56 protein-coding genes and 1 tRNA gene (2 of these 57 cut by a window edge) are annotated in these 56530 nt (G+C 63.9%); 30 read left to right on the top strand and 27 right to left on the bottom strand.

Features of this window, described 5'->3' with window-relative positions:
• On the top strand, positions 1-83 hold the final stretch of the coding sequence (locus tag ACSU04_RS04295) for an NUDIX hydrolase (protein WP_439288529.1). It extends 544 nt beyond the left edge of the window; the window shows 83 of its 627 coding nt (coding positions 545-627); the start codon falls outside the window, past its left edge; the stop codon is at positions 81-83.
• 1 nt (position 84) lies between these two features.
• Here ACSU04_RS04295 and metX read toward each other — a convergent pair whose 3' ends face one another.
• The gene (gene metX, locus ACSU04_RS04290; RefSeq protein WP_439288528.1) at positions 85-1293 is read right to left on the bottom strand and encodes a homoserine O-acetyltransferase MetX; all 1209 of its coding nucleotides are present in this window, start codon (positions 1291-1293) and stop codon (positions 85-87) included.
• A 73-nt stretch (positions 1294-1366) separates the two neighbouring features.
• On the opposite strand from metX, the gene ACSU04_RS04285 reads away from it, so the two are divergent.
• Positions 1367-1975: an HAD-IA family hydrolase gene (locus tag ACSU04_RS04285; protein ID WP_439288527.1), complete on the top strand. Its 609-nt coding sequence runs from the start codon at positions 1367-1369 to the stop codon at positions 1973-1975.
• A gap of 87 nt (positions 1976-2062) precedes the next feature.
• Here the strand turns inward: ACSU04_RS04285 and ACSU04_RS04280 are convergent, their stop codons facing one another.
• Entirely contained in the window at positions 2063-3385 is a 1323-nt protein-coding gene (locus ACSU04_RS04280; RefSeq protein ID WP_439278588.1) for a bifunctional o-acetylhomoserine/o-acetylserine sulfhydrylase, read from the bottom strand.
• A gap of 137 nt (positions 3386-3522) precedes the next feature.
• On the opposite strand from ACSU04_RS04280, the gene ACSU04_RS04275 reads away from it, so the two are divergent.
• From ACSU04_RS04275 to ACSU04_RS04265, 3 genes are read left to right on the top strand one after another with little or no spacing between them, the layout of a single operon-like run.
• Positions 3523-4311, top strand: a complete 789-nt coding sequence (locus ACSU04_RS04275) for an SDR family oxidoreductase (RefSeq protein WP_439288526.1) — start codon at positions 3523-3525, stop codon at positions 4309-4311.
• Positions 4312-4320: 9 nt separating this feature from the next.
• Positions 4321-5049, top strand: a complete 729-nt coding sequence (locus tag ACSU04_RS04270; protein ID WP_439289420.1) for a uracil-DNA glycosylase — start codon at positions 4321-4323, stop codon at positions 5047-5049.
• Between the two features lie 4 nt (positions 5050-5053).
• The gene (locus ACSU04_RS04265) at positions 5054-5680 is read left to right on the top strand and encodes a GNAT family N-acetyltransferase (protein ID WP_439278691.1); all 627 of its coding nucleotides are present in this window, start codon (positions 5054-5056) and stop codon (positions 5678-5680) included.
• Here the strand turns inward: ACSU04_RS04265 and ACSU04_RS04260 are convergent.
• The 6 genes from ACSU04_RS04260 to ACSU04_RS04235 all read right to left on the bottom strand — a co-directional run bounded on the left by ACSU04_RS04260 (position 5640) and on the right by ACSU04_RS04235 (position 11605).
• Positions 5640-6452 carry an ABC transporter ATP-binding protein gene (locus ACSU04_RS04260; RefSeq protein ID WP_439288525.1) on the bottom strand — a complete coding sequence of 271 codons (813 nt, stop codon included), beginning with the start codon at positions 6450-6452 and terminating at the stop codon, positions 5640-5642. The two genes, ACSU04_RS04265 and ACSU04_RS04260, sit on opposite strands and share 41 nt — an antisense overlap.
• Entirely contained in the window at positions 6449-7240 is a 792-nt protein-coding gene (locus ACSU04_RS04255) for an ABC transporter ATP-binding protein (RefSeq protein WP_439278585.1), read from the bottom strand. The genes ACSU04_RS04260 and ACSU04_RS04255 overlap by 4 nt, the downstream gene beginning before the upstream one ends.
• Positions 7237-8103: an ABC transporter permease gene (locus ACSU04_RS04250; protein ID WP_439278584.1), complete on the bottom strand. Its 867-nt coding sequence runs from the start codon at positions 8101-8103 to the stop codon at positions 7237-7239. The genes ACSU04_RS04255 and ACSU04_RS04250 overlap by 4 nt, the downstream gene beginning before the upstream one ends.
• A complete protein-coding gene (locus ACSU04_RS04245; RefSeq protein WP_439278583.1) occupies positions 8103-9053 on the bottom strand; it encodes an ABC transporter permease in 951 nt (316 codons plus the stop codon). The genes ACSU04_RS04250 and ACSU04_RS04245 overlap by 1 nt, the downstream gene beginning before the upstream one ends.
• Positions 9054-9059: 6 nt before the next feature.
• A complete protein-coding gene (locus tag ACSU04_RS04240) occupies positions 9060-10577 on the bottom strand; it encodes an ABC transporter substrate-binding protein (protein WP_439288524.1) in 1518 nt (505 codons plus the stop codon).
• A gap of 107 nt (positions 10578-10684) precedes the next feature.
• On the bottom strand, positions 10685-11605 hold the full coding sequence (locus ACSU04_RS04235) for an alpha/beta fold hydrolase (protein WP_439278581.1): 921 nt from the start codon (positions 11603-11605) through the stop codon (positions 10685-10687).
• Positions 11606-11765: 160 nt separating this feature from the next.
• Between ACSU04_RS04235 and ACSU04_RS04230 the strand changes: the two genes are divergently transcribed.
• From ACSU04_RS04230 to ACSU04_RS04220, 3 genes are read left to right on the top strand one after another with little or no spacing between them, the layout of a single operon-like run.
• Complete coding sequence (locus tag ACSU04_RS04230; protein ID WP_439288523.1) at positions 11766-12242, top strand: carboxymuconolactone decarboxylase family protein; 477 nt, start codon at positions 11766-11768, stop codon at positions 12240-12242.
• Entirely contained in the window at positions 12239-12946 is a 708-nt protein-coding gene (locus ACSU04_RS04225; protein WP_439288522.1) for a tyrosine-protein phosphatase, read from the top strand. The genes ACSU04_RS04230 and ACSU04_RS04225 overlap by 4 nt, the downstream gene beginning before the upstream one ends.
• A 49-nt stretch (positions 12947-12995) precedes the next feature.
• On the top strand, positions 12996-13466 hold the full coding sequence (locus tag ACSU04_RS04220; protein ID WP_439288521.1) for an SIP domain-containing protein: 471 nt from the start codon (positions 12996-12998) through the stop codon (positions 13464-13466).
• 55 nt (positions 13467-13521) lie between these two features.
• Here ACSU04_RS04220 and ACSU04_RS04215 read toward each other — a convergent pair whose 3' ends face one another.
• The 4 genes from ACSU04_RS04215 to ACSU04_RS04200 form a co-directional block, all read right to left on the bottom strand.
• Positions 13522-13872, bottom strand: a complete 351-nt coding sequence (locus ACSU04_RS04215; protein WP_439289419.1) for a Fe-S oxidoreductase — start codon at positions 13870-13872, stop codon at positions 13522-13524.
• 77 nt (positions 13873-13949) lie between these two features.
• Positions 13950-14747 (bottom strand): arginase family protein, encoded by a 798-nt coding sequence (locus ACSU04_RS04210; RefSeq protein WP_439288520.1) that lies wholly within the window; start codon positions 14745-14747, stop codon positions 13950-13952.
• Between the two features lie 61 nt (positions 14748-14808).
• The gene (locus ACSU04_RS04205; protein WP_439278575.1) at positions 14809-15543 is read right to left on the bottom strand and encodes a PspA/IM30 family protein; all 735 of its coding nucleotides are present in this window, start codon (positions 15541-15543) and stop codon (positions 14809-14811) included.
• A gap of 65 nt (positions 15544-15608) precedes the next feature.
• Positions 15609-17663, bottom strand: a complete 2055-nt coding sequence (locus ACSU04_RS04200; RefSeq protein WP_439288519.1) for a TPM domain-containing protein — start codon at positions 17661-17663, stop codon at positions 15609-15611.
• A gap of 124 nt (positions 17664-17787) precedes the next feature.
• On the opposite strand from ACSU04_RS04200, the gene ACSU04_RS04195 reads away from it, so the two are divergent.
• From ACSU04_RS04195 to ACSU04_RS04180, 4 genes are read left to right on the top strand one after another with little or no spacing between them, the layout of a single operon-like run.
• A complete protein-coding gene (locus tag ACSU04_RS04195) occupies positions 17788-18621 on the top strand; it encodes a DUF3097 domain-containing protein (protein WP_439288518.1) in 834 nt (277 codons plus the stop codon).
• 16 nt (positions 18622-18637) lie between these two features.
• On the top strand, positions 18638-19363 hold the full coding sequence (trmB, locus tag ACSU04_RS04190; protein WP_439288517.1) for a tRNA (guanosine(46)-N7)-methyltransferase TrmB: 726 nt from the start codon (positions 18638-18640) through the stop codon (positions 19361-19363).
• On the top strand, positions 19360-20238 hold the full coding sequence (locus ACSU04_RS04185) for a CPBP family intramembrane glutamic endopeptidase (RefSeq protein WP_439278571.1): 879 nt from the start codon (positions 19360-19362) through the stop codon (positions 20236-20238). Before trmB ends, ACSU04_RS04185 begins: the two co-directional genes overlap by 4 nt.
• Before the next feature lie 30 nt (positions 20239-20268).
• Complete coding sequence (locus ACSU04_RS04180; protein ID WP_439289418.1) at positions 20269-20661, top strand: DUF1304 domain-containing protein; 393 nt, start codon at positions 20269-20271, stop codon at positions 20659-20661.
• On the opposite strand, the gene ACSU04_RS04175 is transcribed toward ACSU04_RS04180, so the two are convergent.
• From ACSU04_RS04175 to ACSU04_RS04155, 5 genes are all read right to left on the bottom strand, one after another.
• The gene (locus tag ACSU04_RS04175) at positions 20654-21286 is read right to left on the bottom strand and encodes a GyrI-like domain-containing protein (RefSeq protein ID WP_439288516.1); all 633 of its coding nucleotides are present in this window, start codon (positions 21284-21286) and stop codon (positions 20654-20656) included. The two genes, ACSU04_RS04180 and ACSU04_RS04175, sit on opposite strands and share 8 nt — an antisense overlap.
• A 37-nt stretch (positions 21287-21323) precedes the next feature.
• Positions 21324-21905, bottom strand: coding sequence for a hypothetical protein (locus tag ACSU04_RS04170; RefSeq protein WP_439288515.1), 582 nt, complete (start codon positions 21903-21905; stop codon positions 21324-21326).
• Positions 21902-22474 carry a helix-turn-helix domain-containing protein gene (locus tag ACSU04_RS04165; protein WP_439288514.1) on the bottom strand — a complete coding sequence of 191 codons (573 nt, stop codon included), beginning with the start codon at positions 22472-22474 and terminating at the stop codon, positions 21902-21904. The genes ACSU04_RS04170 and ACSU04_RS04165 overlap by 4 nt, the downstream gene beginning before the upstream one ends.
• A 121-nt stretch (positions 22475-22595) precedes the next feature.
• On the bottom strand, positions 22596-24020 hold the full coding sequence (gene thrC, locus ACSU04_RS04160; RefSeq protein ID WP_439288513.1) for a threonine synthase: 1425 nt from the start codon (positions 24018-24020) through the stop codon (positions 22596-22598).
• 73 nt (positions 24021-24093) lie between these two features.
• A complete protein-coding gene (locus tag ACSU04_RS04155) occupies positions 24094-25038 on the bottom strand; it encodes a DMT family transporter (RefSeq protein ID WP_439288512.1) in 945 nt (314 codons plus the stop codon).
• Positions 25039-25110: 72 nt separating this feature from the next.
• Between ACSU04_RS04155 and ACSU04_RS04150 the strand changes: the two genes are divergently transcribed.
• The gene (locus ACSU04_RS04150; RefSeq protein ID WP_439278565.1) at positions 25111-26058 is read left to right on the top strand and encodes a LysR family transcriptional regulator; all 948 of its coding nucleotides are present in this window, start codon (positions 25111-25113) and stop codon (positions 26056-26058) included.
• Between the two features lie 11 nt (positions 26059-26069).
• Here ACSU04_RS04150 and ACSU04_RS04145 read toward each other — a convergent pair whose 3' ends face one another.
• Complete coding sequence (locus ACSU04_RS04145; protein ID WP_439278564.1) at positions 26070-26681, bottom strand: Pr6Pr family membrane protein; 612 nt, start codon at positions 26679-26681, stop codon at positions 26070-26072.
• 160 nt (positions 26682-26841) lie between these two features.
• Between ACSU04_RS04145 and ACSU04_RS04140 the strand changes: the two genes are divergently transcribed.
• The 3 genes from ACSU04_RS04140 to ACSU04_RS04130 all read left to right on the top strand — a co-directional run bounded on the left by ACSU04_RS04140 (position 26842) and on the right by ACSU04_RS04130 (position 31391).
• Entirely contained in the window at positions 26842-27954 is a 1113-nt protein-coding gene (locus ACSU04_RS04140) for a hypothetical protein (protein ID WP_439288511.1), read from the top strand.
• 279 nt (positions 27955-28233) lie between these two features.
• Positions 28234-30501, top strand: coding sequence for an LLM class flavin-dependent oxidoreductase (locus tag ACSU04_RS04135; RefSeq protein ID WP_439288510.1), 2268 nt, complete (start codon positions 28234-28236; stop codon positions 30499-30501).
• Positions 30498-31391, top strand: coding sequence for an LLM class flavin-dependent oxidoreductase (locus ACSU04_RS04130; protein WP_439278561.1), 894 nt, complete (start codon positions 30498-30500; stop codon positions 31389-31391). The genes ACSU04_RS04135 and ACSU04_RS04130 overlap by 4 nt, the downstream gene beginning before the upstream one ends.
• A gap of 96 nt (positions 31392-31487) precedes the next feature.
• Here the strand turns inward: ACSU04_RS04130 and ACSU04_RS04125 are convergent, their stop codons facing one another.
• The 4 genes from ACSU04_RS04125 to ACSU04_RS04110 all read right to left on the bottom strand — a co-directional run bounded on the left by ACSU04_RS04125 (position 31488) and on the right by ACSU04_RS04110 (position 38071).
• On the bottom strand, positions 31488-33296 hold the full coding sequence (locus ACSU04_RS04125; protein WP_439278560.1) for an oleate hydratase: 1809 nt from the start codon (positions 33294-33296) through the stop codon (positions 31488-31490).
• A 172-nt stretch (positions 33297-33468) separates the two neighbouring features.
• On the bottom strand, positions 33469-34665 hold the full coding sequence (locus tag ACSU04_RS04120; RefSeq protein ID WP_439278559.1) for an MFS transporter: 1197 nt from the start codon (positions 34663-34665) through the stop codon (positions 33469-33471).
• Positions 34666-34676: 11 nt separating this feature from the next.
• On the bottom strand, positions 34677-35798 hold the full coding sequence (locus ACSU04_RS04115) for a MerR family transcriptional regulator (RefSeq protein ID WP_439278558.1): 1122 nt from the start codon (positions 35796-35798) through the stop codon (positions 34677-34679).
• 110 nt (positions 35799-35908) lie between these two features.
• On the bottom strand, positions 35909-38071 hold the full coding sequence (locus ACSU04_RS04110) for a DEAD/DEAH box helicase (protein WP_439288509.1): 2163 nt from the start codon (positions 38069-38071) through the stop codon (positions 35909-35911).
• A gap of 118 nt (positions 38072-38189) precedes the next feature.
• Between ACSU04_RS04110 and ACSU04_RS04105 the strand changes: the two genes are divergently transcribed.
• Positions 38190-38786 (top strand): hypothetical protein, encoded by a 597-nt coding sequence (locus ACSU04_RS04105; RefSeq protein ID WP_439288508.1) that lies wholly within the window; start codon positions 38190-38192, stop codon positions 38784-38786.
• A gap of 146 nt (positions 38787-38932) precedes the next feature.
• On the opposite strand, the gene ACSU04_RS04100 is transcribed toward ACSU04_RS04105, so the two are convergent.
• Both ACSU04_RS04100 and ACSU04_RS04095 read right to left on the bottom strand, forming a co-directional pair.
• Positions 38933-39005 (bottom strand) — tRNA-Arg (locus ACSU04_RS04100).
• 16 nt (positions 39006-39021) lie between these two features.
• Entirely contained in the window at positions 39022-39822 is an 801-nt protein-coding gene (locus ACSU04_RS04095; protein WP_439278555.1) for an SGNH/GDSL hydrolase family protein, read from the bottom strand.
• Positions 39823-39905: 83 nt separating this feature from the next.
• Between ACSU04_RS04095 and argS the strand changes: the two genes are divergently transcribed.
• Positions 39906-41570 carry an arginine--tRNA ligase gene (argS, locus tag ACSU04_RS04090; protein ID WP_439278554.1) on the top strand — a complete coding sequence of 555 codons (1665 nt, stop codon included), beginning with the start codon at positions 39906-39908 and terminating at the stop codon, positions 41568-41570.
• Between the two features lie 61 nt (positions 41571-41631).
• The gene (locus ACSU04_RS04085; RefSeq protein ID WP_439278553.1) at positions 41632-42468 is read left to right on the top strand and encodes a DUF2993 domain-containing protein; all 837 of its coding nucleotides are present in this window, start codon (positions 41632-41634) and stop codon (positions 42466-42468) included.
• Here the strand turns inward: ACSU04_RS04085 and ACSU04_RS04080 are convergent.
• The gene (locus ACSU04_RS04080; RefSeq protein WP_439278552.1) at positions 42465-43517 is read right to left on the bottom strand and encodes a YhjD/YihY/BrkB family envelope integrity protein; all 1053 of its coding nucleotides are present in this window, start codon (positions 43515-43517) and stop codon (positions 42465-42467) included. The two genes, ACSU04_RS04085 and ACSU04_RS04080, sit on opposite strands and share 4 nt — an antisense overlap.
• Before the next feature lie 137 nt (positions 43518-43654).
• Between ACSU04_RS04080 and lysA the strand changes: the two genes are divergently transcribed.
• From lysA to ACSU04_RS04050, 6 genes are all read left to right on the top strand, one after another.
• The gene (lysA, locus tag ACSU04_RS04075; protein WP_439278551.1) at positions 43655-45064 is read left to right on the top strand and encodes a diaminopimelate decarboxylase; all 1410 of its coding nucleotides are present in this window, start codon (positions 43655-43657) and stop codon (positions 45062-45064) included.
• Positions 45065-45084: 20 nt separating this feature from the next.
• Positions 45085-46389 carry a homoserine dehydrogenase gene (locus ACSU04_RS04070; RefSeq protein WP_439278689.1) on the top strand — a complete coding sequence of 435 codons (1305 nt, stop codon included), beginning with the start codon at positions 45085-45087 and terminating at the stop codon, positions 46387-46389.
• The gene (gene thrB, locus ACSU04_RS04065; RefSeq protein ID WP_439278550.1) at positions 46389-47324 is read left to right on the top strand and encodes a homoserine kinase; all 936 of its coding nucleotides are present in this window, start codon (positions 46389-46391) and stop codon (positions 47322-47324) included. The genes ACSU04_RS04070 and thrB overlap by 1 nt, the downstream gene beginning before the upstream one ends.
• A 166-nt stretch (positions 47325-47490) precedes the next feature.
• The gene (gene rho / locus ACSU04_RS04060) at positions 47491-49641 is read left to right on the top strand and encodes a transcription termination factor Rho (protein WP_439278549.1); all 2151 of its coding nucleotides are present in this window, start codon (positions 47491-47493) and stop codon (positions 49639-49641) included.
• 24 nt (positions 49642-49665) lie between these two features.
• Complete coding sequence (gene prfA, locus ACSU04_RS04055) at positions 49666-50745, top strand: peptide chain release factor 1 (protein ID WP_439278548.1); 1080 nt, start codon at positions 49666-49668, stop codon at positions 50743-50745.
• A gap of 31 nt (positions 50746-50776) precedes the next feature.
• Positions 50777-51181, top strand: a complete 405-nt coding sequence (locus ACSU04_RS04050) for a hypothetical protein (protein ID WP_439278547.1) — start codon at positions 50777-50779, stop codon at positions 51179-51181.
• A 44-nt stretch (positions 51182-51225) separates the two neighbouring features.
• On the opposite strand, the gene epsC is transcribed toward ACSU04_RS04050, so the two are convergent.
• Positions 51226-51780, bottom strand: coding sequence for a serine O-acetyltransferase EpsC (gene epsC / locus ACSU04_RS04045; protein WP_439278546.1), 555 nt, complete (start codon positions 51778-51780; stop codon positions 51226-51228).
• A 16-nt stretch (positions 51781-51796) separates the two neighbouring features.
• Positions 51797-52735 carry a cysteine synthase A gene (gene cysK, locus ACSU04_RS04040; protein WP_439288507.1) on the bottom strand — a complete coding sequence of 313 codons (939 nt, stop codon included), beginning with the start codon at positions 52733-52735 and terminating at the stop codon, positions 51797-51799.
• 110 nt (positions 52736-52845) lie between these two features.
• On the opposite strand from cysK, the gene prmC reads away from it, so the two are divergent.
• The 5 genes from prmC to atpB all read left to right on the top strand — a co-directional run.
• A complete protein-coding gene (prmC, locus tag ACSU04_RS04035; RefSeq protein ID WP_439288506.1) occupies positions 52846-53706 on the top strand; it encodes a peptide chain release factor N(5)-glutamine methyltransferase in 861 nt (286 codons plus the stop codon).
• Positions 53707-53753: 47 nt separating this feature from the next.
• The gene (locus tag ACSU04_RS04030; RefSeq protein WP_439288505.1) at positions 53754-54509 is read left to right on the top strand and encodes an L-threonylcarbamoyladenylate synthase; all 756 of its coding nucleotides are present in this window, start codon (positions 53754-53756) and stop codon (positions 54507-54509) included.
• Positions 54506-55672 (top strand): MraY family glycosyltransferase, encoded by a 1167-nt coding sequence (locus ACSU04_RS04025; protein ID WP_439278542.1) that lies wholly within the window; start codon positions 54506-54508, stop codon positions 55670-55672. Before ACSU04_RS04030 ends, ACSU04_RS04025 begins: the two co-directional genes overlap by 4 nt.
• Positions 55669-56214, top strand: coding sequence for a hypothetical protein (locus ACSU04_RS04020; RefSeq protein WP_439278541.1), 546 nt, complete (start codon positions 55669-55671; stop codon positions 56212-56214). The genes ACSU04_RS04025 and ACSU04_RS04020 overlap by 4 nt, the downstream gene beginning before the upstream one ends.
• A gap of 137 nt (positions 56215-56351) precedes the next feature.
• Positions 56352-56530: the 5' portion of a F0F1 ATP synthase subunit A gene (gene atpB / locus ACSU04_RS04015; RefSeq protein WP_439278540.1), read on the top strand. 622 nt of this gene lie beyond the right edge of the window; the window shows 179 of its 801 coding nt (coding positions 1-179); the start codon lies at positions 56352-56354; the stop codon falls past the right edge of the window.

The raw sequence follows: 56530 nt of genomic DNA, 5'->3' as shown, positions 1-56530 counted from the left end.
GGGACGCGGAGCATCCGGAGGGCGGAGATGGACGGCACCGGCTGGAGACCGCCTCCCGCCCGTGGCGGTACCTACGCGACTGATTCAGCTCTCGAGCAGGCGGCGCAGATGCGCGCCGACCTCTTCGGTTTCGATGAGGAATCCGTCGTGGCCGAAATCGCTTGTCAGAACGACAGCCTCGTTGCCATCGAGGGTATTCGGGATGCTTCGTGCAATACGGTGCTGCCCGTCGACGGGGAACAGCCGGTCAGTGTCGATGCCGAGCACGAGCGTTGTCGCGGTGACGCCATGCAGCGCTTCTTCCACGCCGCCGCGGTCGCGGCCGACGTCGTGCGAGCTCATGGCTTCGACCACGGTGATGTAGGTGTTCGCATCGAATCGGCGGGTGAACTTGTTGCCATGGAAGTCGAGGTAGCTCTCGACTGCGAAACGACCGCCTCGTCCCAGAGGAGACACGCCGGACTGCCACGACCTTTGGAAGCGCTGATTGAGCTCGATCGGGCTGCGGTAGTTCAACAGCGCCATTCTGCGGGCGAGCGCGAGTCCGCGGTGCGGGCCCTCGCCTTCACCCAGGTCGTAATACTCTCCGCCCTGGAACCGCGGGTCGATGCGGATGGCTTCGATCTGTACTGAGTTCAGAGCGACCTGATCGGCGGTGGATGTCGGGGGAGAGGAGAGGATCGCCAGGCGCTCGACGCGTTCTGGGTGCGTCACCGCCCATTCGAGCGCGTGCATGCCGCCCATCGAGCCGCCGATGACGGCGGCCCAGCGATCGATACCGAGCTCATCTGCGAGCAGCGCTTGGGCGGCGACCTGGTCGCGGATCGTGAGGTACGGGAAGCGGGATGCCCACTCGTAACCGTTTGGTGCAACGCTGGCTGGGCCGGTGGAGCCCTGGCATCCACCCAGCATGTTCGGCGCGATCACGCACCAGCGATCGGTGTCCAGCGGTGCGCCAGGGCCGACGATGTCTTCCCACCATCCGGCGGTGGGGTGACCCGCACCCGCCTTGCCACGCAGATGGCTGTCGCCTGTCAGCGCGTGCAGCACGAGGATCGCGTTGTCTCGGGCTGCGTTGAGCTCGCCCCAGGACTCATAGGCGATGCGGATGCTGGGCAGCTCCTGCTCGCTCTCGGTGCGGAACGATCCGAATGCTGCGAACTTCCGGTCACCGACGGGGTCACCGTCACGCCATGCACCTGTGACGGGCGGGCGTGCTCGGAGGAGGCGCGCATCGGCCGCCGTCACGCGCGCCGATGGCACGGTGTCTTCGGAGGTGCTCTGCCAGTCCATGCATCCATTCTCGTCTGCTCGGCGGCCAAGCGGGTAAACGTTACGAGTGGGCGCTACTTGCTAGGTTCAGAGGATGCCACAACATGTGCTCTTCGACGCGGATGACGTCATCCAATTCACGCCCGGCGGGTGGGTCGCCGCGATCGAGCCGCATGTCGGTGCACGCGTCGATGAGTTCATCTCAGGTCTCGGGCCGATCGAAGCTCCGTCAATGATCGGCGCGGGGGAGTTCTTGCCCGCCCTAGGTGAGCGTCTGGTCGAATTCGGCTCAGCATCGACCGCGGCGACGTTGCATGCGGATGCCTGGTGCCGGATCGCGGTGGATGAGGCATCCCTCGCCGTGGTGCAGAGCGTTCGTCGCTCCGGTCTTGGCGCGCATCTCGGTACGAACCAGGGCAGCGATCGAGCCGCCTACATGCGCAGTGTGCTCAAATATGACGATCATTTCGACGAGAGCTTCTACTCGTGCGAGGTCGGCTTCGCGAAGCCCGATCCGCAGTTCTTCGTGCGAGTGGCGCAGCTGCTGGCCGCAGATCCTGACTCGATCCTGTTCATCGATGACAGGGCGGACAACATGGAGAGCGCGCGTTCAGTCGGGCTGGGTGGCATCCATTGGCGCCGGGAAGACGGGCACGACGTGCTGATAGCTGCGCTCGTCGCGCACGGCGTGCTCTTAACCTGACGCGCGGCGTGCGGGTAGAGAAAAATCCCTCCACCAGCGAGGCCGGGGAGGGATTTTCTAAATCGGATGCGTGCGGGGACGTTGCGCTTACGCGCGAGCGGCCTCCGAGACGCGACGTGCGGCAGCCAGAGCCTGCTCCAAGTCGGCCTTGAGGTCCTCGATGTTCTCGAGTCCCACCGACAACCGCACCAGGCCCGGCGTGACGCCAGCGGTGAGCTGCTGCTCAGGCGAGAGCTGCGAGTGCGTCGTGGATGCCGGGTGGATGACGAGCGAGCGCACATCACCGATGTTTGCCAGGTGGCTGAACAGCGACAGGCTGTTGACGAACTCGCGACCGGCTTCGACGCCGCCCTTGAGCTCGAACGACAGCACAGCGCCGACACCCTTCGGTGCGTACTCGTTGGCCTTGGCGTACCAGGGCGACGAGGGGAGCCCCGAGTAGTTCACGGTGGCGACGTCCGTGTGGCTCTCGAGCCACTCAGCGATCTCCTGCGCGTTCTGCACGTGACGCTCGATGCGCAGCGACAGCGTCTCGATGCCCTGGATAAGGTTCCAGGCACTCTGCGGCGAGATGGCCGAGCCGAGGTCGCGCAGCAGCTGCACGCGGGCCTTGATGATGTATGCGAGAGCGTCGCCGACCGCCGTGGTGTAGACCGCCCCGTGGTACGAAGGGTCAGGCTCGCTGAGGCCGGGGAACTTGGCAGCGTTCTTGCTCCACTCGAACGTGCCGCCGTCGATGATCGCACCGCCGATGGTGGTGCCGTGGCCGCCAAGGAACTTCGTGACCGAGTGCACGATGATGTCGGCGCCATGCTCGAACGGACGGATCAGGTACGGTGTGGCGATCGTGTTGTCGACGATCAGCGGGAGGCCGGCGGCATGCGCGACATCAGCGATACCGCGGATGTCGAGCACGTTGATCTTCGGGTTGCCGATGGTCTCGGCGAAGAAGAGCTTAGTGTTCGGGCGCACTGCGCCACGCCACTCTTCGATGTCGTCCTGGTTCTCGACGAACGTGACCTCGATGCCGAGCTTGGCGAGCGTGTACTTGAAGAGGTTGTACGTGCCGCCGTAGATCGAGCTGGACGAGACGATGTGATCGCCGGCCTGCGCGATGTTCAGCACGGAGAACGTCGATGCTGCCTGCCCGCTTGCGAGCACCAATGCTCCAGTACCACCTTCGAGCGCGGCCAGGCGCTGCTCGAGGACATCCTGCGTGGGGTTCTGGATGCGCGTGTAGATGTTGCCGAACTCGGCAAGCGCGAACAGGTTCGCGGCGTGATCGGCGTTGTCGAAGACATACGAAGTGGTCTGGTAGATCGGCGTGGCGCGCGCCTTGGTGACCGGGTCGGGTGCGGCACCCGAGTGAATCTGCTTGGTCTCGAAACGCCAGGTCTCAGCTGCGGACATGTTGATCTCCCTGGATCGGATTGAGGTCAGTGCGGCAGATGCCGCTTAGGAGAGAGTACGTAATGGCCTCGCTGTCAACAACGCGCCGGAAATGTTACGTAACATCCGCGGACCCAGAAACGTCGTACGGTGGAGGCATGGTGATCAGGCGTGCAGTCGTGACCGGTGCAAGTTCAGGGATCGGGGAGGCCACGGTTCGTGATCTTCGCTCCCGCGGGTGGGATGTCGTCGGCGTCGCCAGACGCGAAGACCGGCTTCAGAAACTCGTCGATGAGACCGGCGCATCGGCCATCGCGTGCGACCTCACCGACGTGGATGCTGTCGCATCCCTCATCGTGAGCCTTGAGGAATCGGGCCCCGTGCACGCACTCGTTCAGATCGCGGGCGGCGCGCGCGGCACGGACCGGGTCGAGGACAGCAGCGTCGATGACTGGCAGTGGATGTTCGATGTGAACGTGCTTGCCACGCAACGGCTCGTGGCGGGTGTGCTCCCGTTGCTGCGTCGCGCCGCGGCATCCGATGGTCACGGTGACCTGGTCTTCGTGACGTCGACGGCCGCATACACCGCCTACCCGGGCGGCAGCGGCTACAACGCAGCGAAGGCAGCACAGTCCATGATCGTCAAGGTGCTGCGCCAGGAACTCAACGGCGAGCCGCTGCGCGTCGTCGAGGTCGCACCCGGCATGGTGCACACCGAGGAGTTCACGCTCAACCGACTGCGAGGCGACCGACTCGGCGCAGAATCGGTGTACTCGGGTGTCGAAAACCCTCTCACGGCGCACGACGTCGCCGATGTCATCGGCTATGCCCTTGACGCGCCAGGACACGTGAACCTCGACCTGATCACGATGCGCCCGGTCGCGCAGTCTGCACAGCACCTTCTCGCGCGTGGCGAGCTGCGGGTGCGTAACGAGTCCGAGGACTGATTCTTCGTGCTGGCCTGGTCACTGGAGGATCTGGCGGCGGAAGGGCAGATCGATCGAGGGTGGGCTGAAGCTCTCGCACCGGCCGCCGACGTGATCCGCGAGCTCGGTGAACGTCTTCGCGTGGAGCAGGACGCAGGTCGGGAGTATCTGCCATCCGGCGATCGAGTGCTGCGCGCATTCCAGCAGCCTTTCGCCGACGTGCGCGTGCTGATCACCGGACAGGACCCCTATCCGACCCCAGGGCATCCGATCGGGTTGTCCTTCGCGGTGGATCGCCATGTGCGGCCGCTGCCGAGGAGTCTGGTGAACATCTACGCCGAGCGCGAGAGCGATGTCGGCATTCCACCGGCACCGCACGGCGATCTGACTCCATGGAGCGATCAGGGCGTACTGCTGCTGAACCGGGTGCTCACTGTGCGCCCAGGGGAAGCGGCATCGCACCGCGGATGGGGCTGGGAACAGGTGACCGAGCTTGCGATTCGCGCGCTCGTGGCACGTGAGCAGCCCCTTGTCGCGATTCTCTGGGGGAAGGATGCGGGGGGCCTGCGGCCGATGCTGGGTGAGACGGGAATCATCGAGTCTGCCCATCCTTCGCCGCTGTCCGCGCGACGCGGATTCTTCGGCTCTCGACCATTCTCCCGGGCGAATGAACTCCTCGCACAGCAGGGGGCTGACCTGATTGACTGGCATGTCGGCGGGGACGATGCACGACCCGAGCCTGCTCCGGCACTATTCTGACTTCATGCAATTTGAACCCGGCGACCGGCGTCGACGGCTGCCGCGTCATCTGAGGGCCCCTGAGCCTGAGGCTGACACCTTCACGTTCGTGATCAGGCCTGCGCGCATCGGCGACCTGCCTGACATTCGTGAGATATACAACCACTACGTCGCAAACTCAGTGGTGACCTTTGACGAGAAGCGCAGCACGCATCGATACTGGCGCGAGAAGTTCGCCTTGCTGACCAGACTCACACTTCCTTTCCTCGTCGCCGTAGGCCCGTCGAATCAGGTCATCGGTTATGCCCTGGTGCAGCCATGGGCGAGCAAGACGGCATACCGCTATACCGTCGAAGATTCGATCTACCTCGGACCAGGCGCTGGCGGAAAAGGTCTCGGCTCTGCGTTGCTGCAGGCGCTGATCGAGGCCTGTGAACAGATCCGCCTGCGTGAGATCGTGGCAGTGATCAGCGACAGCGGCGCCGACGCATCGATTCACGTGCACACGAAACTCGGCTTCGTAGAAGTGGGGCGCATGGGCAGGGTTGGCTTCAAATTCGGACGATCTCTGGGGACGATCTATCTGCAGAAGTCGCTCAAGCCGAAGCCTGTCAGGTCGAAGCCTCGCCGCCGTGGACAGCACCAGGAATAACCGGGATCGCCGCCAGCAGCTGTTTGGTGTAGTCCTGCTGCGGGTGCCGCAAGACGTCCTTGGTTGTGCCGCGCTCCACGATGTGGCCGTCTTTCATCACAGCGACCGTGTCGCACAGGTTCTGCACCATCCCGATGTCGTGGGAGACGATGATCAGCGTCAGATCCTGCGTCGTCAGCAACTTTTCGAAGAGCTCCAGCACCTGGGCACGTACCGTGACGTCCAACGCCGACATCGGCTCGTCGCCGACAAGGATGCGTGGCCGATGCACGATTGCGCGAGCGATCGCGACACGCTGCCGCTGCCCACCGGAGAACTCGTGCGGGTAGCGGTCGGCCATCTCTGAATCCAGCCCGACCTGCGTGAGAACCTCGCGCACCCGCGCGCGACGATCGCCCTCGATACCCAGCGCCCACAGCGGCTCGGCGATGATCTGGCCGGCGCTCATCCGCGGGTCGAGCGAGGCGTAGGGATCTTGGAAGACGAGCCCGGTCTGGCGGCGCAGCCAGTGCAGCGCACGGGCAGAGCCCGTGGCATCCACCGCCTTGCCATCGATTGAAATCGAGCCGGCTGTCGGACGATCCAGGCCGAGCAACAGCCGGACCAATGTGGATTTTCCGGAACCGGACTCGCCGATCAGGCCGATGGATTCACCGGCCTCGATACTCAGATCAGTCGGATGCAGTGCGGTCTGAAAACGAGCGCGGTCGAACATCGTGCGCTTGGGTACGGGGAAGTCTCGGCGCAGTCCGCGCGTTTCGATGAGGCTCATGCGTCACCGCCATCAGGGCGCCACAGGGTCGCCGTGGCATCGCGCAGCAGCCCCTGTGTGATCGGCGAGACCGGGGCGGTGAGCAGCGTCGTCACCGGGGCCGCTTCGATCACCCGACCGTGTTCGAGCACCACACCATGCGTGGCAACCTGAGCGAGCACGGCAAGGTCGTGGGTGATGAACATCAGCGACATGCCCTGTTCTTCGACGAGCGACAGCAGAAGCCGCAGGATATCGGCCTGGATCGTGACGTCCAGCGCGGTGGTGGGTTCATCAGCGATGAGTAGCCGCGGACGGCAGGCGAGAGCCATGGCGATAGCCACGCGCTGACGCTGTCCACCGGAGAGCTGATGCGGGAACTTCTGCACGATGGATTCCGGATCGGGCAGGTGCACGCGTGCAGCCTCTTCGATCGCCCGCTCGCGCGCCTCGCGTTTGCTCGCGCCGGTGTGGATGCGCACGGACTCGGCGATCTGCCTGCCCACGGTGCGGATCGGATTGAGCGCGGTGCGCGGCTCCTGGAACACGATGCCGATGTCGTCGCCCCGGAAACGTGCCAGCTGCTTGTCCGGCATCCCGATCAGCTCGGTGTCGTTCCAACGGACGCTGCCGCTGGAGGTGGCGCCGTCGGGGAGGAGACCGAGGATGGCGAGGGCAGTGACAGACTTGCCGGATCCGGATTCGCCGATCAGGCCAAGGCGTGCACCGTCTGGCACCTCGAAGGAGATGCCGTCGATGATGCGGCGTCCGTCGATGTTGACGACGAGATCCTGCACGACGAGGCTCATGCGACCACCGCCGGGGTGTGTGTCTCTGCCGCGCGGTGCTGCAGCGTCGGGTCGGTCGCTTCGCGCAGCGCATCACCGAGCAGGTTCAACGCCAGCACTGTGATCGTGATCGCGAGTCCCGGCCAGATGACCGAGAGCGGATGGATGCTGATGTACCGCTGCAGGTCGGCCAGCAGGATGCCCCATGAAGGCTCTACGATCGACGCACCGAAGCCCAGGTAGGAAAGACCGGCCTCGGCGAGCACAGCGACCGCCATCGACCACGACAGTTGCACGATGAAGACCGGCGCGACGTTCGGCAGGAGATGACGCACGAGGTTCTGCGATGTCGTGAGGCCGCAGGCACGCCCGGCGAGCACGAAGTCGCTCTGCTGCACGCGGCGCAGTTCAGGGCGAGTGACTCTGGCGATGTTCACGCCGAATCCGATGCCGACCGACCAGATCACGACCCACAGCGATCCGCCCCACACCGACGAGATCATCATCGCGATGATCAGCACGGGAAACGCGATGAGAATGTCGACGAGGACCGCGATGGTCTCGCGCATCCACCGGAACGTGAGAGCGCCGAGCGCGGCGAGGGTGATGCCGACGACGGTTGCGACGATTCCGGCGCCCACGCTGACGAAGACTGTGGTGCGCGATCCTGCCATGACGAGGCTGAGGATGTCTCGGCCGGTGTTATCCGTACCCAGTAGATGCGGCCAGCCTGGCGCCGCCCAGCGGCCTCGGATATTGGTCTCGAGCGGGTTGAACGGCGTCCAGAACACCGAGACAAGGGCGACGACCGCGATCACGGCGACCGTGATCAGGCCGAAGCGGCCGGTCGCGCTGCGGAAGAGCGTGCGCAGCCAACGGGGCATCAGGCGGCCTCTCTCTGTCGCGGGTCGACGAAGTGGTGAGTGAGATCGACGATGAAGCCGATGATGAGCACGAGTCCGGTGAGCACAAGCAGTTCGCTCTGCACCTTGATCAGGTCGCGTGTGCCGACGTCAGCGACCAACATCCGCCCGATGCCAGGAAGCGTGAAGAGCTGTTCAATCACCACGGAGCCGACGATGATGCCTGCCACCTGGAGACCCAGCACCGTCACGATCGACAGGCCCACGGCGGGGATGCCGTGTTGGATGAGTGCTCGGTTGCGGCTGAGTCCTTTCGCGGCGGCGGTGCGGACGAAGTCCTGACCGCGCGCCTGCAGGGTCGCGCTGCGCACGAAACGCAGCAGCATTGCGCCCTCGACGATGCCGATGGTCAATGCGGGGAGCAGGAGCGAGCGAAACGCCTGCCACGGCTGAGACCAGCCGCCGCGGGGGAAGCCCTGCGCCGGCAGCCAGCCGAGCCAGATGGCGAACACTACGATGAGCATCATGCCCGCCCAGATCACCGGGACTGCGGCCAGAGCCTGCGCAGTGACGCTGAGGGCCGTGCCACCTGCGCGACCGCGAAACAGCGCCGAGAGCACGCCGAACGGGACCGCTATCAGCAGCGCGATCACCAGAGCCATGATTCCCAGCGGCACAGTCACCTGTGCCTTCTCCGCCAGCTCTTCACCGACGGAAGCGCCGCTGAGCTGAGAGGTGCCGAGGTCTCCGGTGAGCACTCCGCCGATCCACTCGCCGTACTGCGCCATCAGCGGACGATTCAGTCCGAGCGATTCACGCAGCGCTTCCACCGTCGCCGGCGTCGCCTGCGTCCCCGCGATCAGCTGAGCGACGTCTCCGGGGAAGACGCGCAACGTCAGAAAGATGAGCACGCTCGACACGAGGAGCCCTGCGATCAGCAGGACCCCTCGTGTGAGCGTGTAGCGGATCACTCGTGTTTATTCTGCGGCGACGGTGATACCCGCGAGGTTGATTCGCGAGTTGATCGAGTCTTCGGGGAAACCGGTCACGATTGGGCGCACGGCGGTGATGGTCTCACCGGTGTAGAGCCAATCAGCGGCGTGATCCTCGGAGACGAGACGCGCAGCCTCGGCGAGAAGCTCGGCGGAGGAATCTTCATCGATCTCGGCGAGGGCTTCGGCGTACAGCCGCTGCACCTCCGGGTTGTCGTAGTTGAAGTAGTAGTCCGGGTTTGCGAAGTTGCCGAAGTCGCGCGGCTCGACGTGCAGCACGAAGCTGAGCTCGTAGTCCTTGTTGGTGTAGACGTCTTCCAGCCAGGTCGCGAACTCGACCGGCTCAACCTCGAGGGTGACGCCGACCTTTGCGAAGTCGGAGATCAGCACCTGCGGCACAGTGGTGCCGTAGAAGGACGGAAGCGTGAGGGTCAGTTCCAAGTCTTCCTGCCCAGCTTCCGCAAGCAGCTCCTTGGCGCGCTGCGGGTCGTAGGGGGCGAGATCTGACAGGTCTTCGTAGCCGGGGTCAAGTTCGGGGATCGGACCGTACTGTGTCTGACCGGCGCCGACTGCCTCGATGAGCGCCTCGTGATCGATCGCCAGACGCAGCGCCTCTCGCACACGGACGTCGTCAAGCGGTGCCTTCGTGTTATTGAACGCGAGGGTTCCCTTGTCGGTGGTGCGGCCCTTGGTCAGCAGGAACTCGCCGGAATCTTCGAGCTCGGGAGCGAGGTTGGGGTCGACGGCGGTGAGTACGTCGAGGCTGCCGTCGAGCGCGGCATTGACACCCGCGGTGAAGTCAGGGATGTACTCGAAGACCACCTCGGCGACGCTGGCAGGTTCGCCCCAGTAGTCGGCATAGCGAGCGAACGTGATCGCGCTGCCCTTGCTCCACTTCTCCAGCGTGAACGGGCCCGTCCCGTTCTCTGCGCTCTGCAGATCGGTGGTATCGCCGGACTGGAACACGAGTCCCGCAGGTCCGGTCAGGGTGAAGAGGAAGTTCTGGTTCGGTTCGGTCAACGTGATGACCACTGAGGTGGCATCCGGTGCCGCGATCGACGCGATGTGAGCGAACTCAGCGAATCCCTGCAGCGTTTCGTCGGTGCGAACAGCTTCATAGGATGCCACGACATCCGCAGACGTGAGTGCGGTGCCGTTGTGGAACGTGACCCCCTCGTTGAGTGAGAATGTGTAGGTGAGACCGTCTTCGGAGACCTCGTAGTCGGAGGCCAGGGCGGGCTCGATGGTGTTGTCCTGCGTGCGGGTGACGAGGCCCTCGTACACGTTGTCGATCAGAATCTGCTCGATCGCTGCACCGCTGGTGTGCCGGATGTCGAGGTTCGTCGGTTCGAGAACGAGGCCGACGGTGAGCGTGGCGTTTAGATCTGGCTCGCCAGTGGAGGTCTCCACTGGCTCAGGGCCCGAACCGGCGCAGGCTGTCAGGATGACGGCGGTCGCGGCGAGTGCGGAGATGACGGCAAGGCGTCTGGGGCGTCGGAACATGAAGTGCGGGATCCTCTCGGTGCGGCAATTGCTGTGTTGCCGATTCGGTAGAGCCTAGGGAAGGGCAGTCAGTGTGATCAGAACAGTGGAATACGGCGTCGCATTCCTCAGACGGGAGCGTTCACAGTTTCGCGGATGAGGTCGGCAAGCTCACCAGGTGCGGTCTCCTGCACGTTGTGGGTGGCGATGAGGGTGATCACCCGGGCGGTCGGTACACGGCGCTGCAGTTCGGCACCATCTTCTTCGCTTACGAAACCCGAGGTGGCACGCACGAGCGTGATGGGCGCCGTCGCTCCGGCGAGGTCATCCCAACCGGTGGTGGCGAGGATCGCCGGCGCGGCGTTGTCGGTGGTGTCCGCTGCCAGCGCACGGGCTGCGAGGTGAGCGAAATGGTGCTTCCACTCGATACGCCCGTCCGCCCGTACGCGCGTGTTGAGAAAGACCCCGCGTTCGGTGTCGGATCGCGAGCCACCGAAACCGAGCGAGATCGCACGATCGACCAGTTCATCGCGACTCGCGAAATCGGTGGGGCCCTCGTAGAACTTACGGAGCACGGCTGGCCCGCCGGAGGTGTCGATGCCGGGGGTGATGTCGACGGTGACCAACTCACGCACCAGATCAGGGCGAGTGAACGCCACGGCTGCAGCCGCGAGCCCACCGAGCGACTGGCCGACCAGCACCTGCGGCTGAGATGTCCACTGCTCGAGCGCGATCACGACATCGGCGGCGAGGGTGCGCGCCGAGTAGTCAACGTCGTCGCGCCAACTGGAGTCGCCGTGGCCGGCGAGATCGATCGCGAGAGTCGGCTGCCGCAGCAGGAGGGCAGTCGTGTCCCAGGTGTGGGCATTGAGGCCGGCGCCGTGTAGCAGCGTGACGGTCGGAGCATCCTCGCCGTAACGGAGCGCACTCAGCTCGCGGCCGTCAGGAAGTGTCAGCGTGAGGCGCGTGACAGGAACCACCTCCACGCCGAGCGCCTGTGCCTGGTGCGGAAGATAGCTGAACTCATCGGTTTCTGTCGCCACGTCCATATTCTCACCCTCACACCCGGCTTGCAGGAAATGCCAGATCAAAATGACACGTAATAAGCGGCACATACGGTGCAGAAATTTCTTAAAATCTAGTAAAAACTTGTCATATTGCATTTTCTGCGAATCGAGCTCTGTCAGCGACTCGTCCTATCATGGAGCCATGAGTGAGACGCGAGTACATCTGTCCAAGACTGAGCCGACGGCCTATCAGGCGTTAGACGCATTCTCCCGCACTGTAGGCGAGATTTGTGCGGCGAACGGGATCGATGACCGGCTGAAAGAGCTCGTGATGATTCACAGTTCACAGCTCAACGGCTGCGCCTATTGCACGCGCGTGCATGTCGATCGTGCGGCCGCGGCGGGCATCGACGCCGATACCCTCACCCAGATCCCCACCTGGCGAGAGAGCGGAGTCTTCTCTGACCGTGAGTGCGCGGCACTGGAACTTGCCGAGGCGTTCACCTTCATTCACGAGGACGGCATCCCGGACGAGGTGTACGACAAGGTCGGCAGTGTGTTCACCGAGAAGGAGTACGCGGCGCTGAGCTGGGCGTGCATTTCTATCAACGCCTTCAACCGTGTTGTCATCGCCGGTCGTTACCCGGTTCCGGCACGCACTGCGCAGGTGACCGAGTGACGGTCATCCAGGTCGATGGTGTCTTCAACGTCCGCGATGTCGGCGGGATGCCGACCGAGAGTGGGCGAATTCGCGAGGGCAAGCTCCTGAGATCAGGAAGTCTCGTTGCAGCGACAGACACGGGTATCGCTGAGTTGCACAAACGCGTCGCTCACGTCGTCGATCTGCGCGACGGAAAGGAAGTCGCTGCCGCGCCCTCGGCGACGAAGACCATCGCGACCACCCATCTGCCGCTTTTCCTCGGATCTGTTGCGTCGTTCTTTGACAACGACCTCAGTCTCGAGCAGATGTACCGTCAGCTTCTCGAGGAGAGCGGTGAACGACTCGTCGATGCGATCCGCGTGATCGCACGCGGCGAATCGACGCTTGTGCACTGCACCGTCGGCAAAGACCGCACGGGCGTCACCGTCGCGCTTGCGCTCGCGGCCGTCGGCGCAGATCGAGATGCGGTGATCGCCGACTACGCACTGACCGCGTCACAGCTGCCAGAGGAACGAAACCGAAAGATCGTGATGTTCCTGGAGACACAGCATCCCGAAGCGAAACACGCGGTAGCGCTGGCGACGCTGTCGCCGGCCGAGGTCATGCGGAGCATGCTGGACGAGGTTGATGAGCGCTGGGGTTCGGCGGCTGAATACCTCACCATGAACGGGCTTACGGCTGCCGAACTCGCAGATCTGCGAACCGCGCTGGTGGAAGACTGACCGCGACCAAGGTTAGGCAACCCTTCATCGGTGGTATGCTGGGGGAATCATGACGACCTCCACCTTCGTTCGCAGCGGACGCGCCCAGCGCCGAGCCGCACGTCTGAGTGCTCACCACCTGGTGACGGCGGACGAGAACTCCCTGGTGGAACTCGAGGTCTTTCTGGCAACGCTTCCGCTGTGCGCATCTGGTCGAGTGTTCATCGAGGTTCCTGAGGTGAGCGACATCAGCGTGGTCGATGTCCCCGCCCGAATGACGGTCACGTGGCTCGCGCGCTCATCGCGCTCCGGTGCACCGGGAACCGGCCGCTCCTGCGCACCGGGTGCAGCTCTGGCGCGGGCCACCTGCGCGTGGGCGGATGAGATGCTGTGCGACGATGAGAAGCCCACACGGGTGACGCTGCTCGGCGGCTACCTGGGCACCGCCGACATTGTCGAGCACCTCACTGATTCGCTCGACGTTCCGATCTCTATGATCCACACGCCGGAGCGTTTCGGTCTGCTTTCGGCTGACCGCTGATCTCACGTTCAGTGCCGATCGCTGAGCAACGCTCAGTGCCGATCGCTGAGCAACGTCAGCGGCGCACGTAGTTTCCGTCTTCCAGCCCCGCTTCGATCTCAAAGCGGTTGCGCAGCGGATTGCGGCCCGCGAACAGATAGAGCAGCGGCATCAGGAATCCGTAGCGCAGCCACTGCGCTTTGTGCACGGCTTCGTGTCGCAGCACGGCGTCGCTCGGGTTCTTATCGCCAGTCAAGAAGCATCCGCCGACGCACACCCCGCCGCGATTGAACGACCACTGGGGCATACCGCGAAATACCCACAGGCCCTGCCGGCGCTCAACAGGGCCGGTGCTCCACAGAGAGCCCCACACCCAGCCGACCGTGGTTCCCCATGCGTAACCGAGCCGACTGATCGGCGAGCGCATGAGGAACGAGGGGATGCGGCGATCGAAGCGCCGTCCGCGCGCGAGTGCTGCCTCCGCGGCCGGGCGCCAGTCTGCGCTCACGCGACGGCGCCGACGAGTCGCAGGATCGTGCCGAGGTCTTCCATCGCGTCCGTTGGTGACCGCGGCGCGAAACCGGCGATCGTTGCGCCGGCCAGAGGAATACGTACACGCAGCGCACGGACAGCCGCGGAGAGCACAGCTGCGCTGGTGCCGAACGGTGCGGCGGCGGAGACCCCAGCGATCTCGGCGGGGTCGAGCACATCGACATCGATATGCACCCAGACCCGCTTTGCGCCGGTGGCGGCGACGGCATTCGCCAGAGCATCGACGTCGGTGAGATCGTCGACGTTCAATCGAGTGAGTGTCGCGAGCGGAGCTTCCTCCGCATCGTCGATGACACGCGCGCCGACGAGGACCACACGATCGTTCGAGATTGCGGGGGAGAGCGCGAGCTGCGGTTCGCCTTCACCGAGGATGCTGCGCAGCGCCATACCCGAGTACGCGCCGGATGATGAGGTCTCGGGCACCTGGAGGTCGGGATGCGCATCGCACCACACGATGGCGAGGTCATCGTGTTCAATCGCACTCAACGCGGCGACCGTGACACTGCAGTCACCACCGATGATGACGGTATCCGGTGCCATCGCATCGGCGACGAGAGCGCGAACCCGCTGAATCGAGCTCAGTCGGTGCACACCGGTGCCCAGCGAGTCGCCCGCTTCGATCGGCACGTCGAGAACCGTCGTGGCGCTGCGGGGAAGATCACCGGCAATGGCGGATGCGCCGTCGACGAGCAGCATCGCGCGTGCGGCAGGCGAACCCTGCCATTGCGGAACCACCAGGAATTTGGCCACGAGGACCTCCAGAAGTAAAAGGGGGATGCCCCGGGCACACCGGCCCGGGGCATCCGGAGTCTCAGGACTCGAGCTGCGACTGCGGCTTGCCGGCCTTCAGCTCAGCAAGACGTGCTTCGACCTCGGTGAGCTCACCGAGATCTTCGAGGCTCTCGAACTGTGCGTCGAGGCTGGAGGCGGCAAGCTCCACCTTGCCGGCAGCGAGGGCCTCCTGGCGGCGGACCTTGTCCTCGAAGCGGCCGAGCTCACTGGTCGGGTCGAGCACGTTGATCGACGAGACGGCATCCTGCACCTTGGTCTGTGCTTCGGCAACCTTGGCACGAGCCAGAAGTTCGCTGCGCTTGTTCTTCAGCTCGCCGAGCTTGTCCTTCATGCCGTTCAGCCCGCTCTTGAGCTTGTCGACGACCTCGGTCTGTGAGCTGATGGTCGGTTCTGCACCGACCGCCTCACGCTCGGCGCTGATCTGACGCTGCAGCGCGATCTTGGCGAGGCTGTCAAACTTGTCGGCGTCGCTGGCGTCGCCTGCTCCGCGCAGTTCGTCGGCCTTGCGGCTTGCCGCGAGTGCCTTGTTGCCCCAGTTCTTCGCAGACTGGACGTCTTCTTCATGGTCACGCTCGAGCAGGCGCAGGTTCCCGATGGTCTCGGCGATCGCTGCCTCGGCGTCGGCGACGTTATTGGTGTAGTCGCGCACGAGCTGATCGATCATCTTCTGCGGGTCTTCCGCAGAGTCGATCATCGAGTTGATGTTGGCCTTCATCAGCGTGGAGATGCGACCGAAGATGGACTGTTTGGTCATTGTGGTTCCTTTCGGTTGAAACGGAGTCTTTTGAGGTCGTGCACGTCGTGAGAACAGGGGACTGATTAGAAGCGACCCCCTCCGGAGCGTCCGCTGCGGCCGCTGGCGCGACTGCCGCTAGAACGACTTCCGCCACCGAAGCCGGAGCTGCGGAATCCGCCGCTGCTGCCACTGGAACGCCAGCTGCTGCGGTGAGAGGAACCACTGCTTCCGCCGCCGGAAAGCAGGCCGCCGATGATGCCACCGAGGATATCGCCGCCCAGGCCGGAGCTGTTCGATCCGCCGGACGAACCGCCGAAGATGCCGCCGCTCCAGCTGTTGTCCTGGTACTGGTTGCGGTTGTAGCCGTTGACATCCGCCTGCGCCGAAGAACGTGCCTGCCGCGCCAGATCGAGCGCCCGTTGCGCCTCGTTGAGGGCTGCCTGCGGATCGCTCGCGCGAAGACTCTGCGCCTGCGTGAGGGTTCCCTCCGCCTGGGACAGTCTTGTGCGGGCGGTGGATCCGACGGAGCCACGCCGCGTCTCGATGTAGTCGCGTACGCTGCGGACATCTGAGGTGGCCTGTGTCAGAGTCTGCTCGAGCATCAACTGCGTCCGCTGTGCGCGCTCGACCGTCTCTCTGCCCTGGGCAATCGCGGCGTCGATCTGCGTGTTCGCTGCAGTGAGCGCTTCGAGCACCCGCTGGGGGCTGCGTGCAGAACCGGTGAGGTTCGCCTCTGCCTGCTGCAACTGGGCGGTGGTCGCGGCGGTAGCGGCAGCGATCGCTCCCGCGGTATCCGGTAGCTGCTGAGCGGCAGCGAGATCGCCGTGCAACTCGGTGATCAGTGCCCGTGCCTGCTTCTCGCTTTCGGCAAGTTCTGCACCGAGAGCGTCGATTGCGTGTGCCAGCTGCACGGCTTGGGCGACGGCCTGCTCAGCTGTGCGGATCGCGAACGCCGCTTCGCCAGTGCGTCCTGCAACAATCGCCTGGGCCGCCGTGTCGATGGACCGGTCAGCGAGCGCCGCACGCTCCTGCGCCTGGGCGGGGTTATCCGTGATCGTGCTCAGCGCTTCTGCGTCGTAGGTGGCTGCCAGTGCCGCAAACGCCGGCGCTGCGCTCTCCAGAAGCGGCTGCAGCTGTGCACGTTCGCTACGGACCCGCTCGAGCTCTTGCGGCGCGTTCTGCTCGAGTTTGCGGAGTGCGTCGAAGGCCCCGGTGTTGTCATCGAGGACGTCATCGATCTCATCGCAGAGCTGGATGATGCGGATGTGCCAGGCCCGACGATCGTGGATCGTGTCTTCGATCTCGTCGTCGAGCTTCTGCTTGAGGTCGAACGCCTCCGACATCTTGGTCTTGGCTGTCTCGATGGCTCCACTGAACGCAGCGGTCGCGCCCTCGCCGTATTGCGCCACCGCGAAGCCGAGTTCCTCACGGCTTGAGGTGATCGCATCGTCAGCCTGCACGAGCGCGGAACCCGCCTCGGTCTCGACCTGCTCATCAGTCATCGTCGAGAACGGGTTATTGGGGTCGGGCGTTTCCGGCATGGCGCCGCGCTTGCGAATCACGGCATTCTTACGAGCTCGTCTGATCAGCGCGACGATCAGCCAGATCACAAGCGCCAACACCACGATGCCTGCGAGGATCAAGAACACGCGCACCATGCCAGCGCCGCCGTCGCCCTGAATCTCATCGGCGGCGAGGATGATCGCACCGTGCCAGTCGCTCTGCGCGAGCAGGGGCTGGATCTTCTCCTCGATGTCGTCGAGCTTGCTGTAACTCAGTGGCCCATCTTCGGCGGCGGAGATGTAGTAGTTGCGCCCCTCGGTCGAGATCGCGAGCAGGTACTGTTCCGGGCCGAGGTTGTTGATCTCGGCCACTTTGTCGGCCCACGCCGTGTACTCGGATGGCGAGGTGAAGTCATCCACCAGCACGACGAAGAGATCTGCCGTCGAATTTTCGGTGAGCTCCTGCAGGCGGTCTTGCGCAGACTGGTTCTCGCTGACGCTCAATACGCCGGCAGCATCTGTCACGTAGCCAGGATCCAGCGGGAGCGGATCAGTAGCGAATGCCGCTGGCGCAGAGAAGGCTCCGAGCAGAGCAACAAGCGTCACCGCGGCCGCAGTCAGCCACCTCGTCTTCATAACTGTTCCCCTCCGACCGGCGGCCACGCCCTGTGCAATGAGTCTATGCACAGCGGCCGACACGCGACAGCATCCAACGCGTGAACTTCGTTCGCCATCAGCGCAGACACATACGCTGGAAGGCATGGACGACATGTATGGCTCGGATGTGCTCGGTGCGGGATGGCGGGAGCGCGGCGCTGTGCACGTGGCGACCGTGGAGGCCGAGCGTGAACTGGTGGTGGAAGTCGCTGTAGACGGATTCTGCGGTGCTGTCACGCGCGTGCAGGGTGGCACCGTCGAACTTGAGGACTTCCATGGCCGCAAGCGACTTTTCCCGCTCGGTGGCGGGTTCATGATCGACGGTAAACCCGTGCGTCTGATCCCGCCGGCTCCCACCAAGCAGGCGACAAAACGCACGGCTTCCGGCTCGGTGGCCGTTGCTGACCAGCGTGCACGTACCGCACTGCCTAGCCGCATCCTGGTAGAAGGCAAACATGACGCTGAACTCGTCGAGAAAGTCTGGGGCGCCGACCTGCGGGTCGAGGGCGTCGCTGTCGAGTTTCTTCAGGGGCTGGACAAGCTCGAGGAACTGCTGGCGAGCGAGCCGCCGAATGCCACGCGGCGTTACGGGGTTCTGGTGGACCATCTCGTGCCAGGTTCCAAGGAATCGCGGATCGCGGATGCCATCATGCGTGGGCCGCACGGTCGGCACCTGAAGATCGTCGGGCATCCGTTCATCGATGTCTGGCAGTGCGTCACACCGAAGACGCTCGGGATCACCCGCTGGCCCGAGATTCCGCGGGGCACCGACTGGAAGACCGGGATCTGCAAAGCATTCGGCTGGCCGTACGAGACCCAGGGTGACACTGGTCGTGCGTGGCAGTTCATCCTCAGCAAGGTGAATTCTTACCGCGATCTGGAGCCGACGCTGCTGGGTCGGGTCGAAGAACTCATCGACTTCGTGACCGCTGACTGACAGATACCCTTGAGGTATGCATGATCCCCGCACTTTCCGTGATGAACCGGTCTCCTTCGTTCGCCGGAGTGGGCGGATGTCTGAGGCTCAGGAGCGTGCGTTCACCGAGCTTGCGCCGCAGTACTTTATCGACGTCCCGCGTGGAGACGCCGAGACGAGCGTTCACCCGGATGCGCGGATGGATCCTGCCGCGACGTACGGCCGCGAAGCCCGGCTGATCGTCGAGATCGGTTCGGGTCAGGGACACGCGATCATCTCGGCGGCATCCTCTCGTCCTGACGATGACTTCCTGGCTGTAGAGGTGTTCCGTGCGGGAATTGCGCGCACCATGCTCGATGCAGACAAGGCGGGGGCGCGAAACCTCCGACTCGTCGAGGCGAATGCGCCAGAGGTCCTGGCAACCTACCTCCCGGAGGGCAGTGCCGAGGAGGTCTGGATCTTCTTCTCCGACCCATGGCACAAGTCACGACATAACAAGCGTCGGCTGATCCGCGAAGGTTTCGGTGCGACCGCTGCCCGCGCGCTCAAAGACGGTGGCCTGCTCCGGCTCGCCACCGACTGGGAGGACTACGCGCGCCAGATGCACCAGGTACTGGATGCCGAGCCGCAGTTCGAGCGCGCGTTCGAAGGCGACTGGGCAGAGCGTTTCGACGGACGTGTGATGACTTCTTTCGAACGCAAGGGAATCGACAAGGGGCGCGACATCCGCGACCTCGTCTACCGCCGGAAGCCTCGGGCATGACGCGCGCCTCGACAGGGTGGGGGCCGGGACTCGTCCCCGCGGCATTGGTGTGCCTCGCCGCTCCCGCGTTCTTCGTTGCACAGTGGGCCTGGCTGGGCTGGGTGCTGCTAGCGGTCGGAATCGGCACGGCCTGGGTGGTCGAACGGCGCTGGCCGGCGCAGCGACCGACAGTACGGATCGGATCGAGTCTGGACACCGCGCGGGATATTTCAGCATCCCCTTCACTCACGCGCGACCTCTCGCTGATCGCGATCGGCATGCTCATTGTCAGCGTGATCCCGCTGGCAGCCGAACTCGACAATATGGCGATGCTACGGTTCACGCTTGCGCTCGGTGGCGCCGTGGTCGTGCCGTACCTGATTTCGCGATTCGTGTTCCGTGAGCGTGCGATCAGCTTCCCGTGGCGAACCCACAAACGATGGGGAAAGTTGCAGTGGGGATGGCTGATCGCGGTGCTGGTGCTCGGCTGGTTGATCCTGCCGTTCTATTTCATCAGCAGCGGCGTCTACCAGAATTGGCCGGTCGTCGACTCTCCTGAGCTGATTGCGCGCCTGTTCGTCGGGGTCGGTGCAGTGGGCATCTGGGACGAGCTGTTCTTCATTTGCACGGTATTCGCGCTGCTGCGCAGACATTTTCCGGCTGCTCTCGCGAATGTGCTGCAGACGATCGTGTTCGTATCGTTCCTGTGGGAACTCGGCTACCGCGAGTGGGGGCCGCTGCTGACGATCCCGTTCGCACTGTTGCAGGGCTACATCTTCCTGCGGACGCACTCGCTTGCCTACGTCGTCACGGTGCACCTGCTGTTCGACGCGGTGGTTTTCGCGGTGCTGGTGCACGCGCACAATCCAGGAATGCTGCCGATCTTCCTGGTCTGAAAGGCGCCCGGCATGGTGGACAATCAGAAAATGCTCATCATCGGTCTGGTCCTCGCAGCGGCGGCTACCGCATTCCACGTCTTCATCTTCGCCCTTGAGTCGCTGAGATGGACCGAGCCCGAAACGCGCAAAATCTTCGGCGTCGCCAGCGAAGCGGATGCCGAGACCACGAAGCCCCTGGCGTTCAACCAGGGCTTCTACAATCTCTTCCTGGCGCTCACGGTGCTGCTCGGTATCGCGCTGCTGCTGTCCGGGCTGGCCACGGTGGGCTTGACTCTGGTCTTCGCCGGCACCGGGATGATGGCTGCGGCCGCGCTCGTGCTCGTGCTCTCCAACCCGAAGCAGGCGAAGTCGGCAGCGATGCAGGGCGGGATCCCGTTGCTCGCGATCATCGTGACCGCTGTGGCGGTCGCGATCAGCTGAGCGGTGTGACGGGCTGGACGGGCTGGCGCAGAAGTGTGCGGCGCTTCGCCGGATCGCCCTTGCGTGGATCACTGAAGTAAATCTCGTGATGCTTGCCGGTCATCTGCAACCCGTGTTGCGGGATGAACCCGTCGTGCATTTCGGCGAGGACCGGGCCTTCGTCGTCGAAGGCGCCGACGTGCAGAGTCTGCACGCAGGCTCCTTCGGTGAATGACCCAAAGCGCACTTCATGAAAGCGTGCTTCCGCCTTCTTGGCAGCGGCCTTGGCTACGGCATCTGCGAACATCTCATGATCGATCCAGTCGGGCTGCATGATCATCAGCGTCCAGTCCCACTTCGACTTGTCGCGGGACGCCGTGAACGCGGCGTGATCGTCCGCCCACCACAGCCCTTCCAAGGGCATGACGGTGTAGTCACGGTCGAGCGTGTTCTTGCTGGCGAACTTCAGCGCGTAAGCGACCGGGTAGAGCGCCTCGACGGCCGTGGTGAATTCCGGTGACGTGTTCGGATCGCCATGCCCGTCGATCATGAGGTAATTGAGCTCAGGAACCTCGACGATGTCGAAGCGTCCCTTGCGGGCGTGATACGCGCCGATCGTCTTCTTGAAGTCGACCTTGGTTGGCATGCGACCATCATCGCTCAAGCCGGGGACAAAGCGGTGTTCAGCGACCCAAGTGTGGAATCGTCGGCGTCTCCACGGCGCGGGCGTGCGTGAGCGCATACTCGACGACAGCGACGGCACGCGCGTTGAATTCTTCTCCGGCGTAGTAGTCGCCGAAAAGAGTCTCGGCGTCGTCAAGGCTCATGATGCCGCAGAGGGGAAGCAGGATCGTCAGATCATCAGCCTCGCGACGTCCGCGCCTGAGAGTCGCGTTGAGCTTCATGGCGAGCAGCGTCTCCGCAGTAGCAACTTCGACGATCACGCCGCGCATGTTGAATATCTCAATCCACTCGGCGGAGCGTGAACCGAATCCGGACGGTAGAAAGAACATGGCTGCGTCGTTCAGCCAGTCTTCTGGCCACCCGTGCTTGTCAGCGATATGACGGGAAGCACCGAGAATCACGTCGGCCGGGGCCAGCTCAGCATCGATATCGACTGTCGAACCGCGTGCCGCGTTGTAGAGCAACGATATTGCCGCGCCCCCCACAATACGGATTCGCGCGGGTGCATCGATTTCGTGCAGCCTGGCGATGAGCTCGCGCAATCCGAGTACCAGTGAGTCTCGATCCAAACGGACGGTCATGCGGATGCCAGTTCATCGGCGCCGATCAGGATGCCGCGCCGGCGCAGAGGCTCCGATACCTCATCGCCGTCCAAGGTGAGGGCGCCATCTGTCCAGGGATCCCAGCTCCAGCTTGGATCACCGATGATCTGCTCCACCCATTCAGGGAAAGGAAGACCGACATTGAGGAGTTCGGTCTCCACGATGCCGGCAAGCGCCGAGTCCCAGCGTGGATCAACGGAGGCGGGTGGGGCATACGTGAGCGCGATCTTTCCTAGCGGCGGCAGAGCTCGGATGCTCGCGACAAGCTGCACGAGTGCTTGTGCAGCTGAGTGCGTGTCGTCCGAATCCAGATACTGGCGGATTGCTTCAGCCGTATCGGCTGCTCCGGAGCGATGTTCTGTGTTTACGACCAGGAAAGTCGCACCGAGCGCCCGAGCGTAGTTCTCGATCGTGCTTACTCTCGGGTCGCGACGCCCACGCTCGACCGCGTAGATGTTGCTTGGATCGAGTCCGCTGCGCGCGCCGATAGCGGTGGCGGTGATGCGCTTTCGGGCTCGAAGTCGTGTGAGCTGATCGGCGATGGTCATAGAATCACGCTCCCGAATAGGTCTATTTCGACCTATTCTAGGGTGCACGTGACCCATTACAACCGATATCTGGACAGAAAGCAGTGTGAGCCCAGGTAAGCGCGATCCGCTTAAGACGCGCTCAGCTCAGCGCGCGCTCGGAGATGAAAGCGCGCAACTGCTGCTCGTCGTGGGCCATCTCCACCACGCGCTGCGGAGCATCCAGGAGGGCGCGCGTCTCCGCATCCAGCTCGATCGTGGTGCCGAGCGCCTCGGTGATGAGATCTGCGAACTTCGCCGGCTTCGCCGTCTCGAGTACAAGCATCGGCACGCCGTCTTCGACGTGGTCGCGGGCGACCTTGGCGCCATCGGCGGTGTGCGGGTCAAGGAGGACCCCATTGTTCGCGGAGAACTCACGGATCGTCGAGAGCCGGTCATCGTGTGTGCTGGTGCCGCTGACGATCCCGAACTCGGACTCGAAGCGGTGCAGCTCGGAGGAGAGATCGATCTCGTCGCGTTCTTCGAGCTCGTGCCAGGCGGCGGCGGTACGCTCCGGGTCGCGCCCGAGCAGATCGAAGACGAAACGCTCCAGGTTCGAGGCGCGGGAGACATCCATCGAAGGGCTCGAGGTCGCAAGGGTGTTCTCTGCGTTGCGCGGGCGGTAGTGGCCGGTGCGGAAGAACTCGTCGAGCACGTTGTTCTCGTTCGAGGCGAGCACGAGCTTGCGGATGGGGATGCCCATGCTCTTGGCGTAGTGGCCGGAGAGGATGTTCCCGAAGTTGCCCGACGGCACCGCAAAGGACACCTCGAAGCCGGCGCGCTCGGCCTCCGGCAGGGTATCCGTGACGCGCAGCCACGCCCAAACGTAGTAGGCGATCTGGGCAGAGATGCGGCCAAAGTTGATCGAGTTGACTGCGCCTAGGCTGTGCGCGCGCTTGAATTCGAGGTCGGTCGAGAGGCGCTTGACGAGGTTCTGGCAGTCGTCGAAGACGCCCTCGACCGCGATGTTGTGTACGTTCTCGTCCTGCAGCGAGTACATCTGCGCGCGCTGGAACGCGCTCATGCGCCCCTGCGGGGAGAGCATGAAGACCGAGACTCGTTCGCGTCCGCGCAGGGCATGCTCTGCGGCAGAGCCGGTGTCACCCGAGGTCGCGCCGAGAATGTTCAGCACGCGGTCGCTCTTTTCGAGGACGTGCTCCAGCGCCTCGCCGAGGAACTGCATTGCCATGTCCTTGAACGCGAGGGTCGGACCCTCTGACAAACCGACGAGGGTCATGCCCTCGCCGATGTCGCTGAGTGGGACGATCTCTTCGGCTGCGAACTTGCCGCCGCCGTACGCCGACTCGCAGAGCCGAGCGAGGTCCTCGCGAGGAATGTCGGTGGCGAATAGCCCGATGATCGCGGTCGCGAGCTGTGGGTATGTCAGCAGCCGCAGCCGTTCAAGGTCATCGGTGCTGAGCTGGGGCAGTCGCTCGGGAACAGCCAGGCCGCCGTTGGGAGCGAGCCCTTCAAGAAGGACATCGCAGAACTGCCCGAGAGCGCCGCCGCGTGTAGAGATGTACTGCAAGTCTCGAACCTCGATTGTGCTGGGGGATGGATACCAGGACGTCGCTTCTATCGTAGAGCGTGGGCTGGTGAGGTTACGTCGCGTTCTCCGGTACTGGCGAGTCTTCTCTGGGGGATCCAATGCCCTCTGCGCGCCAGCGACGTTCGGCGCGAGCTCCCCACCACGTCGCGAAGAGAAGTATGGCTGCACCCGCATACCCGAGTGGCCCGATCCGGTCTCCGGCGATGAGCACTCCCACCAAGAGCGCCCATCCGGGTTCCGTGCCCAGAAGCATGCCAGCACGCGAGGCAGAGGTCTGCTTGGTGGCCCACAGCTGTCCGAGGAACGCAACAATCGTGCAGCCCAGGACGAGGTAGGCCACTACGAGCCAGTTCGTCGCGGTGAAGTCCGGCATGTGCTCCATCAGTGAACTTCCGCCCCAAATGGCGAAGATGATCGCGCCGAAGGTGATCTCGACCGTCGTCAACCCCAGCACGTCGGCATCCCTACCCATCGTGAACCGTGCTTCGGCCACGCCGAGCAGTGCCCGCGTTGCCGCAGCGATGAGGATGAGTCCGTCTCCGAGGTTGAAGGCGACGAATCCGTTCCCGCTCACGAGGAGCGCGATACCCGCGAGTGCGAGCAGGATGCTCCCGATCAGCGCCGGAGAAAGGCGCCTCCGCGTGAGCGCGGATTCGAGTATCGGGATCAGGAGGATGGACAGCGCGATGATGAGGCCCGCGTTCGTCGCACTCGTGAGCGTGACGCCGATCGCCTCCAGCGCGATGGTTGCTGCACGCAGAGATCCGAGCAGAATGCCGGGAAGAGCGGATTCCCGGAGCGTCGTGCGCGGGCGAGCGAGGCTCAGCGAGAGCAAGATCACAGCCGAGGGTACAAAGCGCGCGCACATCACCGCGGCCGCCGATGAGGCCATCGCCAGGTCTTGCGTCGCGAGATAGCTGCCTCCCCAGAGAATCGCCACGAACAGGAGTACTGCGTCGGGGAGCAGACGGCGAAGAGGCGAGGATGCGAGGGTCACTGTGTCACGGTACTGAGCGCGGTTCATGCAGAACAACGGGCACTATCTTCCGCATCCCGTAAGGTCAGCTTCATGGAAGTGCATCACCTCCGAACGCTACGCGAGCTCAGAGACAGGGGATCGGTCACCGCAGTGGCCGCGGCCCTGCACCTGTCTCCGTCTGCGGTGTCGCAGCAGCTCGCCGCGTTGCAGAGGGGAGTCCCGATCGCGCTCACAGAGCAGCGAGGACGAGTGCTGGTGCTCACTCCTGCGGGTGAGCGACTTGCGGATGCAGGCGGCGAGGTGCTGGAGTCATTGGCGCGCGCGGAGAATTCCGTCGCCGACTATCTCGCGGCGCGCCAGGAGCTCGTTTCGGTCACCGCCTTCCACAGTGCGGGCTTGGCATGGTTTCCCTCATTGATCGTGAGTAGCCTCGCTGACCCAGAGGGGCCGATGGTGCGATGTCGGGACGAAGACGTGTCGGTCGAGAAATTCGTCGACCTGGTCAGCGAGCACGATGTCGTGATCGCTCACCGACCTTGGACGGCAGAGCCGTGGCCCGCGAAGCGCGTGCACGTCACGCCTGTGTTGCAGGAGCCGATCGACGTGGCGCTTCATCGTGAGCATCCGCTCGCAAAGCGCAAGACTGTGCGCCTGTCGGATCTCGCGGAAGAAACCTGGGTGGCAGCACACGAGGGGTATGCGCTCGAACCGCTCATCGTGCAGGCGCAGGCGGCGAGTGCGGGCGCCCCAATCCGGATCACTCATCGGGTGAACGAGTTCAATCTGGTTGCGTCGATCATCGCCGAGACGCGCGCCGTCGGGTTGTTACCTCGCTATACCGGCCTCATCTCACATTTTCGAGAGCAGGTGGTGCTTCGCCCGATCGAAGGGCTGGCCATGGGGCGGCACATTGACATCCTCACCCGCCCGGAAGCGCAGGCGAGAGCGAGCACGCGCATCGTGATCGATCGATTCGTCAAGATTGCGGAAGAAACGCGGCTCCTTGCCGAACGGCAGTTCGACTCACCACGTCACTGATCGACGACAGATCACTGAACGGCGACGGCTCGCATTCGGCTCGTGGTCCAGACGACGCCGCCCGCGGCGAGCAGTGCGAACAGCAGGCCGGCGATGTGGAGCCAGAGTGAGAGAGCACCCCGCTCTGGCAGCAGGAAGCCGTACGGAACCCACCCGTCGGTGACGCCGCGCACGATCACGACGATCAACCAGATCACCGGGTAGGGGAGCACGATCCACAGGCGGCGCCAGGCCATCGACGGGCGGTCACGGATGAGCATCCAATCAAGCAGGACGGCGATCGGGAAGAGGATGTGCAAGACGAAGCTCACCCACGGCGGGGCCGAGCCCGTGCCCGGCACCAACACGTTGTAAATCACACCGACGATGATGAGGCAGGTCACCGCGATCGCTCTGACGTGGATGAGCCATTCGGGGACGCGTTGCCGGGCGAGCGCCAATGCTCCGGTTGCGATCAGGATGACGCAGGTGAGCAGCGTGGTCTGATTCGTGAAGTACCCGAAGTAGTCGAACGGGTTGCTGTCGCCGTCGGCGATGCGCAGCGCATACGCGTAGCCCAGGACGCCCAGGACCGTCGTCGCACCTGCGATGCGAGTGATTCCCACGATCTGCGCTGAGGTCATCCGTCGAACGTATCCGACGCGCTGTCGTGTCGCGGAACGCATCGCGCGACGCCGGTGGAATGGGGCAGGGCGAGGGCGCTTTGGGGACCTAGGTCCCCTGCACCGGAGTATGCAGTCACCCTAAGGTTTTGGTGCCGCCTACTACCTGAAGGAATTCACCGTGCACAAAACTGTACTTCCCGGGGTGGCCGCTGCTGCAGCCCTGACGCTCTTCAGCGTCGCTCCAGCATCCGCCGCAACCGAGACAGTGACCACCATCACAACTCACAGCGTGCCAGCAGACGTCGCCGCTGCCATTCCCTTTGACTATGACGTGTGGGGGGACAGCAACTACTTCACAGAAGACGGCATCGTTGATTTCCCGCTGGAAGCCACGAAATACGACGGCACCTTCACCCATAACACCTTTGCGATGTCGGCAGAGGCACCTGAGGGCTGTGTTCGAGTCGTAGAGAGCTTCTCCTTCGGTTACACGCTCGACGAATACCCGCTGGTCGAGCAGCGGTGGATCTCGCTCGCCGGCGGCATCGGTACAGGGGAGCCGTTTGAGTTCGTCTCTGTGGCCGAAGGCGGCGTGAACCACAGTGGCGACGGCGTGGTCTCCGACGAAGAGCGTGAACTTGAAATCGATCGCGCCCGTGTCTGGGTGGACTTGCCGACAACGGGCGAGCGCAATCCTCAATCCGGTGTGGTGACCCTTTCCTACTCCGAGCGGGTTGGCGCCGAAGAAGCCCGTGGATACATCGGCTTTGGGAACCCGGATATGACCACCTGGGTCGTCGATACAGCATCGTTCCTCGTGACCGACACCTGCACCAGCGAGGTTGAGATTCCGGTTGTGCCGCCGGTTGTTGTGCCGCCGGTTGTGGATCCGCCGGTTGTTGTGCCGCCGGTTGTGGATCCGCCGGTTGTTGTGCCGCCGGTTGTGGATCCGCCGGTTGTCGTTCCTCCGGTTGTGGATCCACCTGTTGTTGTCCCGCCGGTTGTGGATCCACCTGTTGTTGTCCCGCCTGTTGTTGTCCCGCCGGTCGTTGTCCCGCCGGTTGTTGTCCCACCGGTCGTGGATCCGCCGATTGTCGTTCCTCCGGTTGTGGATCCGCCTGTTGTCGTCCCACCCGTCGTCGAGCCGCCAGTCGTTGTTCCCCCTGCACAGTCCCTGGCTGCGACAGGCGGGGATGCCGGCTTCGCCACGATTGCCGGAGGTGCTGCGGTGCTCCTGCTCGGTGCTGGTGCTGCCGCTGTGCTGCTGGCCCGCCGCCGCGCGACCAACTGATCGCATGATGAAGGCGATGCACATCGAACCGAGTGCATCGCCTTCATCTGTGTGGGCGTATCACCCCACGGTTGCGTTTTGACCGCTGACTGCGTGGCCCGAGGTATTCGGAGATCCGGTTCACGGTAGAGCATGCGCGGACATGGAATACGCGAGGGCCGGAACTGTTGAAGTCAATAGCAGGACGTCGTGTAAGCCCGCGAAGTTACCACCCTCTGAAGAAACTGAATACATGCCTATCGATCTGATGCACATCGTCTCGTACGAGGTGCGTTTCTCATGAACTATGGTCATCCGCTGGAGTTCGGCACGCTGATCACCCCGGGTTCTGCATTCTCAGGTGAGGCGGTTGAACTTGCCGTTTTGAGCGAGCGGTACGGCTACGACATCGTCACAGTACGTGAGGACCCCGATCAGTCTGAGCTCCTTGACCCGTGGACGCTCATGTCGTGGATCGCAGGCCGCACCGAACGCATCCGCGTCGGCTCGAGCGTTATGAGCATGCTGGCTCAGACCCCTGCGGTGGCTGCCCGCGCCGCTGCAAGCCTCGATCTGCTTTCGGGAGGTCGATTTACCTTGGCGCTGGGCTCGGGCACGGCGTGGAATGCGCGCGGAACACACGATCCCGCGTTCCTGGGGACCGAGACCGCCGCCGTCGAAGAAGTGATCGAGATCATCCGCAACATGTGGTCTTCCGAACAGGGAAACCTGCGATATTCCGGTGACTACTACCGGGTCGAGGGCACGCCTCGCGGCCCGGAGCCGGCACATGAGGTGCCGATCTGGCTCGCCGGTCTGGATCAGTCGATGCTGCGGCTGATCGGCCGCGAGTCCGATGGCTGGCTGTCTTCAGCTGCCGACATGATCCCCGGCCAGTTCGCGGCAGCGAACCAGGCAATCGACGAAGCGGCGAGGCAGGCGGGGCGGGACCCCCGCGAGATCCGTCGGCTGGTGAACATCTCCGGCGACTTCCGATCCTCGCGAACGGGGTTCCTCGTCGGCCCCAGCAACCAGTGGATCGAAGAGCTGCTGCCGTTCGTTGTCGACGAGGGCGTGGGCACGTTCATCCTCGAAACGGATGACGCGGCGACGATGCGGCAGTTCGCCGAGGAGGTGATCCCCGGTCTTCGCGCCGCGGCCGATCTCGCGCTACCAGGCGACCTCACCGGCGGCAAAATACGGCGCGCATCCGTGCGTGCTCGCCGTGCCCCCGGCATCGCGTACGAGGCGGTTCCAGCGAGCATTGCCGATCACGTGATCGAGCCCGGCGACGTGGGCTATGGGACGGTGCGTTCGACCTACTTGCGAGGAGGCGCACCCGGACTTGTGATCCAGCCGCGCCACACCGCAGGGGTTGTCGACGCCATCGGCTTTGCGCGGAAGCATCCTGATCTGCCGCTCGGAATCCGCAGCGGCGGACACGGGATCAGCGGGCGCTCGACGAACCGTGACGGCATCGTCATCGACCTGTCTCGGCTGAACACAATCGAGGTGCTCGACGTTGAGGCGCGAATCGTGCGGATCGAACCCGGCGCACGATGGATGGATGTCGCTGCCGCACTGTCCGAGCATGGCTGGGCGCTGAGCTCCGGAGATTACGGGGGAGTGGGCGTCGGCGGGCTCGCCACGACAGGCGGCATCGGGTTCCTCGGGCGCGAGCACGGACTCACCATCGACCATCTGCGCGCGGTGGAGATCGTATTGGCGGACGGCACGGTAGCGAGAGCAAGTGACACCGAGAACGAGCACCTGTTCTGGGCCGTCCGCGGCGCCGGCGCGAACTTCGGCATCGTCACGGCATTCGAGTTCGAGGTCGACGAGGTTGCCGAAGTCGGGTGGGCCCAGTTCGTGATGGATGCCGGCGACACCGCGGATTTCCTGCAGAAATGGGGAGCCACGGTCGAGGCCGCACCTCGAGACACGACGAGCTTCCTCATTCTCGGCGCCCCGCGCCCCGATGAGCCGGCGATCGCAACGGTGATGACGATGGTCGACTCCGCTGATCCCGAAGTGATCGTGCAGCGGCTGCAGCCATTCGCTGATATCTCGCTCCTGCACCAGCAGTCGGTGCAGCTGACGACCTACCGGGCGGTCATCTCCAACGCGGCCGGGCAGAGCAATCAAGGTCAGGGCGAGCCCGTTTCCCGCTCGGGCTTTCTCGAGCACATTACGCCGGAGTTCGCCCGATCGGCCTCGCGGCTCATCCACAGCGGGGCGACTCACTTCTTCCAGGTGCGTTCCGTCGGTGGTGCGGTTTCTGACGTTGATCCGGATGCCACGGCGTATGCCCACCGGTCGGCGAACTTCTCCGTCGTGGCCTTCGCCTCGCGGCAGGAACGGCTGAATGCGCACTGGGCGGAGCTGTATCCGCACTTCGACGGGCTTTATTTGAGCTTCGAAACCGATCAGGATCCGGCGCGCATTGAAGACGCCTTCCCGCCGCGAACACTCGCTCGGCTTCGTCGTCTGAAAGCCGAGTACGACCCCAACAACCTGTTCAATGACAACTTCAACGTCGTCGATACCGAGATATGGAGCGCATCATGACGGATTACGGCCACGACCCGCTGTTTGGGGTCTTCATCACACCGACCAACCAGCCGGTCATGCACGCCGTGGATCTGGCGGTTGTCGCGGAGCGGGCGGGACTCGATCTCGTCACGTTCCAAGATCACCCGTACCAGCCGAGGTTCCATGACACCTGGACGCTGTTGTCGTACGTTGCAGCCCGCACCGAGCGCATCCGGGTGAGCGGAAACGTGCTCAACCTGCCTCTGCGGCAGCCGGCGGTCCTTGCTCGTAGCGCCGCGAGCCTCGATCTGCTCAGCGGCGGACGGTTTGAGCTGGGTATCGGCTCCGGCTCGTTCTGGGATGCGATCGAGGCGATGGGTGGACGCCGGCTCACTCCCGGTCAGGGCGTGCAGGCGCTGGACGAGGCGATCCAGATCATCCGAGGCATCTGGGATGCGGACGAGCGCGCAACTCTCCGGGTCGACGGCGAGTTCTATCAGGTCGCCGGAGCCAAGCGCGGGCCGGCTCCCGCTCACGACATCGGCGTGTGGATCGGTGCATACAAACCGCGGATGCTGCGCCTCACCGGCCGCGCGGGGGACGGGTGGCTCCCCTCACTGTCGTACATGCAGGGTGGGCCCTCGGACCTGACCGAGATGAACAAGTACATCGACGAGGGCGCCGAGCGTGCCGGTCGTGATCCGCGCGCGGTGCGTCGGCTGCTGAACATTTCGGGCCAGTTCTCGGCATCCGGTCGTGGCCTGTTCGTTGGGCCGCCGAGGGACTGGGCGGAGCAGGCCGCTGGCCTCACTCACGACTACGGGATCACCGGATTCATCCTCGCGACCGATGATGCGAACGTCATTGAATACTTTGCCGCTGAGGTTGCGCCGGCGGCGCGGGAACTCATCGCAGCGGAGCGCTGAGCGACTGCTGCGCAGCGCTGCGGCACACCCACACGCGCAAGGCTCCGTCAGTACCGACGGCGCCTTGCGCGCGTTCTCGAACGCTGTCGTCAGCGGCTATGCGATCGCATCGTCCTGGCGGGCGTGTGCGTGGGTGCTCCCGACTTCAGGAACGAGGCCGAAGTCGGTCAGCAGTTGGCCAATCTCCGTCTTGTCGAACTTGTTCACGAGATGACGCTCAACAAACTGACCTCCAGGGATCTGCAGCTCTGCGCCGTCGGCAAGGATCTTCGTGGCGTGCAGCAAGAACCGAAGATCGTAGGTCGAGTTGTACACCTCAGGGACCCCGCGCTCAACGCCCAGCAGCTCGTACGTCGCCTCCATGGCTGTGCGCACCGAGTACTCAGTGGTGAAGATGCAATCCCGCGTGGTCTCGGCGAACTGACCGATGAACGCGAAGTTGACGCTTCCTTCGGGCACGACGGCCGGACGGTCTCCCGCCTTGCGAGGCATGAAGAACGAGGTCACGTACGGCATCATCACCGGTACGGTCTTGGCGCCAGTCGCGGCCAGCTCAGGAATGTCCTCGACGGGAACGCCCATCTGGTACAGCCATTCCTGTGTGATCTCCTCTCCCGTGCAGTCCTGCAGAGCCTTCTTGACGTACGCCCCCGGTACCTCGACGAAGAGACCATAGACCCACACCACGATCTCATTGGGTTTCTGCGCCTTGAAGTGCGGCTGTCGGTTGACCGTCCAGCTCATGAGCCAGGGCGAGTCGCGCGCCGTGACGATGCCACCGGTGACGACCTTTCCGGAGAACGGGTCGCGTTCCGTGATTTTCTCGATGTATGCCGGGATGCGTGCATCCAGAGTCGTGACGGTCGCAGACTCCCATTTCGTCTTGTCGATGTCGCTAGTGAAGACCTCCGGCCGGCCGAAGTCCGGCGCCTTCGCGGCGATCTTCTTCCAGAGATCCCACGCGGGGGCAGGGCCGGTCTTAAGCGCGGCAGCAGTTTTGTGGTCGCCGTTGTCAGAGTTCTCGGTGAGCGATCCGATCGTGATCAGAGCCAGATCGTTGGCGCTGAGATCGACGCCACCAGGGGTTCCCTCCCGTACCCAATCGATTCGAGTCGCCTGCTTGATGCCGTCGCGGAACTCGAACTGGACATCGGTTACCGTGGTGGCGAATTGGAAAGTAACGCCTCGCTCTAGGAGCCACTTGTACATGGGGAGCACGAAAGACTCGTACTGGTTGTACTTCGTGAACTTCAAGGCGGACATATCGGGGAATCCACCGAGCTGGTGCACGAAACGGTGCAGATACAGCTTTATCTCCAGCGCGGAGTGCCATTCCTCGAAAGCGAACATCGTGCGCCAGTACAACCAGAAATTGCTGCCAAGAAACTCTTCGCTGAAGACCTCGTCGATGCGCTTGTCTTCCATGTCAGCGCGGGTGGCGAGGAACACGTTCACGACTTCCTTCTGCGCCTTCGAGCTCAATCCGAACTTGAAGTTGGTTCCAGCATCCTGGCCCTGTTTCTCAGTCACCCGCCGCTTGGTGAAGTTCGGGTCATCTTTGTTCAGCCAGTAGAACTCGTCGAGCACGCTGGCGCCGTCGATCTCGAGAGACGGCACAGACCGCAGGAGATCCCAGAGGCATTCCATATGGTCTTCCAGCTCACGGCCACCTCGGATCACAAAGCCCTTCTCGGGGTACTTGATGCCATCGAGAGCTCCTCCGGGAAGGCGGAGCTCTTCGAGGAGCGTGATCTTGTCGCCCTGCATATGGCCGTCACGGATCATAAAGATCGCGGCTGCCATGCTTCCGAGTCCCGCACCGACCAACCAGGCCGTCTTGTCATCGACGCCTTCAGGCTTGCGGGGCCGCGCAAATGCTTCGTAGTTTCCACTGCTGTAATGCATGGTGATTCACATCCCATTCGTTGTACCAGCGGGCTGGCGCCCACGAGGGACAGTTCACCCCCGATGCGCTCAGGCTAAAAGGAAGGCCAGAGCAAGTGGGGAAGATCTCCCATAGATCACCCTTCGCTTCATCCTCTTGACACCCCGCAAGCACCCGGCACAGAGGGTCGCATCACTTCATCAGTGTTGCGTCCACGCGGAACGCTCGCAGCGTCTTGTCCGTGACGACCACGAGCGAGGCGCCCATGGCGATCAATCCTGACGCCGCGATCATCGGCGCTGTGCCGGTGGCCGCGACGAAGACACCGATCAAGGGATTCACGATGAGTTGCGGGGCCAGTTGCGCGAATATCAGCAAGCTTTGGAACCGTGAGAGCATCGACGGCGGTGCGAGCAGGATGTATGTCGGGAAGACATGAGCGGTGAAGACCACGACTCCTACCCCGACCAGTGTTGTGCCGGCCGCCGCAACGATCCAACTCGATGCGATCGCGACGAGTCCGAGACCGGCGGCGACGACCAGCGGGCCTGCCGCCATAGGCCGCCACGCCTTGGATGCTGTGCCTCGCCATGAGAACCATGCGCCGCAGATGAGACCGCCGGCGATCCAGCCTGCTTCAATCAGTCCTGCCTCGGACGCCGACCATCCTCGCTCGCGGGCGGCAAGGGGAATTCCGAGCAGAACCGACGGGATCACTGCGCCAGCGACGATCGCCACGCATATCAGCAGCGCCGGCGCGCCATGGGTGGCTCTGGCAGTTGTGATGCCCGCGATGATCCCGCGAAGCGTGACGGTTGCTGACTCCGGCTTCTGTTCCCGAGGTGGGCGGATCAGCAGGAGCGTCGCCAGCATCACAACACCTGCCAGGACGTCGAGTAGAGCGATACCGCTCAACGCGATGATGCCGATGAGCAGCCCGCCAAGGGGTGGTGCGAGCGTCCGCGCGAGTTGGCTCGCCATGCCCACGCGCGCCATGGCTGCCCCGAGAGCATCGTCTGTGACGAAGAGCCGCGGGAAGACACCCGCTGCCGGGCGATGGAAAGCGGCGACCGTGCCGATCAGTGCGGCCGTGATCACCAACAGAGCGGGCGGAGCACCCCAGAACGTGACTGCAATGGCGAGGCATGCGCTGATGACCAGCATTCCGATCGTGCCGAAGATCATGACGAGGCGTGCTCCGAACCTGTCAGCGACCGCGCCGCCGAGAAGTCCCAGAAGCACCGAGGGAGCCACTGTCAGCGTGAGAACCGCGGATGCGACGTGTGGGCCGTATCCGGATGCTGTCCATGTCAACGCGAATGCGAGGACACTGGCACCGAGTTCCGAGCCGACTGTTGCCGCAACCCAGGCGTTGAACCCTCTCGGCATCCTGTGTGGCCTCATGCGCGACGCGGCATCACCAGAGCAGCGAAGTCCGGCTGGGCGGGGGAGCGCCACACCAGAGCCCGATCTTGTCCGCGTACATCACACGTGAGTTCGTGGCCGAGGACCGCTTCAACGATGCGTCTCAACGCGTGCGTAGAGATCTCAAGGGAGGGGAGTGAGTCGACCGCATATCCCGACACCGTCAAAGCGCCGGAGGAGAGTCTCGCGCATCCGCTCTCGGCGGCGAGGAGCACACTTTGATCCTCAGACTGCTCGGCAAGGCGCAGAACATCATCCCGTTGGAAAATTGCCCGGGTCGCAGACAAGGGGTCTGTGGCGAGAACCCGGTGCACGCTGGGGAAGCGGTCGGGCTTCGCGCTCAGGACGAGCTCCTCGCCCTGTAGGTCGCGGAATCGGCCGAGCTCGCTGATTGTGTGAGGGTCTCGCCCGGCCGGCACGTCGATGATGAGGTCGACCTCTTGCCGGGTTCGGACCCATTCCACTACCGTCGACGGCGAGATACGCACCCGGACGGACGGGCCGTCGATGACAGCGGGGAGATTTGTTCGCGTCAGCAGGATGTACCGATCAGTTGCCACGATCGCTACAGCGGCCGGTTCGACCTCAAGGAGTACACCGTCGAGGCCGCTTTCATCTCCGGCATCCAGGCTGGCAGGCATCACCTGCCTGATCGCGGATGCGAGCACCATCCCATCGAATCGGACTGTCGTGCGACGCGTGGGGTTCGTGTCCGCCTGCGCTCGCAGGCTGAGCTTCAGATCATCGACCAGAGCTCCGGCTGATTCGGCTCGCTCATGTGCCTCGGCAAGCCACTCATCCAGTATCGAGTCGGCGCTCGCCGCATCGTTCTCGAACACGGCCCTGATGCGTTCCAAGCGAAGCCCGGCGTCCCGCAGACGGCGAATCCAGATCGCACGCTGCTGCTGATCGAGCGCGTAGTACCGATACCCGGTGCGCTCTTCGACGTCGGCAGGTGAGAGCAGCCCGCTGTCTGCGTACTGGCGCAGAGCACTCGCGCTCAGCCCGACCGCTCGTGCGAATGTGCTGATCGTCTGAAGTGGTGGCTCTGCGCTCACTCGCCGTTGGAGGCCGTCAGACTCGCGAAACTGCGTCATAGACCCATGATCGACGTTCACCCCGGATGAAGGTCAAGAGGTTGTGCCGCCGCCATCGATCTGCGGTGGTGAGGGAATCCCTGAGCTTCCGGGCTCGTGCGCCGAATGCCTCAACGCGCACCACCGTCAATCACCCCACGCACCCGACGACGAATCGCACTGGCGGCACGGCCCATCGCGTCATCGATCGGGTCGTCTCGCAGCATGTACGTCCACGTTGCGGACGGTCTACGGAGCCCGAGTTCGGTGAGAGGATCCGCTCCGTCACCGACCTGCTGCATCCGATCGCGCACAGCCTCGTCCACTGCCGCGAAGAATCCGTCGAATTCGCGAAGCGCGATGCGGTGGAATTCGTCGACCGGATTCTGTCCCGCGAGCTTGCGCAGGTGAATGCCGTCGCGAATCTCACTGAGCAGCGACAGATGCTGTTGCCACTGCTCATCAAGAGAGAACAGAGTCACAAGTCGGCGTGTGTGATCAGAATCGGCCAACGCCTCCTCACGCACACGCAGCACCTTCTCGCGCTGCTTGCTGATCGCGCGGGTGTACTGCCATGTGCTGCGATGCCGATCCAATCGCACCGACTCTGCGATCGTCTGTGCCTGCTTTGCGATTCGTTCTCGTGTGGGAGCGTCAGTCGAGCCTCGATCGATGCGACGTAGCGTGCCCTCGGTGGCGTTCGCCTGCACAAGCTCGTCCTCCAGAGCCGAAAAGAGCACGGTCGTCCCAGGATCCCCTTGCCGGCCGGCGCGCCCGCGCAACTGCAGATCGAGCCGAGCCGACGGATACAGTGCGGTTGAGACCACTGCCAGGCCACCGGCTTCCACGACTCGCTCGCGATCACGCTCGTCTGCCCCGCCGAGTCGGATGTCTGTTCCGCGACCGGACATCTGCGTCGAGATCGTCACCGCTCCGTATTCGCCCGCCCGAGCGATGATCGACGCCTCCTGAGTATCGTTGCGCGCATTCAGCACGCGTACCCCGAGCGATTGCGGCAACCGTGCGGCGAGTGCCTCGGACTCTGAAACGCTCTGGGTTCCGACGAGCACGGGTTGTCCCTCGCCGTGCCGGCGCAGAATCTCGACCACGACGGCCGCAGTCTTTTCTTCTTCGGTCACGAACACGCGCGCGGACAGATCCTGCCGGATGCTCGGCCGGTGCCGTTCGATGCGGCCCGAATCGAGCTGATAGAACTCCTTCAGCTCCTCGGCGACGGGCAGGATAGTGCCGCTCATCCCGGCGAGTGATCGATACCGCAGCAACAGATCCTGCACGGTGATCTGGTCGAGGATGATCCCCGGCGGTGTGATTGGCAGTTTCTCCTTCGCTTCAACAGCGGCGTGCAGGCCGTCCGGCCAACGCTGCAACTGCGCGATGCGACCCCGCGCCGTGTTGATCAGACGGATGCCGTCGTCTGAAACGAGGTAATCGACGTCGCGCTGGACGAGTTCCTGCGCGTGCAGGGCGAGATTCACCCGGGTGAGCAGGTCGCTGTGCTCTTCGTCGAAGAGGTTCACACCGCCGGCATGCTGCTCGACGAGGTCGATACCTGCATCAGTGAGCGAGACGGTTGAACGATCCGCGTCGGCCTCGAAATGGATGCCTCGCTGCAGGTGCGACACGAGCTCGGTGGCCTCGATCAGCGTCTCACCCGCCGCTTCGTCGGAACCGGCCAGAACCAGCGGTGTCATGCCCTCGTCGATCATCACGGCATCCGCTTCGTCAACGATGCCGACGTCGAACTGCGGATCCACGCGATCGTTGGGGTCCTCCACCTGACGATCACGTAGTACGTCGTATCCGAGTTCGGAGAATGACGCGTAGACGACGTCCGCACGATACGCCGCGCGTCGCTCTTCAGCGCTTGCGGACTGTCCGACCGATGAGACTTCCAGACCGAGCAGGTGGAACATCGGCCGCATCCACTCGGCGTCCCGCCGCGCCAGGTAGTCATTGACCGAGAGCACGTGTACATGGCGGCCCTCGAGCGCGAACATCGCGGCGGCCATTGCGCCGGCGAGAGTCTTGCCTTCGCCGGTGTCCATCTCGACGGCAAGGCCGCTGTGCAATGCGGATGCCGCGGTGAGCTGTTCCTCGAATGGCGCGTAGCCGAGGCCGCGGGCGACTGCGTCACTGATCTTCGAGAGCAGTTCTTCGTCCGCCGGTGCGCGACGTAACGATGTAGATCCGGCGAATCCCAGCATCCGTGACGCCCACAGAGGGAGGCGACGACGCAGATCGAATTCCGTCGAATCTGTCCGGCGATAGGCCATGCGGCTCAGCCTACGCGTACGCTGGATGGCTCCTGACTGCGCGTCAGCGAACATGGATGAGGGCGGAAGCAGTATGCGATCAACTGAACCGATACCGGGCAATCCGTGGCCGCATGACATGACATTCACGATCGACGATCGACCGACTGATCTCCTGGATCTGCTCTGGCTGCGGGAAGCGTATGAACTGCAGCCTCACGGGGATGACCTGCCGCCACTGTTGGTGGACACCCCGGCGGTTGTGGATGCCGCTATTAGTGCTGAAGTGCGCGCCGAATGGGAAGAGGCGTGGCCCCGTGTGTGGAACGCTGTCGCGGCGCACACTGGTGCCGAGGTCGATCACGGACTCTTCGAAGACTTGCAGCGCACCGCGGACGGATCTGCGCAGCGCACCGAACTGCTTCGCAGGATCATCGGCCCGACCTGGCAAGAAGAATTCGGCGGCGAGGCTTTCGACACTTCTTCCTACGACACCTGGGTGCAACGGGGGATCGACGCACACATGATCAGCGTGCGGGAGAAGCTCGAGAACAGCCCTGAACGGCGAGATCTGCCCGACCTGATCCTGGCGTGGCGCACAGGGGTGACGAAGGTCGTCACGATCCCGTGCGAGGGCGAGTTCACGCGCAGGATCACTGCGAACGCTCTTCTCGTGACGGATGCGACGCGTGAAGACAGCGCCCGCTATCGCGTGGCGCTGGGCACTGTCAGCTGATCGTCGCCGCGCTCACGCGGGAAGGAAAACACGGCTGCGATCCGAATTCTTGCCGTGTTTTTCATCCCGCATCGAATGGACCGACAAGGATGACCCGCCCGGAAACGAAAAAGGCCCGGCCTCCGAAGAGACCGGGCCAAACAGTGTGCCCCCGACTGGAATCGAACCAGCGACCTACGGTACCGGAAACCGGCGCTCTATCCACTGAGCTACGGAGGCGTACTGATCGACAATATCATTGGTCTACGTCGGGCTCCGCACCGCCGGCCTCGGTCACGGGAGCTGCGGCCATTTCGGCCAGCGCAGCCGCCACCTTCTCCGCGAGATAGTGGTGGCCATCCGTGGATGGATGCTTGTTGCCCAGCCCCACGTCAATCACGTCGAGGTAGTTCTTATCGGTGATCCATTCCTCCTGCACGGGGGAGATGTACCACCAGCCGCGCGCGGCGGCGAGGGCGGAGAGATCCCGATCGATCCGAGCAGTACCGACGCCGACCGGCAGTTCGTGCGGTGCAGGACCGAGAACCACGATTGCGGCATCCGGATACGTGGCCGCCAGAGCATCCCACGCGGCGGTCACCGCCTCGCGATATCCCTCCGCGCCTTGCTCGCGGTCGTTGATCGAACCCTGAATGATCACGAGGTCTGCGTCGAGCGTCAGGTCGAGTGCCGCGATGCGCTGGCCGAAGTCCGGACCATCCCACCCCGGCTTCAGATACCCGCTGCCGCGCACGCCATCTACGGTCGTGGTGCCGTCCAGCAAGTTTGCGAGGAGGTAGGCGTAGCCGAGAGTCGGCGCACTCGCGGCGGAGCCGTATGTCCACGAGTCGCCGAAGACCAGAACATCCGGATGCTCCGGCAGCGTGAGCGGCACCGGGGCGATGGCGACAACCTCTTCAGACGCGAGGACCGGCACATCGATCGGGCCGGGAATCCACGGCCGCCAGACGCCCAGTGCGACGGCAGATACAGCCGTGACAAGCACGACGACCAGCGCTGCTGCGCGCGCCCTGCGCCGCGTCGTCCCCAGAGCCATGGCATGAGGGTAAGCGATCGGCCGAGTATCACCAACTCGGCGAGGAAAAATGGGGCCTCGACGCGCCGTAGACTTGATGGGCTATGAACCCCGATACTCTCGCTGCAGCCATCTTCGCCGTCGTCACGCCGATCGCGGCATCGCTGCGACCCGACGAAGCCCTTGACCTCGATGCCGCCGATGTGGTGCTGGAACGTCCGCGTAACCGCGACCACGGCGACTGGGCATCGAACATCGCGATGCGTCTCGCCAAGAAGCTCGGCACGAACCCGCGCGAACTCGCTCAGCGCATCGCTGACGAGGTCGCATCGATCGAGGGCGTCGCGAGCGCTGAGGTGGCCGGTCCTGGGTTTATCAACTTCCGACTCGACGCCGCGGCAGCAGGGGTGCTTGCCAAGACGATCGTCGAAGCCGGCGCCGCATACGGCACCAACAGTTCGCAGCAGGGGCTCAGCGTGAACGTCGAGTTCGTCTCGGCGAACCCCACCGGACCGCTGCACATCGCCCACACCCGCTGGGCGGCCCTGGGCGACTCGATTGTGCGTCTGCTGCTCGCCAGCGGCGCGAACGCTGTCCGCGAGTACTACATCAATGATGCTGGCGCTCAGATGCAGCGCTTCGCCTCGTCCATCGTGGCGGCCGCGAAGGGCGAGCCGACGCCCGAGGGTGGTTACCCGGGGGAGTACATCGCCACCCTCGCCGGTCGCGTTCTCGAGGCGCGCCCCGATCTGCTCGACCTGCCGGATGCTGAGCAGATGACTGCGGCTGAGGACCTGGCTTACGAGTTCCAGCTCGCCGAGATCAAGAACTCTCTCGACCGCTTTAACGTGCCGTTCGACGCCTGGTTCTCCGAGCGCACGCTGCACGCGAAGGATGCTTCGGGCACCAGCCTGATCGACCAGGCGGTCGACCGATTGCGCGAGCAGGGTCATGTCTTCGATCTGGACGGCGCCGTCTGGGTGCGCACCACCGACTTCGGAGACGACAAGGATCGTGTCATCCGCCGTTCGAACGGCGAGTACACGTACTTCGCCGCGGATGCCGCCTACTACTTGAACAAGGGTGACCGCGGCTTCGAGAACAAGATCTATCTGCTGGGCGCGGACCACCACGGTTACGTACACCGCCTCAAGGCCATCGCCGGTGCCGCGGGTCAGGACCCGGCGAAGAACGTCGAGGTGCTGATCGGCCAGATGGTGTCGATCAACGGTGCTCGCCTCTCTAAGCGCGCCGGCAACATCATCGAGATGGACGACCTGCTCGACTGGCTCGGTACCGACGCACTGCGCTACTCGCTGGAGCGTTCACCCGCCGACTCGCCGCTTGACCTCGACCCGGAGCTCTTGCAGAAGCGCACGAACGATAACCCGGTCTTCTACGTGCAGTACGCCCACGCGCGCACGCACAACGTCGGCCGCAACGCCGCTGACTCGGGAGTCGACCGCTCCGAGTTCGCTCCGGAAACGCTGACGCACGAGTCCGAGTCCGCACTGCTGGGTGCCCTGCAGGAGTTCCCGCGCATCGTCGCCTTCGCAGCCGAGGTGCGTGAGCCGCACCGCGTCGCGCGCTACCTGGAAGAGCTCGCGGGCCTCTACCACCGCTGGTACGACAGCTGCCGGGTTACGCCGCTCAGCGACGACCCGATCGAGAGCGTGCACCGCACCCGCCTGTGGCTGAATGACGCCACAGGTCAAGTGCTGCGCAATGGCCTCGACCTGCTCGGCGTCTCCGCACCCGAGCGGATGTAGCTCAGCGCCTGTAACCCGGCGATTGTAACCAGGAGTGCGCTCGAGCGGCCAGGATGGTCTCATGAGCGATGAGAACCCCACCATGCCGTATCCGGACACCTCGGTGGAGCATCCAACGCTCGTCATCCCCGACAGTGATTTGCCCAAGGCGTCGAAGAGGCGCCGTCGGCGCTGGCCGTGGGTGGTGCTGATCATTGTCGTGGTGATCGCCGTCCTCGTCGTCGTGGCCGAACTCGTTGCTCGCGCCGTCCTGCCAGGAATCGTGCGCGGCATCGTCATCGAACAGCTCGAACTTCCCGCCGATCAGCAGCTCGACGTCGATGCATCCGGCATCCTGCTGCCGCAGCTCATCGGGGGAGGTCTCGACGAGCTCCACCTGTCGACCGAGCAAGTCACCATCGGCGGGATCACCGGCGCGGTAGACGTCACGGCATCTGGAATCCAATTTGATGGTGGCGACCTCGCCGCCGCGAGCGGCACAGTGCGCATCGATCAGGAGCAGTTCACCGCGCTCGTCGCGGCAGCTGATCTGCCGATCGACGAGATCACGTTCGCCGCCCCCGATGTCACGGCATCCGGGAGCTTCAGCGTTCTTGGCCTTCCGATCCCGGTGGCGCTGACCGTGAAGCCGGGGGTGGATGCCGGTGAGCTGCTGTTGACGCCGATCGAACTTCAGGTCGCCGGTCTGACACTGAACGCGGCCCAGATTGCCGATCGCTTCGGCGATATCGCCGGGCAGCTCACCCAGCCGCAACGAATCTGCATCGCCGATCAGCTGCCGGCAGGAGTCACCGTGACGGGGCTGTCAATCGATGGTTCCGAGGCCGTCATCGACATCGACGTCGACGGGGCGATCGTGACCGACGAGTCGCTGCAACAGAACGGCGTGTGCGGCTAGGCACCCCGCTCCTCGGCTTCCGCTGCTTCGGCGGCGCGTAGCGCCTTGGTCGCAATCATCACGTCTTGCCTGGCACGCTGTACGCGTCGCTGGGTGAAGCTGCGTGCTCCCTCACGGGCGGACACACGATCGCGCTCCTCCTCAGCGAACGTGGTGATGTAGGCACAGGCGATGAGGATCACCTGCGCACTGAGGTTGAGCCAGATCAGCAACGCCAGGAGCGAGGCGAATGACGCCAGCAGCGGGTTGGAGGTGGCACCTCCCACGAACAGGCTCGACAACTGCTGCAGCACGAGCAGACCGACGGCGCCGAGCAACGCCCCTGACCACACCGCACGCGCAGAGACCCGCTGACCGGACAGCAGCCGGAACACACCGAAGATCAGCACGGCATCCAATGCGAAGACGATGAACAGCGACACGAGCCGAACGCCCCAGACAGCACCCGCGGCATCCGCGGGAAGGCCGAGCAGATCTGTCACGAAGCTGATCCCGATCCCGACCGCGAAAGTCATCGCGGCCGCCACGATGAATGACAGCCCGATCCCGACTGCCAAGGCAAGATTTCGCAGGATTACCCAGAGCCAGAAGGTGTCATCGAGTATGACTCCGCCGATCGTGCGCACCGCCGTACGTAGAGACCCGATCGCACCGAGCGCCGCGCCGACCAGAGCGACCAGCGAGATGATGCCCGCGATGGAGAGCCCACTCGGAGCCGGGATGGATGTCGGATCCTCGACGACGCCACCCGGTCCCAGCAGTCCAGGAACGGCAGAGTCGACGGCGGAGATGATTGCATCCCACGCCGACTCGTTCCCCGCCAGCCAGATCGCCGCGATAGAGAACCCGAGCAGAACGGCGGCGAACACGCTGAACAGCGCGCGATAGGTGATGCTGTCGGCGAGCATCGCGCCGCGTCTTTCGGAGTGCAACAGGTAAGCGCGCACGATCCTGCGCGCGAGCGCCCAGGCGATCACGGACTTGATCAACATCGCGATTCCACCGGGCTTGTTCTGCTGCTCGGATTCACTGTTCTGCGTGGAGTGCATAACCTCACCGTAATGATTCGACGCGCGGATGGGCGAGGGGCGTTCGGATGCGAGTGGCTTCTTCGAGTTGCCATAGAATCGGGGCAACCTCGAATGGCGTGATCTGGCCCGAGGCTCCCTCCCACGATTGGTGCTCTGTGCTTTCTGATGCAGACTCGCTCGCCCCGGACTGGCTCATCGAACCTGACGATGCCAACGACCTCGCAGCCGGCGTATGGCCGGCATCCGCGAGTCGCGATGCTGACGGGGTCCTCATGCTCGGTGGAGCGACGGCCGTGGAGCTTGTCCGCGACCACGGCACGCCGCTGCTCGTGCTCGACGAAGACGAGATACGAGCTCGGGCTCGTGCCTTCCACGAGTCCTTCACCGCGGCCGCTGCCGCGCATGGTACAACGGCCCGCGTGTACTACGCGGGCAAAGCATTCCTTTCGACCGCCATCGCCCGTTGGGTGACCGAAGAAGGTCTCAACGTCGATGTCTGCACGCGCGGTGAGCTCGAAGTGGCTCTCGCCGCAGACGTCGAACCCGCCCGGATCGGCTTTCACGGCAACAACAAGTCCGTGAGCGAAATTGAACGTGCAGTGTCGGTCGGAATCGGCACGATCATCATCGACAGTGCGATCGAGGTCGAACGGATCGCTGCTGCTGCCAGCCGCCTCGGTGTCGTGCAGCGCGTGCTCGTTCGTGTCAACAGCGGCGTGCACGCCGAAACCCATGACTTCCTCGCGACGGCTCACGAGGACCAGAAGTTTGGGATGGTCTTCGCGGATGCCGAGGCTGTTGTCGCGCGCGTGCGGGAACTGCCCAGCCTGGAGTTCCTCGGCCTGCACTGCCATATCGGTTCGCAGATCTTCGGTGTCGCCGGCTTCCGTGAGTCCGCATCGCGCGTGCTCGAGCTGCACGAGCGGCTGCTCGCCGGCGGTGAGGTTCCGCTGTTGAACCTCGGCGGCGGCTTCGGTATCGCGTACACGAGAGTCGATGACCCGACGCCCATCGAGCAGCTCGCTGCAGAAATCGTCGCCGCGGTCGCGGAGGGGTGCGCAGCACGCGGCATCCCCGTGCCGATCCTCGCATTCGAACCAGGGCGGGCAATCGTCGGAACCGCCGGTGTCACTCTGTACGACGTGGGCACGACCAAGGATGTGCGTCTCGACTCGGGCGCAAACCGTCTGTACGTGAGCGTCGACGGTGGAATGAGCGACAACGCCCGCACTGCGCTTTACGGCGCCCAGTACTCGGCTCGCATCGCCTCACGTCTCGGCGTCCATGCTCCGGTGCTGACACGTGTTGTCGGTAAGCACTGTGAGTCCGGCGACATCGTCGTCGATCATGAATATCTCCCGGGTGATATCACTCCGGGTGATCTGCTGGCAGTTCCGGCGACCGGTGCCTACTGCGCCTCGCTGGCCAGCAACTACAACCATGTCCCTCGTCCCGCGATCGTCGCGGTCTCAGGCGGTACTTCTCGCGTCATCGTGCGCGGCGAGAGCCTTGATGACCTGCTGGCACGCGATACCGGGATCCGCACGAACGAAGGAACACGATGACCTACCTCCAAGGGAGCAATGTGACACAGTACCGACGACTTCGGGTGGCGCTGCTCGGCGCTGGAGCTGTGGGCTCACAGGTCGCTGATCTGTTGCTGCGCCACGGTGACGAACTGGCAGACCGTGCCGGCGCAATTCTCGAGCTCGCAGGCATCGCCGTGCGCGATGTCGATGCGCCGCGCGATGTGGACCTCCCGAAGGAGCTGTTCACGACAGACGCGGAGAGCCTGATCGTCGGCAGCGACATCGTGATCGAACTGATGGGCGGCATCGAGCCGGCCCGCGCGAATCTTCTGCTGGCATTGAGCTCCGGCGCCGACGTCGTCACTGCCAACAAGGCACTGCTCGCCACGCACGGCACCGAGCTGTTCGAAGCAGCCGATCAGGTGGGTGCTTCGGTGCACTACGAGGCCGCTGCAGCGGGAGCCATCCCGATCATCCGTCCGCTGCGCGACTCGCTCGCGGGCGACCGAGTCGTGCGTCTGATGGGCATCGTCAATGGCACCACGAACTACATCCTTGACCGTATGGACACCGAGGGTGCTGACTTCGCCGAGGTGCTCGCCGACGCGCAGCGCCTGGGCTATGCCGAGTCTGACCCGACTGCCGATGTCGAGGGGTATGACGCCGCGCAGAAGGCCGCGATCTTGGCATCCCTCGCTTTCCACACCGCCGTTCCGCTCGACGCGGTGCACCGTGAGGGCATCACTGAGATCACGCCATCCATGATCGAAGAGGCTCGTGCGGCGGGCTTCGTCATCAAGCTGCTCGCGGTGTGCGAACGGGTCGACGTGAACGGTACGGAGTCGATCTCAGTACGCGTGTACCCCGCACTGGTCTCTCGCACGCACCCGTTGGCCTCAGTGCACGGGGCGAACAACGCGGTGTTCGTCGAGGCGGAAGCGGCTGGCTCGCTGATGTTCTACGGCGCTGGCGCCGGTGGGGTGCAAACCGCATCGGCAGTTCTGGGTGACGTCGTCTCGGCAGCGCGCCGGCACATCGCCGGTGGCGTCGGGGTGGGGGAGTCCACCAGGGCTAATCTGCCGACCGTGCCGATCGGGCACGTCATCACTCGCTACCAGATCACACTCGAAGTCTCTGACCAGCCTGGTGTTCTCGCGTCGATCGCGGGCATCCTCAGCGATGGCGGCGTCTCGGTCGCGACTCTTGTGCAGACGATCGAGTCGGAAGATGACCCGTTCGCACGTCTTATCATCGGCACGCACCGCGCGACCGAGCAGGCGTTGAGTGCCGCCGTCGAGCGTCTGTCGTCGAGCGCTGTCGTCGAGCGCGTCGTTTCCGTGCTGCGTGTGGAGGGTGAGTGATGGCCGCTGACGCTCTGCGCGTCGTGCAGGTGCAGGTGCCGGCCACGAGCGCGAATCTCGGCCCTGGCTTCGATACGCTCGGCCTGGCGCTGAGCGTCTACGACGAGCTGACCGTATCAGCGCTGTCGAGTGATCGACTCGAGATTGAGGTCACCGGCTCGGGTGCATCCGAGATTGCCCGTGATGAGTCGAACTTGGTGTTCCGTTCGATCGAGCACGTCTACAAGGACGTCGGTCGTGAGATGCCTGGTCTGCGCATCGATGCCCGCAACGGTGTGCCGCACGGGCGCGGCCTCGGATCTTCCGGCGCAGCCGTAACTGCGGGTGTACTGGCGGCCAAGGGCCTTCTTGAGGGTGACGTCGATTTCACTGACGCCGACCTGCTGCGTCTGGCAACTGAGCTGGAGGGCCACCCAGACAACGTGGCGCCCGCGCTGTTCGGCGGCCTCACGATCGCGTGGACCGGGGAACGCGGCCCGCAGCACAAGAAACTGCTGGTGCACCGCGGTGTCGCACCGCTCGTGTTCGTTCCAGAGCGCACGATGTCGACGACACTGGCTCGTTCACTGCAGCCTCCGCAGGTCTCAAGAGAGGATGCTGTCTTCAACGTGTCGCGTTCCGCGCTGTTGATAGCCGCCCTCACACAGAGCCCAGAGCTCCTGCTCGATGCGACCGCAGATCGTTTGCATCAGGACTACCGCGCCGAAGCCATGCCGGAGACACACCGACTGGTCACGGCGCTGCGCGCGGCCGGATTCGCTGCGGTCGTCTCGGGTGCGGGCCCCAGCGTGCTCGTCCTCGCGGATGGCCCTGGCAATCGCCAGCACGCAGTGGAGCTCGCCGATTCCGTTACTGACACCCCGTGGGACGCCCTCATGCTGGCCGTTGACGTACGTGGTGGTACAGTAAGGGATCGAGCGGAGGGCTACACGTAATTTCGTGAATCTGGCCCCCATCGCAATTCTGCGAGATCCGCACAGAACCCCAGAACCGCTTTCAACGTTCTGGCTGGCAGTCACCAAGTTCCTGCCTGTGCGATTGCGCGCAGCACCCGTTGTGCGCGATACATGCTCATTTCCCGCGACATATAAGGGAGTACTCGTGGAGAATTTCTCCGAGACCCAGAACGACTCGGCAGCAAACGCGGCCGAGGCACCCACTACAGCGGCCGTTGCTGCTCCGCCACGCAAGCGCGCTCCGCGCCGTGCCACAACCGCCACTGCGGCGGCCAAGGCTGAGCAGGCGGCAACTGCAGCACCTGCCGCCGAGGCACCTGCTGCTGCGCCGGCCACTGCCGACGCACCTGCGGCTGACGCACCTGCGGCTGACGCAGCACCGAAGGCGAAGGCACCTCGCCGCAGTCGGGCGAAGAAGGCTGATGTCGCACCCGCGGTGGATGCTGACGCTTCCTCCACCGCGACCGACGGCGCCGCCGCTGACACATCCTCAGCTTCCAAGTCGTCAGCTGCCAAGTCGTCAGCTGCCAAGAAGACCGCATCGGATGCGCCGGCATCGCACAGTGCAGCATCCGACAGCGTTGCCGAGGCACCGGTCGAAGCCGCGCCGAAGACGCCCGCTCGTGGTCGCCGCAAGAAGGCTGACCCCGTCGCCGAAGCCGCACCGGCTGAGGAAAAGTCTGCCGACAACGCGTCGAGCGACACTGCGGCCGCTGCAACGACTGCAGACACTGCATCCACTGCATCCACTGACGGTGCCACGGACGACAAGCCCGCCGATAACGCTCCGACCGCAAGGTCGGGCCGCGGCCGCAGGGGTGCCCAGGGCGCCAAGACTGAGCAGGCGGATTCGTCCGACACGAAGCAGTCTGACGACACGACCTCTGACAAGTCTGATGCCGGTGACAACGGCTCCGACTCGAACGACGGCGATGAGGGTTCCAGCCGTAGCCGTAGCCGCAACCGCAACCGCAACCGTGGACGCGGCCAGAACGGTGGCCAGGACACCCCGCAGAACGCTCCCGCTGACGACGACAACGGCAACGCCCGCGGTCGCCAGCGCAACAAGCGCCGCAGCGGTGGAGCATCCGACGAGTTCGACACCGAGTTCGGCGAGGACGACGTCCTCATTCCGATCGCCGGCATCCTCGACGTGCTCGACAACTACGCATTCGTGCGCACCACGGGTTACCTCGCCGGTGCCAGCGACGTCTACGTCTCGCTCGGTCAGGTGAAGAAGTACAACCTGCGAAAGGGCGACGCGATCGTCGGCGCCATCAAGCAGCCGCGCGAGAACGAGCAGCAAGGCCGCCAGAAGTACAACGCTCTGGTCAAGGTTGATTCGATCAACGGCCTGTCTGTCGAAGACGCGGCCACTCGTGTCGAGTTCGGCGAGCTCACTCCGCTGTACCCGCAGGAACGCCTGCGGCTGGAGACGGCACCCGAGAAGCTGACGCAGCGGATCATCGACCTGGTTGCTCCGATCGGCAAGGGCCAGCGTGGCCTGATCGTCGCGCCGCCCAAGGCCGGCAAGACGATCGTGCTGCAGCAGATCGCCAACGCGATCGCGCAGAACAACCCTGAGGTTCACCTCATGGTCGTGCTTGTAGATGAGCGTCCTGAAGAGGTCACCGACATGGAGCGCACGGTGAAGGGTGAGGTCATCGCCTCCACCTTCGACCGTCCGGCCGAAGATCACGTCACGGTCGCCGAGCTCGCCATCGAGCGCGCAAAGCGTCTCGTGGAGCTTGGCCGCGACGTCGTCGTGCTGCTCGACTCGATCACCCGCCTCGGCCGCGCCTACAACATCGCAACGCCCACCTCAGGCCGCGTGCTCTCCGGTGGCGTGGATGCCGCAGCGCTCTACCCGCCGAAGCGTTTCTTCGGTGCCGCACGCAACATCGAGAACGGTGGATCGCTCACGATTCTTGCCACGGCACTCGTGGAGACCGGCTCCAAGATGGACGACGTCATCTTCGAGGAGTTCAAGGGCACCGGAAACAGCGAACTGCGTCTTTCTCGTCAGCTCGCCGACAAGCGCATCTTCCCGGCCGTCGACATCAACGCGTCGTCTACTCGCCGTGAAGAGATGCTGCTCTCGGCCGATGAGGTCAAGATCACCTGGAAGCTTCGTCGCGCACTTGCGGGCCTTGACCAGCAGCAGGCCCTCGAGGTCGTGCTGGGCAAGCTCAAGGAGACGCAGTCGAACGTCGAGTTCCTCGTGCAGATGCAGAAGTCGATGCCTGCTCCCGTGGCCGGTGGCTCCAGCCACAGCCATGAGAACAACATCCGCTGAGCTGACACTGATCGGAGCATAGGCGTGTTCGAGTCTGTTCAAGCGCTGATCGACGAACACCGCCAGGTTCAGGAGGAACTCTCCGACCCGGCGGTGCACGCCGATGCTGCACGCGCCAAGCGTGTCAACCGTCGCTATGCCGAACTGAGCCGGATCGTTGCCGCCTACGATTCCTGGGCGGCAGCATCCGCCGATCTGGCTGCTGCGCGTGAATTCGCCAAAGAAGATGACGCCTTCGCTGCGGAGGTGCCCGACCTCGAACAGGGCCTGGCGCGCTCCCAGGAGAAGCTGCGTCGCCTCTTGATTCCGCGTGACCCTGATGACGCTCGTGATGTCATCTTGGAGATCAAGGGTGGTGAGGGTGGTGCGGAGAGCGCACTCTTCGCCGGCGATCTGCTGCGGATGTACAGCCAGTACGCGGCTCACAAGGGCTGGAAGACGGAACTGCTGGAGCAAAACGAGTCTGACCTCGGTGGCTACAAAGATGTTCAGATCGCGATCAAGGGGTCATCTTCGGATCCCGCGCAGGGCGTTTGGGCACATTTGAAGTACGAGGGCGGCGTGCACAGAGTGCAGCGCGTGCCAGCGACAGAGTCGCAGGGGCGCATCCACACCTCGACGACCGGTGTGCTGGTCTTTCCTGAGGTTGATGAGCCTGAAGAGGTCTTGATCAGTCAGAACGATTTGAAGATTGACGTGTTCCGCTCGTCTGGCCCTGGTGGCCAGTCGGTCAACACGACTGACTCCGCGGTGCGCATCACGCATCTGCCGACCGGCATCGTCGTGTCTATGCAGAATGAGAAATCGCAACTGCAAAACCGCGAGGCCGGAATGCGCGTGCTTCGTGCACGCATCCTCGCGAAACGGCAGGAAGAGCTGGATGCCGCGGCATCCGACGCCCGTAAATCGCAGATTCGAGGCATGGACCGCTCCGAACGCATTCGCACGTACAACTTTCCGGAGAACCGGATTGCGGATCACCGCACCGGGTTCAAGGCATACAACCTCGACCAGGTGATGGACGGCGCACTCGACCCGATCATCGAGAGTGCGATCCAGGCGGACGAAGAAGCACGTCTCGCCGCAATCGGCTCCGTTTCCTGACGACGTAGGCGTGCAGCGCTAGGCTCAGGACGTGATCACACTCCTGTTCCGCTCCCTCACCTATCTCGTCTCTGCGGCGATCGGGCTCATCGTCGCCGATCTCGTGCTGGAAGGCTTCCAGATCGAGTGGGATAAGTGGTGGGGATTCGTCATCTGCATCGCTATCTTCGCGGTCCTGCAGAGCGTCCTCAGCCCGTGGATCGCAAAGCTCGCTGACCGTTACGCGCCCGTGTTGATGGGCGGAATCGGCATCTTCTCCACGCTGGTCGCCCTGATTGTCGTCGTGCTGCTGCCCATCGGCGGACTGCGTATCAGCGGCATCGCCGCATGGATCCTCGGCGCGGTCATCGTCTGGATGATCACAGCGTTGGGATCGATTCTGCTGCCGCTGATCTTCCTCAAGCGCAAGGTGTCCGAGCGTCGCAGCAAGCGCTGACCGGCTCAGGACGCACCACGGGCTGAGCCGCGCGGCGCTAGAGGTCAGATCGAGTAGTCGGCGGCGATGCGCAGTGCACTGAAATCGTCGTGGCCGCTGCGTCGATGTGCGCGGGCCGGTACGCCGACCAGGATGCTGTCTTCCGGTGCATCCTTCGTGACGACGGCGTTCGCTCCGACCACGGTGTTCCGACCGACCAGGATGGGCCCCAGCAGCTTTGCACCGGAGCCCACCACGACGCCGTTCGCCAGGGTCGGATGCCGTTTCCCAGTCGCATCCTGCGTTCGGCCGCCGAGCGTGACGCCGTGGTACAGCATGACGTCGTCGCCGATCTCTGCCGTCTCGCCGATGACGATGCCCATACCGTGGTCGATGAAGAACCGTCTGCCGATCTTGGCGCCCGGGTGTATCTCGACGCCGGTGAGCCAGCGAGCGAACTGCGAATTGGCGCGCGCAAGGAAACGCAGCTTACGACGCCACAGGCCGTGCGAAACGCGATGCGCCCAGATGGCATGCAACCCGGGATACAGCAGCCCGATCTCGAGCCCGGTGCGCGCTGCGGGGTCACGAAGGCGGGCGGAGGCAATATCCTCGCGCATTCGGCCGATCATGCGCTCAACCCTCGCGCAGGTCCTCGAACAGTGCGGTGGAGATGTAGCGCTCACCCGTGTCAGGCATGATCACGACAATCGTCTTGCCTGCGTTCTCGGGGCGTGCGGCGACCTGCAGCGCAGCGGAGAGTGCAGCGCCGGACGACATGCCGACCAGCAGACCTTCCTTCGACGCGAGTTCACGAGCCAGGCGCAGTGATTCGTCGAACTCGACTGCGATCACCTCATCGAGAACTTCACGGTCGAGCACTGCGGGCACGAAGTTCGGGCCGATGCCCTGAATCTTGTGCGGGCCGGGGTGTCCTTCGGTGAGGACGGGGGAGTCCTTGGGCTCAACGGCGATGACCTGCACATCGGGCTTCGCTGCTTTGAGCGCCTGACCGGTGCCGGTCACGGTGCCGCCGGTGCCAACGCCGGCGATGAAGATGTCGATGTTGCCTTCGGTATCCCGCAAGATCTCCTGCGCCGTGGTGTCACGGTGGATCTGCGGATTTGCCGCGTTCTCGAACTGCTTGATCCAGACAGCGCCGGGCGTCTCGGCAACTATCTTCTTGGTCTCTTCGATGGCGCCACTCATCCCCGTAGTCGGGTCGGTGAGCACGACCTCCGCACCGTATGCCTTGAGCAGCACGCGCCGCTCCTTCGACATGGATGCCGGCATCGTCAGAATGACCTTGTAACCGCGGGCGGCGCCGACCATCGCTAGTGCGATGCCCGTGTTTCCACTGGTGGACTCGACGATCGTCCCACCCGGCTTCAGCTCGCCAGAGGCTTCGGCTGCGTTGATCATGGCGATGCCGATGCGATCCTTGACGCTGCCAGCCGGGTTGTATGACTCCAGCTTGGCCAGAATCGTCACATCAAGGCCCTCCGTCACATGGTTCAGGCGAACCAGCGGCGTGTTGCCGAAAGCGGTGGTGATGTCGGAATGGATGCCGGTCATGGGCCAGGTCCTTCGTTCGGGGAACGGTGCGTGACAAAGCCTATGCGAGTACATACGGGCATGGGGCATTGTGACGCAGGAGAGTCACGCTCACACCGTACGCTGGAGGGATGCCTGAACAGACCCTCGCCGCCGTTGTGCGCTCTGCCGCAGAGTGGCTGGCGGCCGCCGGTGTGACCGATCCACTTGTCGATGCGGAATTGCTTGTGGGCCACCTGCGGGGTCTGCGCCGCGGCGAAGTGCAGGCTGCCATCGTGCGCGGCGACACTCTTGACGAGCAGGAGGCTGAGACATTCGAGGCACTGGTCGTCAGGCGCGCTGCGCGCGAGCCATTGCAGCATCTCACCGGTGTGGCGCCATTCCGCTACCTTGAACTGGCTGTCGGCCCCGGCGTCTTCGTACCGCGGCCGGAGACGGAGATCGTCGCGCAGTTCGCGATCGATGCGCTGTTGAACGCTCCCGATCCGGAGCCGATCGGAGTTGACCTGTGCACCGGAAGTGGAGCGATTGCGTTGGCGATGGCGAGCGAGGTTCCGCATTCGCGCGTCTTCGCCGTCGAACTCTCGCCTGATGCGCATGCATGGGCCGCGCGCAACACCGCCGATGCCGAGAATCTCACTCTCGTGCACGGTGATCTCGCCGACACGCTCGACGAGATCGACGGGACGGTAGCCGTCGTGATTTCGAACCCTCCCTATGTTCCAGATGAAGCGATCCCGCGTGATCCCGAGGTGCGGCTGTTTGACCCGGCCATGGCACTGTACGGCGGGCCGGACGGCCTGGATATCGTGCGTGTGCTTAGCACCAGAGCCTTGCGGCTGCTGCGCCCTGGCGGGCTTCTGGTCATCGAGCATGGTGAGTTGCAGGGGGAGGAGATTCGTACCCTGCTCGCCACGGACGGCTGGCGTGCGCCGACCACTCATCTCGATCTCACCCGTCGAGATCGCGCGACGACGGCGCTGCGCCCATGATGGCGTAGCCATGCCGCGTTCGCCGGTGCACGTAGACTGTGGAGGTCATGTCCTCTGTCTTCGATTGCCGCGATGAGGCACAGCTGCTTGCCGGAATGCGCCACGCTCGTCAGGCGATTGCCCGCGGTGAGCTCATCGTCCTGCCCACAGATACCGTCTACGGTGTCGCCGCCGATGCGTTCGCGCCGGCGGCCGTCAGGCGACTGCTCGAGGTTAAGGGGCGTGGACGCAGTCAGCCGCCGCCCGTGCTGGTCGCGAACCAGTCAGCGTTGGCGGCTCTCGTGCAGTCGATTCCCGAGCCGGTGCAGCGTCTGGTAGACGAGTTCTGGCCCGGCGGGCTGACCATTGTTCTTCCTGCGCAGCCCTCGCTGTCGTGGGACCTCGGTGACACGCTCGGCACGGTCGCCGTGCGCATGCCGGATCTGCGTCTTGCGCTGGAATTGCTTGAAGAGACCGGCCCACTGGCCGTTTCCAGCGCGAATCTCACGGGCAAAGCAGCAGCGGTGTCCGCTGCGGATGCCCAGCGGATGCTGAAGGACGGTGTCTCGGTGTACCTCGACGCAGGATTCAGCGAGACCGGTATCGCCTCGACGATCATCGATGCGACCTCTCTTGTTCGTCGTGGCCCGGATGACCCCACCGAACCGCGTGTGCGCATACTGCGTGAGGGAGCGATCTCCCGGCAACAGTTGGAAAGCATCATCGGTGATCTGCTGGAGCCCGCTCCTGAGCTGGCACCTGAGCCCGAGCGCGGGGGCGAATCTTTGGCTGAGCCGGATCCGTCGTCGGATGGCACGGCGTGAAGCAGTACCTCTTCACGATCATCCTCACCGCGACCGTCACGCTCGTGATGTCGTGGGTGGTCTGGCAACTCAGTCTTCGCTTCAAGCTCTATCCCGGCATCCGCGAACGCGATGTGCACACGACCCCGACGCCGAGACTCGGCGGGGTGGCGATGCTGCTCGGAATCGCAGCCGCCATCGGAGTTTCATCGGCGAATCCGTTCTTCAGCATCATGTGGGTGCCGCCGCAGACGATGTGGGCGGTGCTGGGAGCAGCGGTGCTCATCGCCGTCGTCGGTGTGATCGACGATCTGTGGGATCTCGACTGGATGATCAAGCTGGGAGCACAGTTCCTTGCTGCCGGCATCATCACTGTGGTCGGAGGCCTGCAGATCCTCGCGCTGCCGTTGGGCGACATGATCATCTTCTCGAGCTGGCTGAGCATCGCAGTCACGATGTTCGCGATCGTGATCGTCATGAACGCCGTCAACTTCATCGACGGTCTCGACGGCCTCGTCGCGGGCGTCTGCCTGATCGCGAACGGCGTGTTCTTCGCCTACTCGTACATCCTCACGCGCGACACCGGCGCCAGCAGCTACTTCAACCTGGCGACATTCCTCGCTGCGGTGGTGATCGGTGCCTGCATCGGATTCCTGCCGTTGAACTGGAGCCCGGCGAAACTGTTCATGGGCGACTCGGGTGCCCTCGTCCTGGGGCTGCTGATGGCCACCTCTGCGATCGTGCTGACGGGCCAGATGTCTTCCAGCGCGATGAACCCTGAGGAGTTCGGTCGTTCGCAGTTGCTGGGGGCGTTCATTCCGATCCTGCTCCCACTCGTGGTCGTCATGCTGCCGTTGCTCGACTTCGGGCTTGCGGTGTTCCGTCGCATGCGGGCGGGGAAATCACCGTTCTCCCCGGACCGCAAGCATCTGCATCATCGGATGCTCGACCTCGGGCATCGCGACCGGGATGCCGTCCTGATCTTCTATGCCTGGACAGCAGTGATCTCACTCGCGGTTCTGCTGATGTACGTGGGCACGAGCGAGGACTGGCCGGGGCAGTATCTGCCCGGCGTTGCCTTCGGAGTGATCGGAATCGCCGCCTGCCTCGTTGTCACCCTTCTTCCCACCCACAGAGCGCCCAGCGCGCCCACCGAGCCGACACCCTCCTTGGAGACCCGATGAGCGACACACCCGAACATAAGACCCCCGCGATCACCCCAATGCTGCGGAAGGTGCTGATCTGGACGGGGATAGCAGCCATCGTGCTGATCATCCTCGGCGGTGGCATCGGATTCCTCACCGTCGGCACAGACGGCCTGTGGAGCGGACTGACTGGTGTCGGTCTTGCCATCTTCTTCCTCGCACTCACCCCGCTGAGCGTGCTGATCGCCAACCGCTGGTACGGCAAGGAGATGTTCGCCACGGTGTTCTTCGGCATCGTGATGGGCGGCTGGCTGCTCAAGCTCGTGCTGTTCATCGTCGCGATCGTCATTCTGCGCGACCAGACGTGGGTTGTCCCGCTGATCATCTTCCTCTCGCTCATGGCGGGGGTCCTGGTCAGCCTTGCGATCGATGTGTTCGCCTTCACGACGATGCGGATGTCCTACGCATCAGACGTTTCTCTTCCGGAAACCAATCCCGAAGAGCCGGAAATCAGCTCTGATAAGCCCGAAACTGGCGCTGAGAAGCTGGAAATTCGCCCCGAGGACCACAACGATTCGTGAGCCTGGGAAAATCTTGATAGTCTAAATCTGAGTTCGCTGGGCAAGCTTTCGCGTCGTGTGAAATGCTCTGATTCAGCTAGAACTCCTCACCCAAACGTCGCCTCGATCTTGATCGGCGCCCCGAAGCTGGAGCAACGTTGACTCACGCCACGAGCCTCCTCGTCCGATTCGCAACGGATGAATTCCACCCACCGTCGATCTCAGAGTTCTTCCCGGAGATCCTCTTCAGTATCGGCCCGCTCTCGGTGCATCGCATTCACCTGGTGCAGTTCCTCGCCACCCTTGCCGTCGTCCTGATCCTCTGGCTCGGCACGCG

The organism is Microbacterium sp. A84 (assembly GCF_051842815.1).
In the GTDB taxonomy this organism is placed as follows: Bacteria; Actinomycetota; Actinomycetes; order Actinomycetales; family Microbacteriaceae; genus Microbacterium.
The sequence above is the reverse complement of the archived record's forward strand: the minus strand, read 5'-3'. Positions and strand labels throughout refer to the sequence as shown.

What these genes read in the sequence shown, in the direction of transcription:
- metX (WP_439288528.1), bottom strand. Translation starts at nt 1,293, where the DNA reads ATGGACTGGCAGAGCACCTCCGAAGACACCGTGCCATCGGCGCGCGTG.
- ACSU04_RS04285 (WP_439288527.1), top strand. Translation starts at nt 1,367, where the DNA reads ATGCCACAACATGTGCTCTTCGACGCGGATGACGTCATCCAATTCACG.
- ACSU04_RS04280 (WP_439278588.1), bottom strand. Translation starts at nt 3,385, where the DNA reads ATGTCCGCAGCTGAGACCTGGCGTTTCGAGACCAAGCAGATTCACTCG.
- ACSU04_RS04275 (WP_439288526.1), top strand. Translation starts at nt 3,523, where the DNA reads ATGGTGATCAGGCGTGCAGTCGTGACCGGTGCAAGTTCAGGGATCGGG.
- ACSU04_RS04265 (WP_439278691.1), top strand. Translation starts at nt 5,054, where the DNA reads ATGCAATTTGAACCCGGCGACCGGCGTCGACGGCTGCCGCGTCATCTG.
- ACSU04_RS04260 (WP_439288525.1), bottom strand. Translation starts at nt 6,452, where the DNA reads ATGAGCCTCATCGAAACGCGCGGACTGCGCCGAGACTTCCCCGTACCC.
- ACSU04_RS04255 (WP_439278585.1), bottom strand. Translation starts at nt 7,240, where the DNA reads ATGAGCCTCGTCGTGCAGGATCTCGTCGTCAACATCGACGGACGCCGC.
- ACSU04_RS04250 (WP_439278584.1), bottom strand. Translation starts at nt 8,103, where the DNA reads ATGCCCCGTTGGCTGCGCACGCTCTTCCGCAGCGCGACCGGCCGCTTC.
- ACSU04_RS04240 (WP_439288524.1), bottom strand. Translation starts at nt 10,577, where the DNA reads ATGTTCCGACGCCCCAGACGCCTTGCCGTCATCTCCGCACTCGCCGCG.
- ACSU04_RS04235 (WP_439278581.1), bottom strand. Translation starts at nt 11,605, where the DNA reads ATGGACGTGGCGACAGAAACCGATGAGTTCAGCTATCTTCCGCACCAG.
- ACSU04_RS04230 (WP_439288523.1), top strand. Translation starts at nt 11,766, where the DNA reads ATGAGTGAGACGCGAGTACATCTGTCCAAGACTGAGCCGACGGCCTAT.
- ACSU04_RS04220 (WP_439288521.1), top strand. Translation starts at nt 12,996, where the DNA reads ATGACGACCTCCACCTTCGTTCGCAGCGGACGCGCCCAGCGCCGAGCC.
- ACSU04_RS04215 (WP_439289419.1), bottom strand. Translation starts at nt 13,872, where the DNA reads ATGCGCTCGCCGATCAGTCGGCTCGGTTACGCATGGGGAACCACGGTC.
- ACSU04_RS04205 (WP_439278575.1), bottom strand. Translation starts at nt 15,543, where the DNA reads ATGACCAAACAGTCCATCTTCGGTCGCATCTCCACGCTGATGAAGGCC.
- ACSU04_RS04200 (WP_439288519.1), bottom strand. Translation starts at nt 17,663, where the DNA reads ATGAAGACGAGGTGGCTGACTGCGGCCGCGGTGACGCTTGTTGCTCTG.
- ACSU04_RS04195 (WP_439288518.1), top strand. Translation starts at nt 17,788, where the DNA reads ATGGACGACATGTATGGCTCGGATGTGCTCGGTGCGGGATGGCGGGAG.
- trmB (WP_439288517.1), top strand. Translation starts at nt 18,638, where the DNA reads ATGCATGATCCCCGCACTTTCCGTGATGAACCGGTCTCCTTCGTTCGC.
- ACSU04_RS04185 (WP_439278571.1), top strand. Translation starts at nt 19,360, where the DNA reads ATGACGCGCGCCTCGACAGGGTGGGGGCCGGGACTCGTCCCCGCGGCA.
- ACSU04_RS04180 (WP_439289418.1), top strand. Translation starts at nt 20,269, where the DNA reads ATGCTCATCATCGGTCTGGTCCTCGCAGCGGCGGCTACCGCATTCCAC.
- ACSU04_RS04175 (WP_439288516.1), bottom strand. Translation starts at nt 21,286, where the DNA reads ATGCCAACCAAGGTCGACTTCAAGAAGACGATCGGCGCGTATCACGCC.
- ACSU04_RS04170 (WP_439288515.1), bottom strand. Translation starts at nt 21,905, where the DNA reads ATGACCGTCCGTTTGGATCGAGACTCACTGGTACTCGGATTGCGCGAG.
- ACSU04_RS04165 (WP_439288514.1), bottom strand. Translation starts at nt 22,474, where the DNA reads ATGACCATCGCCGATCAGCTCACACGACTTCGAGCCCGAAAGCGCATC.
- ACSU04_RS04150 (WP_439278565.1), top strand. Translation starts at nt 25,111, where the DNA reads ATGGAAGTGCATCACCTCCGAACGCTACGCGAGCTCAGAGACAGGGGA.
- ACSU04_RS04145 (WP_439278564.1), bottom strand. Translation starts at nt 26,681, where the DNA reads ATGACCTCAGCGCAGATCGTGGGAATCACTCGCATCGCAGGTGCGACG.
- ACSU04_RS04135 (WP_439288510.1), top strand. Translation starts at nt 28,234, where the DNA reads ATGAACTATGGTCATCCGCTGGAGTTCGGCACGCTGATCACCCCGGGT.
- ACSU04_RS04130 (WP_439278561.1), top strand. Translation starts at nt 30,498, where the DNA reads ATGACGGATTACGGCCACGACCCGCTGTTTGGGGTCTTCATCACACCG.
- ACSU04_RS04125 (WP_439278560.1), bottom strand. Translation starts at nt 33,296, where the DNA reads ATGCATTACAGCAGTGGAAACTACGAAGCATTTGCGCGGCCCCGCAAG.
- ACSU04_RS04120 (WP_439278559.1), bottom strand. Translation starts at nt 34,665, where the DNA reads ATGCCGAGAGGGTTCAACGCCTGGGTTGCGGCAACAGTCGGCTCGGAA.
- ACSU04_RS04115 (WP_439278558.1), bottom strand. Translation starts at nt 35,798, where the DNA reads ATGACGCAGTTTCGCGAGTCTGACGGCCTCCAACGGCGAGTGAGCGCA.
- ACSU04_RS04110 (WP_439288509.1), bottom strand. Translation starts at nt 38,071, where the DNA reads ATGGCCTATCGCCGGACAGATTCGACGGAATTCGATCTGCGTCGTCGC.
- ACSU04_RS04105 (WP_439288508.1), top strand. Translation starts at nt 38,190, where the DNA reads ATGACATTCACGATCGACGATCGACCGACTGATCTCCTGGATCTGCTC.
- ACSU04_RS04095 (WP_439278555.1), bottom strand. Translation starts at nt 39,822, where the DNA reads ATGGCTCTGGGGACGACGCGGCGCAGGGCGCGCGCAGCAGCGCTGGTC.
- argS (WP_439278554.1), top strand. Translation starts at nt 39,906, where the DNA reads ATGAACCCCGATACTCTCGCTGCAGCCATCTTCGCCGTCGTCACGCCG.
- ACSU04_RS04085 (WP_439278553.1), top strand. Translation starts at nt 41,632, where the DNA reads ATGAGCGATGAGAACCCCACCATGCCGTATCCGGACACCTCGGTGGAG.
- ACSU04_RS04080 (WP_439278552.1), bottom strand. Translation starts at nt 43,517, where the DNA reads ATGCACTCCACGCAGAACAGTGAATCCGAGCAGCAGAACAAGCCCGGT.
- thrB (WP_439278550.1), top strand. Translation starts at nt 46,389, where the DNA reads ATGGCCGCTGACGCTCTGCGCGTCGTGCAGGTGCAGGTGCCGGCCACG.
- epsC (WP_439278546.1), bottom strand. Translation starts at nt 51,780, where the DNA reads ATGCGCGAGGATATTGCCTCCGCCCGCCTTCGTGACCCCGCAGCGCGC.
- cysK (WP_439288507.1), bottom strand. Translation starts at nt 52,735, where the DNA reads ATGACCGGCATCCATTCCGACATCACCACCGCTTTCGGCAACACGCCG.
- prmC (WP_439288506.1), top strand. Translation starts at nt 52,846, where the DNA reads ATGCCTGAACAGACCCTCGCCGCCGTTGTGCGCTCTGCCGCAGAGTGG.
- ACSU04_RS04030 (WP_439288505.1), top strand. Translation starts at nt 53,754, where the DNA reads ATGTCCTCTGTCTTCGATTGCCGCGATGAGGCACAGCTGCTTGCCGGA.
- ACSU04_RS04020 (WP_439278541.1), top strand. Translation starts at nt 55,669, where the DNA reads ATGAGCGACACACCCGAACATAAGACCCCCGCGATCACCCCAATGCTG.